Annotated in this window: 50 protein-coding genes and 1 pseudogene (1 of these 51 cut by a window edge); 15 read left to right on the top strand and 36 right to left on the bottom strand. The window is 72.5% G+C overall.

The genetic code is table 11. From position 1 onward, the window contains the following. From NLX85_RS30215 to NLX85_RS30200, 4 genes are all read left to right on the top strand, one after another. Positions 1–526, top strand: the end of a protein-coding gene (locus NLX85_RS30215; RefSeq protein ID WP_254340880.1) for an immune inhibitor A domain-containing protein. The gene continues 2,267 nt to the left of window position 1, outside the view; the window shows 526 of its 2,793 coding nt (coding positions 2,268–2,793); its start codon lies off the left edge, out of view; it ends in the stop codon at positions 524–526. 376 nt (positions 527–902) lie between these two features. Further along, positions 903–3,203, top strand: a complete 2,301-nt coding sequence (locus NLX85_RS30210; protein WP_254340878.1) for an immune inhibitor A domain-containing protein — start codon at positions 903–905, stop codon at positions 3,201–3,203. Between the two features lie 285 nt (positions 3,204–3,488). After that, the gene (locus NLX85_RS30205) at positions 3,489–5,921 is read left to right on the top strand and encodes an immune inhibitor A domain-containing protein (RefSeq protein ID WP_254340933.1); all 2,433 of its coding nucleotides are present in this window, start codon (positions 3,489–3,491) and stop codon (positions 5,919–5,921) included. Between the two features lie 169 nt (positions 5,922–6,090). Continuing rightward, complete coding sequence (locus tag NLX85_RS30200; protein ID WP_254340876.1) at positions 6,091–7,023, top strand: alpha/beta fold hydrolase; 933 nt, start codon at positions 6,091–6,093, stop codon at positions 7,021–7,023. 1 nt (position 7,024) lies between these two features. Here the strand turns inward: NLX85_RS30200 and NLX85_RS30195 are convergent, their stop codons facing one another. Then, complete coding sequence (locus NLX85_RS30195; protein WP_254340874.1) at positions 7,025–7,390, bottom strand: hypothetical protein; 366 nt, start codon at positions 7,388–7,390, stop codon at positions 7,025–7,027. Beyond that, on the bottom strand, positions 7,387–10,692 hold the full coding sequence (locus NLX85_RS30190) for an SseB family protein (RefSeq protein ID WP_254340873.1): 3,306 nt from the start codon (positions 10,690–10,692) through the stop codon (positions 7,387–7,389). The genes NLX85_RS30195 and NLX85_RS30190 overlap by 4 nt, the downstream gene beginning before the upstream one ends. 152 nt (positions 10,693–10,844) lie before the next feature. Between NLX85_RS30190 and mycP the strand changes: the two genes are divergently transcribed. Beyond that, positions 10,845–12,050, top strand: coding sequence for a type VII secretion-associated serine protease mycosin (gene mycP, locus NLX85_RS30185; protein ID WP_254340867.1), 1,206 nt, complete (start codon positions 10,845–10,847; stop codon positions 12,048–12,050). An 84-nt stretch (positions 12,051–12,134) separates the two neighbouring features. On the opposite strand, the gene NLX85_RS30180 is transcribed toward mycP, so the two are convergent. Together NLX85_RS30180 and NLX85_RS30175 are read right to left on the bottom strand one after the other, a co-directional pair. Next, complete coding sequence (locus tag NLX85_RS30180; RefSeq protein ID WP_091315243.1) at positions 12,135–12,428, bottom strand: WXG100 family type VII secretion target; 294 nt, start codon at positions 12,426–12,428, stop codon at positions 12,135–12,137. A 20-nt stretch (positions 12,429–12,448) separates the two neighbouring features. Further along, complete coding sequence (locus NLX85_RS30175) at positions 12,449–12,766, bottom strand: WXG100 family type VII secretion target (RefSeq protein ID WP_254340931.1); 318 nt, start codon at positions 12,764–12,766, stop codon at positions 12,449–12,451. A 237-nt stretch (positions 12,767–13,003) separates the two neighbouring features. On the opposite strand from NLX85_RS30175, the gene eccE reads away from it, so the two are divergent. The 4 genes from eccE to rarD all read left to right on the top strand — a co-directional run bounded on the left by eccE (position 13,004) and on the right by rarD (position 16,759). Then, complete coding sequence (gene eccE, locus NLX85_RS30170) at positions 13,004–14,818, top strand: type VII secretion protein EccE (RefSeq protein WP_374628630.1); 1,815 nt, start codon at positions 13,004–13,006, stop codon at positions 14,816–14,818. Positions 14,819–14,866: 48 nt separating this feature from the next. Next, a complete protein-coding gene (locus tag NLX85_RS30165) occupies positions 14,867–15,253 on the top strand; it encodes a phage holin family protein (protein WP_254340855.1) in 387 nt (128 codons plus the stop codon). A gap of 94 nt (positions 15,254–15,347) precedes the next feature. Next, complete coding sequence (locus tag NLX85_RS30160; protein WP_254340853.1) at positions 15,348–15,836, top strand: GNAT family N-acetyltransferase; 489 nt, start codon at positions 15,348–15,350, stop codon at positions 15,834–15,836. Then, positions 15,833–16,759 carry an EamA family transporter RarD gene (gene rarD / locus NLX85_RS30155; RefSeq protein WP_254340851.1) on the top strand — a complete coding sequence of 309 codons (927 nt, stop codon included), beginning with the start codon at positions 15,833–15,835 and terminating at the stop codon, positions 16,757–16,759. Before NLX85_RS30160 ends, rarD begins: the two co-directional genes overlap by 4 nt. Before the next feature lie 6 nt (positions 16,760–16,765). Here rarD and NLX85_RS30150 read toward each other — a convergent pair whose 3' ends face one another. Together NLX85_RS30150 and NLX85_RS30145 are read right to left on the bottom strand one after the other, a co-directional pair. Beyond that, positions 16,766–17,491: an anti-sigma factor gene (locus NLX85_RS30150; RefSeq protein WP_254340850.1), complete on the bottom strand. Its 726-nt coding sequence runs from the start codon at positions 17,489–17,491 to the stop codon at positions 16,766–16,768. Continuing rightward, the gene (locus NLX85_RS30145) at positions 17,488–18,003 is read right to left on the bottom strand and encodes a sigma-70 family RNA polymerase sigma factor (RefSeq protein WP_187399663.1); all 516 of its coding nucleotides are present in this window, start codon (positions 18,001–18,003) and stop codon (positions 17,488–17,490) included. The genes NLX85_RS30150 and NLX85_RS30145 overlap by 4 nt, the downstream gene beginning before the upstream one ends. A gap of 221 nt (positions 18,004–18,224) precedes the next feature. Between NLX85_RS30145 and NLX85_RS30140 the strand changes: the two genes are divergently transcribed. Next, positions 18,225–20,345: a PhoX family phosphatase gene (locus NLX85_RS30140; RefSeq protein ID WP_254340848.1), complete on the top strand. Its 2,121-nt coding sequence runs from the start codon at positions 18,225–18,227 to the stop codon at positions 20,343–20,345. Positions 20,346–20,434: 89 nt separating this feature from the next. Here NLX85_RS30140 and wrbA read toward each other — a convergent pair whose 3' ends face one another. Next, positions 20,435–21,043 carry an NAD(P)H:quinone oxidoreductase gene (gene wrbA, locus NLX85_RS30135; protein ID WP_254340846.1) on the bottom strand — a complete coding sequence of 203 codons (609 nt, stop codon included), beginning with the start codon at positions 21,041–21,043 and terminating at the stop codon, positions 20,435–20,437. Between the two features lie 141 nt (positions 21,044–21,184). Between wrbA and sigJ the strand changes: the two genes are divergently transcribed. Further along, positions 21,185–22,090 carry an RNA polymerase sigma factor SigJ gene (gene sigJ, locus NLX85_RS30130; protein ID WP_254340844.1) on the top strand — a complete coding sequence of 302 codons (906 nt, stop codon included), beginning with the start codon at positions 21,185–21,187 and terminating at the stop codon, positions 22,088–22,090. Between the two features lie 14 nt (positions 22,091–22,104). Here the strand turns inward: sigJ and NLX85_RS30125 are convergent, their stop codons facing one another. Then, positions 22,105–22,887, bottom strand: a complete 783-nt coding sequence (locus NLX85_RS30125; RefSeq protein ID WP_148427388.1) for an IclR family transcriptional regulator — start codon at positions 22,885–22,887, stop codon at positions 22,105–22,107. Between the two features lie 154 nt (positions 22,888–23,041). Between NLX85_RS30125 and NLX85_RS30120 the strand changes: the two genes are divergently transcribed. After that, positions 23,042–24,220 carry an MFS transporter gene (locus NLX85_RS30120; protein ID WP_254340843.1) on the top strand — a complete coding sequence of 393 codons (1,179 nt, stop codon included), beginning with the start codon at positions 23,042–23,044 and terminating at the stop codon, positions 24,218–24,220. Between the two features lie 100 nt (positions 24,221–24,320). Further along, positions 24,321–26,240: a serine hydrolase gene (locus NLX85_RS30115; protein ID WP_254340842.1), complete on the top strand. Its 1,920-nt coding sequence runs from the start codon at positions 24,321–24,323 to the stop codon at positions 26,238–26,240. Positions 26,241–26,347: 107 nt separating this feature from the next. On the opposite strand, the gene NLX85_RS30110 is transcribed toward NLX85_RS30115, so the two are convergent. The 25 genes and pseudogenes from NLX85_RS30110 to paaA form a co-directional block, all read right to left on the bottom strand. Then, entirely contained in the window at positions 26,348–27,430 is a 1,083-nt protein-coding gene (locus NLX85_RS30110; RefSeq protein ID WP_254340841.1) for a polyprenyl synthetase family protein, read from the bottom strand. Between the two features lie 87 nt (positions 27,431–27,517). Next, positions 27,518–29,071 carry an NADH-quinone oxidoreductase subunit NuoN gene (nuoN, locus tag NLX85_RS30105; protein ID WP_254340840.1) on the bottom strand — a complete coding sequence of 518 codons (1,554 nt, stop codon included), beginning with the start codon at positions 29,069–29,071 and terminating at the stop codon, positions 27,518–27,520. Then, entirely contained in the window at positions 29,068–30,600 is a 1,533-nt protein-coding gene (locus NLX85_RS30100; protein WP_189193306.1) for an NADH-quinone oxidoreductase subunit M, read from the bottom strand. Before NLX85_RS30100 ends, nuoN begins: the two co-directional genes overlap by 4 nt. 64 nt (positions 30,601–30,664) lie before the next feature. Beyond that, positions 30,665–32,623, bottom strand: a complete 1,959-nt coding sequence (gene nuoL, locus NLX85_RS30095; RefSeq protein ID WP_254340839.1) for an NADH-quinone oxidoreductase subunit L — start codon at positions 32,621–32,623, stop codon at positions 30,665–30,667. 10 nt (positions 32,624–32,633) lie between these two features. Beyond that, complete coding sequence (nuoK, locus tag NLX85_RS30090; RefSeq protein WP_073834091.1) at positions 32,634–32,933, bottom strand: NADH-quinone oxidoreductase subunit NuoK; 300 nt, start codon at positions 32,931–32,933, stop codon at positions 32,634–32,636. After that, the gene (locus NLX85_RS30085; protein ID WP_254340838.1) at positions 32,930–33,700 is read right to left on the bottom strand and encodes an NADH-quinone oxidoreductase subunit J; all 771 of its coding nucleotides are present in this window, start codon (positions 33,698–33,700) and stop codon (positions 32,930–32,932) included. Before NLX85_RS30085 ends, nuoK begins: the two co-directional genes overlap by 4 nt. Beyond that, the gene (gene nuoI, locus NLX85_RS30080; RefSeq protein ID WP_091315294.1) at positions 33,697–34,338 is read right to left on the bottom strand and encodes an NADH-quinone oxidoreductase subunit NuoI; all 642 of its coding nucleotides are present in this window, start codon (positions 34,336–34,338) and stop codon (positions 33,697–33,699) included. The genes NLX85_RS30085 and nuoI overlap by 4 nt, the downstream gene beginning before the upstream one ends. A 1-nt stretch (position 34,339) precedes the next feature. Continuing rightward, positions 34,340–35,692, bottom strand: coding sequence for an NADH-quinone oxidoreductase subunit NuoH (gene nuoH / locus NLX85_RS30075; protein WP_254340836.1), 1,353 nt, complete (start codon positions 35,690–35,692; stop codon positions 34,340–34,342). Between the two features lie 61 nt (positions 35,693–35,753). Further along, the gene (locus NLX85_RS30070; RefSeq protein ID WP_254340834.1) at positions 35,754–38,234 is read right to left on the bottom strand and encodes an NADH-quinone oxidoreductase subunit G; all 2,481 of its coding nucleotides are present in this window, start codon (positions 38,232–38,234) and stop codon (positions 35,754–35,756) included. Next, positions 38,234–39,550 carry an NADH-quinone oxidoreductase subunit NuoF gene (gene nuoF, locus NLX85_RS30065; protein WP_254340832.1) on the bottom strand — a complete coding sequence of 439 codons (1,317 nt, stop codon included), beginning with the start codon at positions 39,548–39,550 and terminating at the stop codon, positions 38,234–38,236. The genes NLX85_RS30070 and nuoF overlap by 1 nt, the downstream gene beginning before the upstream one ends. Next, on the bottom strand, positions 39,547–40,644 hold the full coding sequence (gene nuoE / locus NLX85_RS30060; protein WP_254340830.1) for an NADH-quinone oxidoreductase subunit NuoE: 1,098 nt from the start codon (positions 40,642–40,644) through the stop codon (positions 39,547–39,549). The genes nuoF and nuoE overlap by 4 nt, the downstream gene beginning before the upstream one ends. Then, a complete protein-coding gene (locus NLX85_RS30055) occupies positions 40,641–41,966 on the bottom strand; it encodes an NADH-quinone oxidoreductase subunit D (protein ID WP_254340829.1) in 1,326 nt (441 codons plus the stop codon). The genes nuoE and NLX85_RS30055 overlap by 4 nt, the downstream gene beginning before the upstream one ends. Further along, positions 41,963–42,700, bottom strand: a complete 738-nt coding sequence (locus tag NLX85_RS30050; protein ID WP_254340827.1) for an NADH-quinone oxidoreductase subunit C — start codon at positions 42,698–42,700, stop codon at positions 41,963–41,965. The genes NLX85_RS30055 and NLX85_RS30050 overlap by 4 nt, the downstream gene beginning before the upstream one ends. A 55-nt stretch (positions 42,701–42,755) precedes the next feature. Further along, positions 42,756–43,433: an NADH-quinone oxidoreductase subunit B family protein gene (locus NLX85_RS30045; protein ID WP_254340825.1), complete on the bottom strand. Its 678-nt coding sequence runs from the start codon at positions 43,431–43,433 to the stop codon at positions 42,756–42,758. 14 nt (positions 43,434–43,447) lie between these two features. After that, the gene (locus NLX85_RS30040; RefSeq protein WP_073834101.1) at positions 43,448–43,813 is read right to left on the bottom strand and encodes an NADH-quinone oxidoreductase subunit A; all 366 of its coding nucleotides are present in this window, start codon (positions 43,811–43,813) and stop codon (positions 43,448–43,450) included. A gap of 134 nt (positions 43,814–43,947) precedes the next feature. Continuing rightward, on the bottom strand, positions 43,948–45,222 hold the full coding sequence (locus tag NLX85_RS30035) for a geranylgeranyl reductase family protein (RefSeq protein ID WP_254340926.1): 1,275 nt from the start codon (positions 45,220–45,222) through the stop codon (positions 43,948–43,950). A gap of 134 nt (positions 45,223–45,356) precedes the next feature. Then, on the bottom strand, positions 45,357–45,575 hold the full coding sequence (locus NLX85_RS30030; protein WP_254340823.1) for a hypothetical protein: 219 nt from the start codon (positions 45,573–45,575) through the stop codon (positions 45,357–45,359). Between the two features lie 75 nt (positions 45,576–45,650). Then, positions 45,651–46,361 (bottom strand): demethylmenaquinone methyltransferase, encoded by a 711-nt coding sequence (locus NLX85_RS30025; RefSeq protein WP_308210860.1) that lies wholly within the window; start codon positions 46,359–46,361, stop codon positions 45,651–45,653. A 95-nt stretch (positions 46,362–46,456) separates the two neighbouring features. Further along, positions 46,457–46,903, bottom strand: a pseudogene (locus NLX85_RS30020) (LPXTG cell wall anchor domain-containing protein); the annotation flags it as partial. 488 nt (positions 46,904–47,391) lie between these two features. Continuing rightward, positions 47,392–48,582, bottom strand: coding sequence for a cyclic dehypoxanthinyl futalosine synthase (mqnC, locus tag NLX85_RS30015; protein ID WP_254340821.1), 1,191 nt, complete (start codon positions 48,580–48,582; stop codon positions 47,392–47,394). A gap of 175 nt (positions 48,583–48,757) precedes the next feature. Further along, positions 48,758–49,867, bottom strand: a complete 1,110-nt coding sequence (gene paaE, locus NLX85_RS30010; protein WP_254340813.1) for a 1,2-phenylacetyl-CoA epoxidase subunit PaaE — start codon at positions 49,865–49,867, stop codon at positions 48,758–48,760. After that, positions 49,864–50,343, bottom strand: a complete 480-nt coding sequence (gene paaD / locus NLX85_RS30005) for a 1,2-phenylacetyl-CoA epoxidase subunit PaaD (RefSeq protein ID WP_254340806.1) — start codon at positions 50,341–50,343, stop codon at positions 49,864–49,866. Before paaD ends, paaE begins: the two co-directional genes overlap by 4 nt. Before the next feature lie 55 nt (positions 50,344–50,398). Next, complete coding sequence (paaC, locus tag NLX85_RS30000) at positions 50,399–51,124, bottom strand: 1,2-phenylacetyl-CoA epoxidase subunit PaaC (protein ID WP_254340801.1); 726 nt, start codon at positions 51,122–51,124, stop codon at positions 50,399–50,401. Continuing rightward, positions 51,121–51,405 (bottom strand): 1,2-phenylacetyl-CoA epoxidase subunit PaaB, encoded by a 285-nt coding sequence (gene paaB, locus NLX85_RS29995; protein WP_222866055.1) that lies wholly within the window; start codon positions 51,403–51,405, stop codon positions 51,121–51,123. Before paaB ends, paaC begins: the two co-directional genes overlap by 4 nt. Further along, complete coding sequence (gene paaA / locus NLX85_RS29990) at positions 51,402–52,466, bottom strand: 1,2-phenylacetyl-CoA epoxidase subunit PaaA (protein ID WP_254340797.1); 1,065 nt, start codon at positions 52,464–52,466, stop codon at positions 51,402–51,404. Before paaA ends, paaB begins: the two co-directional genes overlap by 4 nt. A 370-nt stretch (positions 52,467–52,836) precedes the next feature. On the opposite strand from paaA, the gene NLX85_RS29985 reads away from it, so the two are divergent. Next, complete coding sequence (locus tag NLX85_RS29985; protein ID WP_254340790.1) at positions 52,837–53,790, top strand: hypothetical protein; 954 nt, start codon at positions 52,837–52,839, stop codon at positions 53,788–53,790. Further along, positions 53,790–54,728, top strand: coding sequence for a hypothetical protein (locus tag NLX85_RS29980; protein ID WP_254340788.1), 939 nt, complete (start codon positions 53,790–53,792; stop codon positions 54,726–54,728). The genes NLX85_RS29985 and NLX85_RS29980 overlap by 1 nt, the downstream gene beginning before the upstream one ends. Before the next feature lie 70 nt (positions 54,729–54,798). Here the strand turns inward: NLX85_RS29980 and NLX85_RS29975 are convergent, their stop codons facing one another. Genes NLX85_RS29975 through NLX85_RS29965 form a run of 3 tightly spaced genes read right to left on the bottom strand, consistent with a single transcriptional unit; the run spans position 54,799 to position 57,577 of the window. Further along, complete coding sequence (locus NLX85_RS29975) at positions 54,799–55,650, bottom strand: menaquinone biosynthetic enzyme MqnA/MqnD family protein (protein WP_254340786.1); 852 nt, start codon at positions 55,648–55,650, stop codon at positions 54,799–54,801. Between the two features lie 33 nt (positions 55,651–55,683). Continuing rightward, positions 55,684–56,952 (bottom strand): MFS transporter, encoded by a 1,269-nt coding sequence (locus NLX85_RS29970; RefSeq protein WP_254340784.1) that lies wholly within the window; start codon positions 56,950–56,952, stop codon positions 55,684–55,686. A gap of 43 nt (positions 56,953–56,995) precedes the next feature. Further along, the gene (locus NLX85_RS29965) at positions 56,996–57,577 is read right to left on the bottom strand and encodes a helix-turn-helix transcriptional regulator (RefSeq protein ID WP_254340783.1); all 582 of its coding nucleotides are present in this window, start codon (positions 57,575–57,577) and stop codon (positions 56,996–56,998) included. Positions 57,578–57,671 lie beyond the last annotated feature (94 nt).

The raw sequence follows: 57,671 nt of genomic DNA, 5'->3' as shown, positions 1-57,671 counted from the left end.
TCTGCTGATCGTCGACTCGCACAACGACCCGCTGCGCCGGCAGGGCGAGGCGGCCGTCAAGGACACGTCGGTGCTGGACAACTTGCCCAGCCGCCCGCAGTCGTCCAACGCGGCCTTCTCGCTGAACCCGACGTACCCCTTCAAGGAGTGCCTGGAGGCGGCGAACGAGCCGTACAGCGAGTACTGCACCAACTTCGGCGCCCAGGCCCCGGTGTCCGCGTTCAGCGACACCAAGGGCTGGTACCCGGGCATCGAGATCCGCAACGGCTCCGCGTACGCCCGGGACAACGACGCCTCGGTCGTCGTCCCGTCGCGGGGCAACGCGAAGTACACCACCCGGGTGACCAACCCCGACGGCACGCCGGCCACGGCGTACTACGGGGCCACCCTGGGCGGCGGGGCGATCGTGCTCGGCACCGGCAACCCCGGTGACGCGGGCGTCGCGTACGGCGTCTCGATCACCATCAAGCGGGCGGCCGCGGACAACTCGTACGCCACGGTGTACGTGACCCCGGCAACCCCGTGACCTGACACGCCGAGGGGCGCGTCGGAACCACACGACGGGGCCCGTCTGGAGCACACTGCTCCGGACGGGCCCCGTCCGTCTTACGCGCCGGCAATTTTTCTCCAGGACCGTGTGACATTTTCGCGGGCTCCTGCGCTCCCCTTTGGGGACCTCATAATCGCCATTACTCAACGTGATCGTGACCAAAACGTAATGTGAGTCGGCGTCGCACCGCTGAGCGCTTTCGCCCGGAATTGTCCGGGAATCTGGGCCCGCACATCAGGTGATTGACCGGTGACAACGATGCAAACACCTGTCATTGTGAGTGACGCATGACATGACAGTGATGGCTTTCGCCGTCTCCGTCATGTAACAGTTCCACAAAGGAGGAGGACCTTTGAGGAGACGAGTCACAGCGGGCCTGGCCTCGGCCGCGGCCGCGCTGCTGGCAGCCGGTGTCGTCACGACGCCGGCGTCCGCCGCTCCGGCGGCGGAGCCCACCCCCGGCGTCGAGAAGGCCAAGCACAAGGACAACCTGGCGGATCCGAAGGCGGATCAGCAGCGGGAGGTCAAGAAGCAGGCGATCGCCGACCTGCTGCAGGGCAAGGCCAAGCTCCAGACGCGCAACGGCTCGAAGGTCATCCAGGTCAAGGACGACCTGTTCGTCGAGTACCAGCAGGCCCCGAAGACCGACCCGATCTTCACCATGCTGGTCAACTTCGGCGACAAGACCGACCCCCGCACCGGTGGAGCTGCCGGTCCGGTGGTCAACCAGATCCCCGAGCCGGACCGCAACTGGGACGGCAGCTCCACCGACGACAACAGCACCCTGTGGCGGTCCAACTTCGACCGGGCCCACTACATGGACATGTTCTACGGTGAGGGCGAGTCGTTCCGGGACTTCTACCTCAAGCAGTCCGGCGGCCGGTACACCGTCAACGGCGACGTGAGCGACTGGGTCACCGTTCCCTACAACGAGGCCCGGTACGGCAGCAACGCCATCTCCGAGGCCGACGGCTACTGGAACTTCATCAAGGACAGCTCCACGTCCTGGTACGAGGCCCAGGTCAAGGCCGGCAAGACGCCGCAGCAGATCAAGGACTACCTGGCCCAGTTCGACATCTGGGACCGGTACGACTTCGACGGCGACGGCAACTTCAACGAGCCCGACGGCTACCTCGACCACTTCCAGGCGGTGCACGCCGGTGAGGGCGAGGAGGCCGGCGGCGGCGCCCAGGGCGAGGACGCCATCTGGTCGCACCGCTGGGCGGCGTTCACCAACCTCGAGGGCAAGGCCGGCCCGGCCGGCAACCTCGCGGGCGGTGTGCAGATCGGCGACACCGGGATGTGGATCCGTGACTACACCACGGAGCCGGAGAACGGCGGCCTCGGCGTCTTCGCCCACGAGTACGGTCACGACCTCGGTCTGCCGGACCTGTACGACACCGCGGGCGGCGACAACGGCGTCGGCTTCTGGAGCCTGATGTCCTCCGGTTCGTGGCTCGGCCACGGCACCGACGACATCGGCTCGACCCCGGGCTACATGGACCCGTGGTCGAAGCTCTACCTGGGCTGGCTGAACCACACCACGGTCGACTACGGCAAGGGCAGCACCCAGGTGACCCTGGGCCCGGCCGGCGACAGCGACGGGCCGAAGGCCCAGGCGGTCGTCGTCAACCTGCCCGCGCAGACGCAGACCACGAACTACAACACGCCGTTCGGCGGTTCGTACGAGTGGTGGGGTGGCAGCGCGGACGACCTGAACGCCTCGCTGACCCGCACCCTGGACCTGACCGGCGCGACCTCCGCGTCGATCACCTCCAAGCTGCAGTACGACATCGAAGAGGACTACGACTACCTCTACGCCGAGGTGTCCACCAACGGCGGCGCCACCTGGACCGACCTGAAGAACAACCTGGTCGACTCCGGTGACAGCGGCATCGACGGTTCCAGCAACGGCGCGTGGGTCGACTCGACCTACGACCTGTCGGCGTTCGCCGGTCAGACCGTGCTGTTCCGCTACCGCTACGCGACCGACGGTGGCGTGCACTTCGCCGGTCCGTTCCTGGACAACGTCTCGCTGACCAAGAACGGCTCGGTCGCGTGGACCGACGACGCGGAGACCCTCGCCGCGGAGTGGACCGCCAAGGGTTGGACCCGGATCACCGGTTCGGTGACCGACACCTACCCGCGCTTCTACATCGCCGAGAACCGGACCTGGTTCGGTTACGACGACACGCTGCGGACCGGCCCGTACAACTACGGGTTCGCCAGCCGCCCGAACTGGGTGGAGCACCTCTCCAACCACCAGGGCATGCTGGTCTGGTACGTGAACTACGCGTACGGCGACAACAACACGTCGCAGCACCCGGGCTACGGCCTGAACCTGCCGGTGGACGTCCGTCCCGACAAGATCAACGTTGGCGGGCAGGGCGTCATCACCAACCGGCGCAACGGCTACGACGCCACGTTCAGCCTGTACGCCAAGCCGGCGCAGACCTTCCACAAGAACGACGTGGCGGTCACCGTTCCGGCGCTCGACCCGCAGCCGATCTTCAGCGACAAGGGCGTCGGCAAGTACTACACCTCGGGCAACCCGTGGAACTCGGTGAAGGTGGCCGGCACCGGCACCACCATCGAGATCCTGAAGCAGGGCACCACCCCGACCAGCGACATGGTCGTCAAGGTCACCAACTGATCGGGTAGCACCACACGGCAGGGGCCGTCGGCGGAGACGCCGGCGGCCCCTTTCGCGTACCCCGAAACCTTTCGCCCCAGCTCAACCCAGCCGATCGACCGATCCCGATGTGACGGCGAGGAGCGTTCCCAACAAAAACTTGCTACAAATCGACGCGCCTGTCTTCCCACGCGTCACGGGAATGTCTATCTTCACCAGTGGTCCCACAAGTGGGACCGTCCACCGGCCCGTACCCCCGTAGGGCCGGTTCCCTCACACCGGAGGTACCACGTGCGCAAAGTCGCAGTGGGTCTGCTCGGGCTTTCGCTGACGGCGACGGGACTGGTGGCGGGCACGGCCGCCAGCGCGGCGCCGACCCCGAAGCTGCCGGCTGCCGCTCCGGCGGCGGCCGAGCCGCAGGCCCCTCACGATCTGCCGGACAAGCTCGAGGACAAGCGGCGGGCACTCCGCCAGGAGGGCCTCAGCGAGGTTCTGTCCGGCCGGGCCAAGGCCCAGAAGATCAACGGCAGCACCGTCGTCAAGGTCGGCGAGACCGCCGGCGGCGCGGCGGCGGCGGCCGGCGCCCGGACCGCCAGCAACAAGGCGGGCAAGAAGGACCAGTACGTCGAGCTGGCCCGGGAACGGACCGACAAGATCTTCGTGATCCTCGCCGAGTTCGGCGACGAGCGCGACCCGGCCTACCCGGACAAGGACACGAACCCGGACATCGCAGGTCCGACCCGGTTCGACGGTCCGCGGCACAACGAGATTCCGCAGCCCAACCGAGCCGTGGACAACTCCACCGTCTGGCAGGCCGACTACAGCGCCGACTACTTCCGGCAGCTGTACTTCGGCACCAAGCCGGGCGACGAGTCGCTCAAGCAGTACTACGAGGCCCAGTCGTCCGGCCGTTACACGGTGGACGGCGAGGTCACCGACTGGGTGAAGGTCAAGTACAACGCCGCCCGGTACGGCCGCTCGGACGACCCGATCGCCGACGACTCGGACGACCCGGCCAACGACCCGGCGGTCTGCGCGGACAACGTCTGCCCGAACACCTGGGATCTGATCCGCGACGCCGCCAACCAGTGGGTCGCCGACCAGAAGGCCAAGGGCCGCACCGATGCCCAGATCAAGGCCGACATGCAGTCGTTCGACCAGTGGGACCGGTTCGACTACGACGGCGACGGCAACTTCAACGAGCCGGACGGCTACATCGACCACTTCCAGATCGTCCACTCCGGCGGCGACCAGGCCGACGGTGACCCGCACCAGGGTGAGGACGCCATCTGGAGCCACCGGTGGTCGGCGTACAACACGTCCCGCGTCGGTCCGCCGAACTTCCCGATCGGCGGCACCCAGATCGGCGACACCGGCGTCTGGATCCGCGACTACACGATCCAGCCGGAGAACGGTGGCCGCAGCGTCTTCTACCACGAGTACGGCCACGACCTCGGCCTGCCGGACGACTACAACAACATCAACGGCGGCGACAACAACAACGAGCACTGGACCCTGATGGCCCAGAGCCGGCTCGGCGGCAAGAACGACCAGGGCATCGGCGAGCGCGGTGGCGACCTCGGCGCCTGGAACAAGCTCCAGCTCGGCTGGCTCGACTACGAGGTGGTCAAGGCCGGGCAGAAGCGGGACCTGAACCTGGGCCCGGAGGAGTACAACTCCAAGAAGGCGCAGGCCGCGGTCGTGGTGCTGCCGCAGCGGGAGTACACCTTCCAGTACGGCGCTCCGTTCGAGGGCACCAAGCAGTACTTCTCCGGTAACGACGACGACCTGGACAACACCATGACCAGGACGCTCGACTTCACCGGGAAGACCTCGGCGGCGCTGTCCATGAAGGGGCGCTTCAACATCGAGACCGGCTACGACTACCTCTTCTTCGAGGCGTCGCTGGACGGCGGCAAGACCTGGGCCGCTCTGCCGGGCACGGTCAACGGCAAGCCGATCCCGCCGGTGTCCAACACCGACCCGACGCCGGGTCTGACCGGCAGCAGCGCGGGCAAGTGGGTGGACATCAACATCCCGATGGACGCGGCGGCCGGCAAGATCGTGCAGTTCCGCTTCCACTACGTCACCGACGGTGGCGTGGCCTCGGGCGGCTTCTTCGGTGACGCCATCACGGTGACCGCCGACGGCCAGACCCTGCTCAGCGACGGCGCCGAGGCCGGTGCCGGGGACTGGGCGCTCAAGGGCTGGACCATCGCCGAGGCGACCTACACCCGCCTCTTCGACAACTACTACATCGCCGGCAACCGGTCGTACGTCTCGTACGACAAGTACCTGAAGACCGGCCCGTACTTCTTCGGCTACGCGAACACCCGTCCGGACTGGGTGGACCACTACGCGTACCAGACGGGTCTGCTGATCTCGTACTGGAACCTCCGGTACGCGGACAACGACACGTTCGAGCACCCGGGTGAGGGTCGTAACCTCTACATCGACGCGCACCCGCGGCCGATCTACAACCTGACCGGCGCCCCGTGGCGGGCCCGCGTCCAGGTCTACGACGCGCCGTTCAGCCTGAAGAAGGCGGACTCGTTCACGCTGCACATCAACAGCCAGCCGCAGTACATCCGTGGCCAGGCCGCGCAGCCGCTGTTCGACGACACCAAGCAGTACTGGTACCCGGAGCTGCCGAACCACGGCGTCAAGCTCCCGGCCGCCGGCGTCAAGATCAAGGTTCTCCAGCAGGACGGCACCTCGATGAAGGTCCGCTTCTCCTGAGCCGCTGATCACCGCTACACCCCGCGATGCCCGGGCAGGTCACCTGCCCGGGCATCGCCCTTTCCGGCGGCCGCCCCGGCCGCGGCGCGGCCGGCGCCGCCCCGGAGAATCCCCTGATCCTCGTGACCTGCGGGGCCGCCCACGCGGCGCCCGCCCTAGGCTGTGCCCCATGACCGACCAGCGCGGCGGACCCGTCGACGAGTCCTGTGTCCTCCCCGAGGGGCCGTGGACGCACCGGTTCGTCGGCGCCAACGGCAGCCGCTTCCACGTCGTCGAGGCCGGCACCGGCCCCATGGTGCTCTTCCTGCACGGCTTCCCCGAGTACTGGTACGCCTGGCACGAGATGCTGCCGGCGGTCGCCGACGCCGGCTTCCGCGCCGTCGCGGTCGACCTGCGGGGCTACGGCGCGAGCGACAAGCCACCCCGGGGGTACGACGGCTACACCCTCGCCGCCGACGTGGCCGGGCTGATCCGGGCCCTCGGCGAACGGTCGGCCACCCTGGTCGGCAGCGGCGCCGGCGGGCTCATCGCCTGGACGGCCGCCTCGTTCCACCCCACCCTGGTACGGCGACTCGTGGTGCTCGGCGCGCCGCACCCGCTCCGCCTCCGGGCCGCCATCTTCGCCGACCCGCGCGGCCAGTTCACCGCGTCCACGCCCGCGCTGAAGTTCCAGCTCCCCCGCTACGAGCACGTGCTGACCCGCGACGACGCCGCCGAGGTGGAGGCGATGCTGCGCCGGTGGGGCGGGCCGCACTGGGTGAACGGCCCCGACTTCGACGCGTACGCCCGGTGCTGCCGGGTGGCCATGCAGATCCCGCAGGCGGCGTTCTGCGCCATGGAGGGCTACCGCTGGGCGTTCCGGTCGGTGCTGCGACTGCACGGCTACCGGTTCGTCCGGCTGATGCAGAAGCCGCTGACCACACCCACCCTCCAGCTGCACGGCGCGCTCGACCGCGCCTCACTGCCCCGCACCGCCCAGGGCTCCGGCCGCTACGTCACCGCCCCCTACGAGTGGCGGCTGCTCGACGGAGTGGGCCACTTCCCGCACGTGGAGGCCCGGGACCTGGTGCTCGGCGAGATCCTGCGCTGGACGAAATCCTGACTCAAACCCGCTGCTCGCGCAGGTCGGTCACCTCGTTCGCGGGCGCCCAGCCCTGGTAGACGCCGAAGTCGAACGCCTCCAGCCCCATCTTCTGGGCCACCGGCCAGCGGCCGCCGGTGTACTCCACGCGCAGCCACCCGTCGTGCTCGGCCAGCACGATGAACGGCTGACCCTGCCAGGTGCAGGTGGTCCGCACGTACGCCAGGTCCTCGATCTCGGCGACCGGCACCACCCGGACGTGCCGGCCGGGGCGTACCTCGGTGAAGCCCTCGCCCGGCTCCGGCTGGTACAGGCGGACGTCGCCGCCGTCCGGGCTGGCCTGGTACTCCCGGCCCCGCCAGCGGGCCACGTAGCCGTCGCGGGTCACGCGTCATCCGCCTTGACCCAGAGCAGCGCGTCGGTGTCCAGCACCGCGACCACCCGCTCGCTGCGGTCCGCGCCGATCCGCCACAGCTCGGCGCCGTGCGGCAGCCGGGCGCTGTCCACCTTGAACTCGGCGACCACGTCGCTGCTCTCCCCCGGGGCGAAACCGTTGCCGCGGAACGGGGGCCGCTCGATCACCCAGCCCTCCATCGCCCGCATCGCGCCCTCGTTCTGCCCGCCGTAGGGGATCCGGTAGAGGCTCGGCCGGTAGGCCGGCCAGCGCAACACGTAGATCTCCTCGGCGTCACGGGAGAACGGCGAGCCGGGGTGGCCGAGGCCGAGCGCGTCGTACAGCTCGGCCGGGGTGCCGAGGTGGGCCAGCTCGCCGGCCCGGTGCACGAAGCCGGATACCCGGTCGTAGCCGCGCTCCAGGTAGTAGGCGAGCTGGCTCGGCGCGATCGCCTTCTGCATGATCACGGGGCGGGTCGGGTCCGCCGCCGGCGGGGCGGGCCGGGGCTCGGCCGCCGGTGCCGGTGCGGTGGCGGGGGGCTCCGGCTCGGTCTCCGGGTCGTCACCCAGCCCCACCTCGGCGGCCCAGTTGGCCAGCGCGAGAACCTGCTCCCCCGGGTACGTCGCCCCGACCGGGGTGCCCGGGTTCACGGCGAAAGACCAGCTCACGTCCGGCCAGCGGCGGATGAGCTGGACGAACTTGACCCGTACCGTCTCGGTCGCCCCGCCGGCCCGGTCCGCCAGCCGCTCGGGCGAGGTGTAGACCACCACGTACGTGCCGCCGTCGATCTGCTCGGTGCACCAGACGAAGCCGGGGTCGCCCGGCCGGCTGCCCACCACCGAATCGGCGGCGACCGGAAGCAGCACCCGGGCCAGCAGCAGGGTGGTGAGGAAGCTGTCGGTGCTGCCGCTGCCGGCCGCGCTCAGCAGCTCCTCCTCCACCTCGTTCGCCGGCACGAAGTCGGCCTTCCTGGCACCGCCCAGCGGGGAATCGGCTGCGAGGGCTTCGGCCGTCGGCTTCCCCGGCGGCACGGGCCCGGCCGCGGCGGCGGGCGCGAACACCGATGTCGTCGGCTCGTTCGCGGCGACGGCCGGCGCGAACACGGACGTGGTCGGTTCGTCCGCGGCGTCGGTCGGCGTGAACACGGACGTGGTCGGCTCGTCCGCGGCGGCGGCCGGCGTGAACAGCGGCACGTCCGGCGGCGCGGGCGGCTCGAACAGCGGCACGTCCGGCGGCGCGGGCGGCTCGAACAGCGGCTCGGTCGGCTCGGCCGCCGAGGGGGCCGGCGCGAACAGCGTTGTCGTCTCGTCCGCCGGGGCACTCCGGTCGAACAGCGGCTCGGTCGGCTCGGCCGCCGAGGGGGCCGGCGCGAACAGCGTGGTCGTCTCGTCCGCCGGGGCACTCCGGTCGAACAGCGGCGCGGTGGGCTCGGTCGACCCGAACAGCGACGTGGTCGGCTCGGGCGCCGGGGAGATGGGCGCGAACAGCGAGGTCGTCGCCTCGTCCGCCGCCGCACCCGGGTCGACCGGGGACACCGCCGGGCCGGCGGGCGGCTCGGCCAGCGGCGCGGTCGGCTGGTCCGCCGAGCCGGCAGGGGTGAACAGCGACGGAGGAGCCGGTTTCGACCCGTGCGGCGCGGACGGGCTGGACAGCGGCACGGTCGGCACGGCCGGCGGGTCGACGCGCGTCTCCCCGGGGAAAGCGGCCCGCCCCGCCCGGAAGTCGGAGGACCCGGCGGCGGCACGATCGACGGTCGGCGACGGGGGTGGGTCCACCAGCAGCGGCACGGTGGGGTCGGTGGGACCGGCCCAGGGCGCCGCCGTGCCGCCGTCGCTCGGGGACGTGGCCGGCGCCGTGGCCGACGCCATCGCGGAGGCGGCGGCGGGCACCGTGGGCACCGCGTACGGCTCGGGCGGCGGAACGGCGGCGGGACGCGGAGCCGGCTCGGCCACCTCGCGGGACTCGATGACGGTGCCCTCGATGACGATCGGGGTGAAGCCCCGACGCGACGCGGGCGGGCCGGACACCGGCTCGGCGATCGACGGCGGAAGCTCCTCGGCCTCGGCGAGGTCGACCGGGCCGGGAATCGGCTGGGTCGGTTCGTCCGGTCCCGGGTCGTCGCCCGTGCCGGGGCGCCGCCGGGGCAGGGCCTGGGTGGTCTCCCCGGCCGGGGCGGCGGGGCGGAACGGCCGTTCCGGCGCCGCGGGCCGGCTCGCCGGGGTCGGTTCGGCCGAGTCCACCCGGAAGGCCTGCGTCGGGTCCTCCGGAACCGGCTCGTTCAGCGGCCGCCGGCGCGGGAACGGCTGGCCGCCGCCGGCGAACCGGGAGGGCGGCGTCGCCCGGTCCCCACCGCGGTGCGGCGGGTCCAGCGGCGAGGGCCGCCGGGGCGAACGGCCGGAGGTGGGCTCGAAGAAGGACCGGGCGGGTGGCGGCGCGGGCTCCACCGACCGGCCGTTGGCCGGGCCGGGGCGGCCGGTGTCGGCGAACGGATCCGGCTCGTCGGGACGTCGACGCAGGTCGGTGAGCCAGCCGTCGAGATTGTCCGCGCCCGGCTCGTTGCCGGCGGGGCCGGTCGGCCGCGCGTCGTCCAACGAACGGCGGCCGAGCGGGCGGGCCGGACGGCCGTTCGCCGGGTCGGGGCGGCGGGACGGTGGTGGGACGGGCGGATCGGCCGCGGCGGGGACGGTGGGCCGGGTGCTCGGGGCGGGAACGGTGGGGATCGGGACGGTCGACGGTTCGCCGGCCGGCTCGGGTCCACTCCGGGCGGGCGGGATCCGCCCTCCGGCCGCCGCCGGGGACACCGGCTGCGGGGGGACGTCCCGGCCGGGCGCGGACGGGCCACCCCGGGCGGCCCGGGCGGCGCTCTCCACCCGCTCCAGGCGAGCGCGGGCGCCCATGGTCCGGCCCGGCAGCCGGACGTCGCCCCGGGCGAGCTGCGCGACGAACCAGGCCGGCAGGTAGCCCTCGATCGGCAGCCCCGGATCGACCGCCAGCCACCACTCGTGGTTGGGCCAGTCCGCGGCCAGGTCGGCGTACGGGACCCGGCGGGTGGCGCCGGCGTTCTCTCCCAGGCAGGCGCGCAGCGCGGCGGCGGAGGTGAAGGCCAGCACGTGCGTCCGGCCCCCGGTGGTCCGGGTGCCCCAGCCCATCGGCCCGCGCCCGGCGGGCTTCTCCGCGGCGACCGGCAGCAGCAGATCGACACGGGTCAGGATGCGGAAGTAGAGCTGCTGGTCCTGCGCGCGGAGCGCATCCCGCATCGCCACCTCGGCCTCGGTGGCCGGTTCCCATCCGGTCACGGCCACCTCTCCTTCCGCGAACAGGCCACAGGCATCGCCTACAACCTACAAGGTGCTAACAAGATCACAATGCCTGGCCATCGACGGTCGGCCGGGCCGTCGGCGAGGCGCTAACATCCCGTTCCGGAGTCGACACGATACGGAGGCCGTCGATGTCCCGGCCCACCGCGCGCCCGGCCCTGGCCGTTCTGGCGACCCTCCTGGTCGCCGGGTTTCCGGCCGCCCCGGCGGCGGCCCGGGCGCCGTCGGCCTGCGCCGCGCCGCCCGCGCCGGCCCGCCCCGTCGCGGAGCAGCCCTGGCCCCAGCAACGGTACGCGCCGGACCGGCTCGCTCCCCTCGCCACCGGCGCCGGGGTGGTGGTCGCGGTGGTCGACTCCGGGGTCGACCGGTCCCACCCGCAGTTGGCCGGCCGGGTGCTCGACGGGGTCGACTTCCTCGACCCGGGCGGCGACGGCACCCGGGACTGCGCGGGGCACGGCACCGGCGTGGCGAGCATCATCGCCGCCGCGCCCCGGCCGGGTGTGGCCTTCCGCGGGCTCGCGCCGGACGCGCGCATCCTGCCGGTACGCGTCAGCGAACAGCAGGTGGTCGACGGGCGGGAGTCGGGGCGTACGGTCGGCGCGGCCGACTTCGCGCGGGCCATCCGGTGGGCGGTGAACCACGACGCCGACGTGGTCAACCTCTCGGTCGTGCTGTACGCGGACGACCCCGCCGTGCGCACCGCGATCGCCTACGCGGTCCGGCGGGACGTCGTGGTGGTGGCCGCCGCCGGCAACCTCCACGACAGTGGCGATCCCCGCCCGTACCCGGCCGCGTACGACGGGGTGCTCGGGGTGGGCGCGATCGGGGCGGACGGCACCCGCGCCGCCTTCTCCCAGACCGGCCCGTACGTCGACCTGGTCGCCCCGGGCAGCGACGTGCTCATGGCGGCGCCCCGGCAGGGCCACCACCGGGCGGAGGGGACGAGTTACGCGGCGCCCTTCGTGGCCGGCACGGCGGCGCTGCTCAGGCAGTACCGCCCCGAACTGGACGCGGCCGAGGTCGCCCGGCGGATCGTGGCGAGCGCCGACCCGGCCCCGGGACGGGCGGACGGCTACGGCGCGGGCGTGCTGAACCCGTATCGCGCGGTGACCGAGTCGACGAGTGGGCCGGCCGCCGGCCGGGGAACCGCGGCGGCGCTCCCGGTCGACCGGCCGGACGCCGCGGAGCTGGCGCGGCAGGCGCGCCGGACGACGGCCCGGGACCGGGCGCTGCTGGTGGCCGGCGCGGCCGGGGCCGCCGCCCTCGTGGTGGTGCTGCTGGCCGTGGTGCTGCCCCGCGGGGCGCGCCGCCGCTGGCACCCCGCCGGCCCGGCCTGACCCGGCCGGCATCGACGCCACCCCGCGGGGACTGACACGGCGGCGGGCGGCACGGGCGGGAGCGCCCGTGCCGCCCGCCGGCGGTCACTGGAACAGGTTGACGTTGCGCTTCTCGGTGTCGAGGTAGTCGGCCGCGGAGTCCTCCACGGCCAGCTTGATGTCGCGCAGCATGGCCTGGAGGTCCTGCGACGCGGCCCGCCAGCGGGCCTGCCGCTGCTCGTACGCCTCGCGCGCCTCGCCGGACCAGCTCGTCACCAGCGGGGCGGCGTCGCGTTCGAGCTGCCCGAGCTGGCTTTCGAGGGTGGTCAGCGCCCTCTGGATGTCCGCGCCGGCCTGTTGCAGGGCGGCGAAGTTGACGACCAGCACACCGTGGTCCATCGATCGGTCCTTCCCGTGCGTCAGAGTGGCAGCTGGATGCCGCGGTTGGTGCCCGCCACCCGGCCGGCGGCCTCGGTGTCGGACACGTCGTACTGCCGGCCGGCGGTGCGGATCGCGGTCGCGGTCTCCCGCAGCGCCCGCTGCAGGGCCGCCTGATCCTGCGCCCACTGCTGCTTGACCTGCCCGAAGGAGCGCCCACCGGCGCCCCGCCAGGCCTGCTGCAACACCTCCAGCTCGGCCATGAGGCCGCTCAGCATGGTCTGCAGCGACTGGTCGACCTGCTCGAACTTCGCGGCGGTCTGCTGCATCACCGCGGCTTCTGCCTGGGTCTGGGACACCCCGGACGTCACCTCGTCTCCTCGGTCGTGGCTGGTCGCCGGAGCGACCACCGTGGACTCGCCGGAGCGCGCCGCCGGAGAAGGGGGAAAGGGGACGGCCAGCGCGCTCGACGGAACTCGTCGCTGACGGTAGCCGTCCGACTCCGGTTCTGCTACCCCCTCGGGCTCCCCTGTGGACAACGAAGCTCTACGATGAGCCACGACGGCGTCACCCGGCGAACAGGCGGAGGAGGTGCGGTGACCGCGACCACGACCGGCCGATCGGCTCCCGCACCCGCCCCGTCGCCACAGTGGACACTGCGCCCGGCTCCGTCTCTTCGCGCCGGGCAGGTGGTGGCCGCGCAGGTCGCGGTGGCGGCGGTGGTCGCGGCCGTGGGCCGGGGCGTCCCGGTGACCGCGGCGGCCCTGCTGCTGGCGGCGGTCCTGCTCCCCGCCACCTGGGTCCGGTTCCGGGGCCGCTGGCTCTTCGAGTGGCTCGCCGTCGGCGCGGCGCACCTGACCCGGCGGCGCGGCCTGCCGGCGGCCTCCGGGCCGGCGGCGCTGCTGGAGCTGGCCCACCCCGGGGCGGCGGTGCGCGCGGCGGAGCTGGCCGGCGGCCCGGCGGCGGTGCTGGAGGACGCCGCCGGGATGACCGCGCTGCTGGAGATCGGCGACCCGGACGACCTGCTCGGCGAGGGCCCGCGGGAGCTGCCGTCGCCGCTCGGCCTGCTGCCCCCGCCCGGGCCGGAGAGCCCACCGGTCCGGATCCAGCTGCTGTGCTCCGCGTCGCCCGCGCCCGCGCCGGCGCCCACCGCCGGGGCGGGCACGGCCGGCACGTCGTACCGCCAGCTCACCGACGGGCGGCTCGCGGGGCGGGCCCGGGCGGTGCTGGCCGTCCGGGTGCTCCGGGCGGACGGCTGGTCGGACGAGGAGCTGCGCCGCGCCCTGTCCGGCACGGTCCGGCGGATCGTGCGCCGGCTCGGCCCGCTCTCCGGTCGCCCGCTCGGCGGTCCGGCGGCGCTGCGGGTGGTGGCCGAGCTGGCCCACCACGACGCCGGGGCGCCGGTCCGGGAGAGCTGGCCGGCGGTGACCGTGGGCGGGCTGCCGCAGACCACCTGGCGGCTGTGCCGCTGGCCGGATCCGCGCACCGACGCGGCGCGGCGGCTGGTGCCCCGGCTGCTGGCGCTGCCGGCCACCGCCACCACCGTCTCGCTCTGCGTTGGCCCGCGCGCCGGCGCAGACGCCGCGCCCACGCCGGCCGAGCTGACCGTACGCGTGGCCGCCCGCACGTCAGCGGAACTGGCGGTGGCCGAGCGGGCACTGCGCCGGCTCGCCGGGGATCTCGGCGGGCAGCTGCGCCGGTTGGACGGCGAGCACCTGGCCGGGCTGGCGGCCACCCTGCCGCTGGCGGTGGCCCGGACCGTCTCCCCGGTCGGGCCCGAGTTGGCCGCCCTGGAGCTGACTCTGGGCGAGTCCGGTCTGATGGTGGGCGCCAACCGGCACGGGGGCGCCGTGGCCGTACGCCTGTTCCGCCCCACGACGACCCGCCTGCTGCTGGTCGGTGGGGTCCGCGCGGCCCAGCTGCTGGTCCTGCGGGCGCTGGCGCTCGGCGCCCGGGTGGCGGTGCAGACGACCCGGCCCCGGGTCTGGGAGCCGTTCGTCCGCGGGGTGGGCGCACCGGGCGGCGCGGTGCCGCTGGTCCCTCCGGGGCGGCCGGTCGGCGGCGCGCCCGGGTCGCCGCTGCACCCGTTGCTGCTGGTGGTCGACGCCGGCCCGGTGCCGCCGGAGGTCGGTCCGGCGGCGGCCTGGCAGTCCGTGCTGGTGGTCCGGGACGAGCTGACCCCGGCCGACACGGGCGCGCTGGCCCGCGCGGACCTGGCGATCCTGCAACCGCTCGACCCGGGCGAGGCGGCGCTGGCCGGCGCGGCGCTCGGTCTGGGCGGCTCGGCGGAGTGGCTGACCCGGATCCGCGACGACATGGTGGCGGTGGTGAACCGGCGGGCGTTGCGCTGGGCGCTGCTCTCGCCGACGCCCATCGAGTCGCAACTGGTCGGTCGCCCGGCCCGGCACTGAGCCGATCACGGGTTCCGCCAGTCGACGCGGCGTGGCACGATCCCGGCCATGGATTTTCTGAAGGGTCTCCTGATCCGGCTGGCCACCACTGCGGTGGCCTTCTGGTTGGCCACGCTGCTCATCCCGGGCATCACGCTGGACTCGGATTCGGCCACCGAGACGGTGACCACGCTGGTCCTCGTCGCGGTGATCTTCGGCGTGGTCAACGCGGTGCTCCAGCCGATCATCAAGACCGTCGGCTGCGGCTTCTACCTGTTGACCCTCGGCCTGATCGCGCTGGTCGTCAACGGCCTGCTCTTCCTGCTCACCAGCTGGATCGCCGGTGAGGCCGGGCTGCCGTTCCACGTGGACGGCTTCTGGCCGGCCGCGGTGCTGGGCGCGCTCTTCGTCGGCATCGTCACCTGGATCCTCGGCGCCGTCCTCGACCGCGACTGAGCCCGCACCACCCGCCGATTCCCGCCCGCCGGCCGAGGCCAGTGGGCGGGAATTGGCTGGCGAGGCCGGGTCGGGCCGCAACTAGGGTCGAGGGGTGTTCACCCTGACCCGCCCCGACGGCTACCTGCTCAGCACCGATCCGGACCGGCTCGACCTGGACCGGGTGCACCACTGGCTCTCCACCGACGCCTACTGGGCGCTCGGGCGGGACCGGGACACGGTGGGGCGGGCGTTCGCCGGGTCCATCGGCTTCGGCGTCTACCGGCCCGGTGACGGGCGGCAGGTGGCGGTGGCGCGGGTGGTCACCGACCGGGCGACCTTCGCCTGGCTCTGCGACGTCTACGTCGACCGGGCCGAGCGGGGCCGGGGGCTGGGCACGTGGCTGGCCGGCGCGGCCCGCGACCACCTGGCCGAGATGGGTGTACGCCGGATCGTGCTGGCGACCGAAGACGCGCACGGGGTGTACGCCAAGGTCGGCTTCGCCCCGGTCGAGCCGGATCGGTGGATGAAGTGGGCAGCGCCGGTGACCCAGCTCACCGGAAAGGAGCAAAGGGCCGTTTCACCACTTACGGTGGAGGCGTGAACCAGACCCGTCTCGGCTACCTCTACGGCTTCGGCGCGTACCTGCTCTGGGGTTTCTTCCCGATCTACCTGAAGCTGCTCCGCCCGGCCGGGCCGGTGGAGATCCTCGCGCACCGGATCGTCTGGTCGGTGGTCTTCGTGGCGCTGCTGCTGGCCGCCATGCGCAACGTCGGCTTCCTGCGGGCGCTGGCCCGGCGGCCCCGGGCGCTGGCCGCCATCGCGGCCGCCGCCGCGCTCATCGCGGTCAACTGGGGCACCTACATCTACGGGGTGAACTCCGACCGGGTGGTGGAGACCGCCCTCGGCTACTTCATCAACCCGCTGGTCGTGGTGCTGATCGGGGTCTTCGTGCTGCGCGAGCGGCTGCGCCCGGCGCAGTGGGCGGCGCTCGGTGTGGGTGGCCTCGCCGTGGCGGTGCTGACCGTCGACTACGGCCGGCTGCCCTGGCTGGCCCTCACGCTGGCCTTCAGCTTCGCCGGGTACGGGCTGGTCAAGAAGCGGCTCGGGCTGCCCGCCGCGGAGGGGCTCTTCGTCGAGTCGGCGGTGCTGGCCCTGCCCGCCCTGGCCTACCTCGGCTGGCTGGCCCGGCAGGGGGAGGCCACGTTCGGGCACGGCTCCGCCGGGCACACCGCGCTGCTGGTGCTGGCCGGCGCGGCCACCGCCATCCCGCTGCTGCTCTTCGCCGGGGCGGCCAACCGGCTGCCGCTGACCGGGCTGGGCATGTTGCAGTACCTGGCGCCGATCCTCCAGCTCGGCTGCGGCGTGCTGGTCTTCCACGAGCCGATGCCGCCGGCCCGGCTGGCCGGGTTCGCCCTGGTCTGGGTCGCCCTCGTGGTGTTCACCGTCGACGCCCTCCGGCACACCCGCCGGACCCGCGCCGCGGCGCGGGCGGCCGCCACCCCGGTGCCCGCCGGCACCCGCTGACCGCCCTCAGCGGGCGTCGTAGGCGAGGACCGGGGTGCCGTCGGCGCGGACCAGTTCGAGGCGGACCAGCTCGCCGTGGGTGAAGTGGGTGGCGCCGACCACCCGGACGTTGTCGCCGGGGGCGGCCAGCCACGTGCCGACCTGCTCCGTCGCGCCGTCCGGGCCGTGCGCCACCAGCCGGAAGGTGTACGCCTCGCGGTGGCCGGCACGCTGGTCGTACCCGCAGCGCACGGTGACCTCGGTTCCCCACCTCTTGTCGGTCAGGGCGACCTCGGCGTGCAGCGGCACCGGGCCGTCGACCGGCCGCATGGCCGTCATGGGCACCTGTGCCGTCGCGCTCGCCGTCGCCGTCGGACCGGTGGCCGTCGGCGGCCGGGCGGCCGGCGGGCGGACCAGGGACACCCCGACCCCGGCCAGCACGGCGAGGGCGGCCGCAGCGAGCGCGGTCAGCGCGTACCGTCGCCGGGACCGGGACCGCTCGCGGCGCCGGCGCTCCCGCGCGGCGTCGAGCAGCGCGGGCACCCGGGAGGTCTCCGCGGCGGACGGCAGAAACTGCTCCAACCCCGCCGGGTCGAGCCGGCCCAGCAGGCCGGGCAGCACGGCGATCTCGGCGACCGCCTCCCGGCAGGACGCGCAGCCGGCCAGGTGCCGCTCGTAGGCCGCCCGGTCGGCGGGGGCGAGGGCGCCCAGCACGTACGCGCCGTCGTCGTGCGCGAACTCGCAGCGGGTCATCCGGTCACCCCCATCTCGGCCAGCGCCAACCGTAGTGAGCGCAGCGCGTAGTGCGTGCGCGACTTCACCGTGCCCGGCGGCACCCCGAGCCGGGCGGCCGCCTCCGCCACCGACCGCCCCTGGTAGAAGCACTCCACGAGCACCTCCCGGTGGGTCGGGCTGAGCCGGTTCAGCGCTTCGGCCACGGTCCACGCCTCCACCGCGCGCTCCGTCTCGTCGACCGTCTCGGCGGGTTCGGGCAGCTCGTCGGTGTAGACCTCGCCGACGCGGGTGGACCGCCGGCGCCAGGCGTCGATGGCCAGGTTCCGGGCGGTGGTGAAGAGCCAGGCGCGGACCGAGCCGCGCCGCGGGTCCAGCGACTCGGGATGCCGCCAGGCCCGGAGCAGGGTCTCCTGCACCAGGTCCTCGGCGCGCGTGCGGTCGCCGTTGACCAGCCGGAGGGCGTGCGCGAAGAGCGCGTCGGCATGCTCGTCGTGCAGCGCGCGCAGCAGTTGGGCGTCGTGGTCACTGATGGCGGTACCTCGCTTCCGGCGGCGGGGAGACCGGCGATGCGTCCGCCCCTTGATACGTGCCGTGACGCCGATCGGTTCAGCCGCAGGTCACACGGTAGGTGTTCACGTCCGGTTCACGCGCCCGCCGGTGCCCGCTCACCGGGCCCTGGCAGCGTCCGGCCCGTACGCGCGACCGGGCGCTCCGGCCGCGCCACCGACGTCCGATCAGGAGGCTCCACCCCATGAGCGACCGTCCTCGGCTGCTCCCGCTGCTGGGCGCCACCCGCCACGGCGCACGGGACGCCATGACCTGCCAGTACCGGTGCGGCAACGCCTGCGACCACCCGGTGCCGAACCGCTCCGACAACCCGTACTTCGGGGACCTGGTCGACGCCGAGGTCTCCCGGCGTGGCGTGGTGCGGGCCGGCGCCGCCGGCGCCCTCGTGCTCGGCTTCGGCGGCGCCGTGGCCGGTGCCCTCGCCGGCGCGGCCCCGGCCGCCGCCGCACCCGCCGCCCCGGCCGTTCCGGGCGCGGGCGAGGCGGCCGCACCGGCCGGCGGGGTGGGCAGCGGCGCGCTGACCTTCAGGCCGATCCCGCCGAACAAGCTGGACAGCCTGGTCGTGCCCAACGGGTACGACCACGCCGTGGTGATCAAGTGGGGTGACCCGGTGGTGCCGGGCGCGCCCGCGTTCGACGTGCACGCGCAGACCGCCGCCGCGCAGGCGAAGCAGTTCGGTTACAACAACGACTTCGTCGGGGTGCTGCCGATCGACCGCAGGCGGGCGCTGCTCGTGGTCAACCACGAGTACACCAACGAGGACCTGATGTTCCCCGGCTTCACCGGCCAGGACGCGCTGTCGGTGGAGCAGGTGCGGGTGGCCATGGCCGCGCACGGCATGTCCGTGGTGGAACTGGAGCGGGTCGACGCCACCGGGCAGTGGCGGCCGGTGCGCAGCGGCCGCCGGCAGTACAACCGGCGGGTCACCGCGCTGGCCACGAAGTTCGAGCTGACCGGCCCGGCCGCCGGCTCGGCCTGGCTGCGCACGGCAGCCGACCCGAAGGGCCGTACGGTGGTCGGCACGCTGAACAACTGCGCCGGCGGGGTCACCCCGTGGGGCACGGTGCTCTCCGGCGAGGAGAACTTCAACCAGTACTTCGTCGGCGGCGACGGCGCGCCCGAGGAGCTGAAGCCGAAGCTGGCCCGCTACGGCATCCCGACCGACGTGCGCTACCCGAGCGGCAGCCGCAAGTGGGAGCGCGCCGACGAGCGCTTCGACCTGGCGAAGCACCCGAACGAGGCGCACCGCTACGGCTGGGTCGTCGAGATCGACCCGTTCGACCCGGAGAGCCGCCCGCGCAAGCACACCGCGCTCGGCCGGGTCAAGCACGAGGGCGCCAACGTGATCGTCGCCAGGGACGGGCGCGTGGTCGCGTACATGGGCGACGACGAGCGCTTCGACTACCTCTACAAGTTCGTCTCGGACAAGAAGTTCATGCCGGGCAACTCGTGGGTGGCCCGCAAGCACAACCTGACCCTGCTGGAGTCCGGCACGCTCTACGTGGCCGCCCTGGAGGGGAACAGCGCCGCCGAGATCGACGGCACCGGCAAGCTCCCCTCGGACGGGGCGTTCGACGGCCGGGGTCGCTGGATCAAGCTGGTGAGCGGCAACCGCTCGTACGTCGACGGGATGACCGCCGCCGACGTGCTGACCTTCACCCGCCTCGCCGGGGACAAGGTCGGCGCCACCAAGATGGACCGTCCCGAGGACGTCGAGCCGAGCCAGCTCACCGGCAAGGTCTACGTGGCGCTGACCAACAACACCGACCGCGGCAAGGCCGGCAAGGCGGCGGCCGACGAGGCGAACCCGCGCAACCTCAACAAGCACGGGCAGATCCTGGAGCTGGTCGAGGACCGGGGCGACAACACCGCCGAGACCTTCGCCTGGTCGCTGCCGATCGTCTGCGGCGACCCGGCGGACCCGGCCACCCACTTCGCCGGGTACGACAAGACCAGGGTCTCTCCGATCTCCTGCCCGGACAACGTCGCCTTCGACGCCACCGGCAACCTGTGGATCTCGACCGACGGCAACGCGCTGGGCAGCAACGACGGCCTCTTCGCCACCGCCGTCGAGGGTCCGGAGCGGGGCCACCTGAAGCAGTTCCTCACCGTGCCGCTCGGCGCGGAGACCTGTGGCCCGTTCATCACGAAGGACAACCGGTCGGTCTTCGTGGCCGTGCAGCACCCGGGCGAGATCACCGGCGCGTCGGTGGAGAACCCGGCCTCGACCTGGCCGGACGGCGACTTCGCCAAGCCCGGCGTGGTGGTCACCTGGCGCCTGGACAGCGGCCCGGTCGGCAGCTGACGTTCCCCCTGGCGGTCCGGCGCTGGACCGCCGGTGAAGGGCCCCTTCCCCTGCCGGGGAGGGGCCCTTCGCGCGTACCCGACGCGGGATCAGGCGGCGCGGCCGGCCTTGAGGGCCGCCGCCGTGCCGACGACGCGGCGGGCCTGGTGGCGGGCCGCCTCAAGGGCCACCTCCCCGGGCGGCCCGTCGCCGGCCACGTGGGAGGTGCCGTAGGGGTTGCCGGACCGGAACTGGACGGGGTCGGTATAGCCGGGGGGCACGATGATGCCGCCCCAGTGGTAGAAGGTGTTGCCCAGCGCCAGGAGGGTGGACTCCTGCCCGCCGTGAGCCGTGTTGGAGGCGGTGAAGGCCGAGTAGACCTTGTCCGCGAGCCGGCCCTGGAACCACAGCGGGCCGGTGGTGTCGATGAACGCCCTGAGCTGGCTGGCCGGGTTGCCGAAGCGGGTCGGGGTGCCGAACAGCACCGCGTCGGCCCACTCCAGGTCGTCGTGGCCGGCCTCGGCGACGCCGGCGGTGTCCTGGAGGTGCCGCTCCCACTCCGGCCTGGCACCGACCGCCTCCGGCGGCGCCGTTTCGGCGACCCTGCGCAGCCGTACGTCGGCGCCGGCCTTCTCCGCGCCCTCGACGGCGGCCTGTGCCAGGGTGTGGATGGTGCCGGTGGCGCTGTAGTAGATGATCGCGACGTGCACGGGTTCCATGGTCGGCTTCCTTCCGGTGCGGCTCTGCCCGGTACGACGGAACGGCCCGGCGGGATGTGAGGTGGAGTGCCGACCTCACAGTCCGGGACCACGGTTCGTCGTCAGGGGTGAGGCAGCACGTCCGAGGAAGCCGGTGACACCATGACCCACCCGCCCGACCCGGGCCTGAGCGTGATCCTGAGCGAGCGCCGTCGACTGACCAACCTCGCGTACCGGCTGCTCGGCTCCCTGGCCGACGCCGAGGACGTCGTCCAGGAGACCTGCGCCCGCTGGTACGCCATGTCCCCGGCGCAGCGGGAGGCCGTGGACTCCCCTGGCGCCTGGCTGACGACCGTCGCCAGCCGGGTCTGCCTCGACCTGCTCGGCTCGGCCCGGGTCAGGCGCGAGCGCTACGTGGGCGAATGGATCCCGGAGCCGCTGCCCGACCGTACGGAGTGGACCGGCGCGCGGCCGGGCGCCGACCCGGCCGACCGGGTCACCCTCGACGAGTCGGTCAACATGGCCTTCCTCGTCGTGCTCGACGCGATGACCCCGGCCGAACGCGTCGCGTTCGTCCTGCACGACGTCTTCCGCTACCCCTTCGCCGAGGTGGCCGAGATCGTCGGCCGGAGCCCGGCGGCCTGCCGCCAGCTGGCCACCTCGGCCCGCCGGCGCGTGCGCACCGCGCGCCCGGGCGCGGTCCCGGCGGCCCGGCGCGCCGACGTCGTCCGAGCCTTCAAGGAGGCGTGGGAGGCCGGGGACATCGACGCCCTCATCGGCCTGCTGGCCCCCGACGCCACGGCCACCGGCGACGGCGGTGGACTCGTCACCGCCGCGCCCCACCCGGTCGAGGGCGCCGAGCAGGTCGCCCGCTTCTTCGCCGACCGGCCCGCCGCGGCGCCCGGCATGACGCTCGTGGAGCGGACGGTCAACGGCCAGCCGGGCCTGGTGGCCCAGCAGGACGGCGTCACCGTGTCGGTGATGGCGTTCGCGGTCACCGGCGACCGCATCGCGCACATCTGGGCGGTGCTCAACCCCGAGAAGCTCCACCCCTGGACGGCCGGCTGACGGCCACCGGGGTCTCAGGCGTCGGCGGCGATCCCGTCGGCGACCGCGCGGGCCACGGTGAGCAGCTTGGCCCGGACCACCCGGGCGGAGGTCATCATCTCGCTGGCCGGCAGCGCGCAGGCCAGCACCACCCGGCGCTCGATGTCCTTGTCGGGAGTGACCAGCACGGCCGCGCACGCCACCCCCTGCCGGAACTGCCCCAGCTCCAGCTGCATGCCGCGCCGGTCGCCGGCGGCCAGGTCGGCCTCGAACGCCTCGACCGTGGTGAGGGTGGCGCCGGTGAACGGGCGCATGCCGTATTCCCGCAGGTAGCGGAAGCGCTGCTCGGCGGTGAGGGTGGCCAGCAGGCTCTTGCCGAGCGCGGTGGCGTGCGCCCCCTCGTCGAAGCCCGGCACCAGGTCCTCCAGGTACGGCGAGCGCGGACCCTCGGCGACCGCCGTGACCGCCACCTGACCGCCCACGAAGCGGCCCAGGTAGTGGCTCCAGCCGGTGTCCGCAGCGGCCCGCCGCAGTGCCTCCCCGACCGGCGGCGGCCCGCGGAAGGCGGTGACCAGCTCGCGGTAGCGGTCGGCGACCTCCAGCCCGACGATGTACGTGCCGTCCTCCCGGCGGATCACGTAGCCCTCGTAGGCCAGCGTGCGCACCAGGTGGTAGGTGGTGGCGACGGTCAGCTCGCAGCGGCGGGCGATCTGCTTGACGGTGAGCCCTTTCGGCGCACGGCCGACCGACTCGAGCACTCGTAGCGCGCGGGAGACACTTCGGATCAGGTCCGAAGGTTCCGCCAAGGGGTCACGCACAACCACCTCCGCCGCCGGGGACTTACACCATATGAAAAACAGGCCGAGTGCGAAATGCCTGTTCGGATCGAGGATGCCAGATCACCGGGCACGGACCGTGCACCGACAGACACGATCAGCTGCCAAAACGTGATCGGCGTAGGTTGGGCGGGCCATGACCGAAACCTTGTCGCATCCCGCTCCACCCGCGCCCCGGCGTACCGTCCGGATCAACGCGGGCGCGATCGCCACCACGATCGCCTGCGTCCTGCCCGTCTTCCTGGTCGGCGGGCTCGCCGTGCAGATGGGCGACGACCTCGACTTCACCCCCGCCCGGCTCGGCCTGGCCGTCTCGGTCTACTTCGGCGTCAGCGCCCTCGCCTCGGTCCCCTCCGGCACCCTGGTGGAGCGCTACGGGCCGGCCGTGGTGGCCCGCGCCGGCATCCTCCTCTCCGCCGGCTCGCTGCTGGCCGTGGCGGGGCTGGCGCGGTCGTACCCGGTGCTCGTGGTCCTGCTCGCGCTCAGCGCCGCCGCCAACGCCCTCGGCCAGCTCGCCAGCAACGCGGCGCTGGCCCGGCACGTGCCCGCCCACCGGCAGGGGCTCTCCTTCGGGCTGAAGCAGGCCGCCATCCCGGTCTCCACCCTGCTGGCCGGCGCGGCAGTGCCGACCGTGGCGCTGACCGTCGGCTGGCGCTGGGCGTTCGTGGTGGCCGCCCTCGCGGCGCTGGCCGCGCTGCCCGCCGTACCGCCGGCGGAGCGGGACCGGGTCCGGCGCGCCGCCACCGGCCCGGCGGGCCGGGCCACGACGGCCCTCGTGGTGGTCGGCGTGGCGGCCACCCTGGCGGCCGCCGCGGCGAACGCGCTGGGCACCTTCGTGGTCGACTCGGCGGCCGGCCGGGGGCTGTCCCCGGCGCTGGCCGGCCTCACCCTCACCCTGGGCAGCGCGGTGTGCGTGGCGGCCCGGGTGGGCGTCGGCTGGCTGGCCGACCGCCGGGAGACCGGCCACGTCGCGCTGATCGCCGGGATGCTGGTGGTGGGCGCGGTGGGGCTGGCCCTGCTCGCGGTGTCCGGCCCGGTGCCGCTGGTGGCCGGCGTGGTGCTCGGCTTCGGCCTCGGCTGGGCCTGGCCCGGGCTCATGAACTTCGCGGTGGTCCGGCTCCACCCGCAGGCCCCGGCCGCCGCCACCTCGATCACCCAGACCGGGGTGTACGCGGGCGGCTGCGTCGGCCCGCTCGGCCTGGGCGCGATCGCCGACCTGGCCGGCTACCCGGCGATGTGGGGCACCGCGGCGGGCGCCATGCTCCTGGCCGCCCTGTGCATGCTCGTCGGCAGCCGGCTGCTGTCCCGCCCCTGATGGTGGTGCGGCCGCGACCCGATCGGTAGGGCTGACCCCCGGCCGAAGTCGGAGGCTCGCCGGATCGAGACCGGTCCCGCCGCTCCCTAGCGTCGTACGCATGATCAAACCAGTCATGCGCCTGGTGCTCGCGCTCGCCGTGGCACTGCTCGCCGCTCTCGCGGTCCCGGCCCCGGCCCCGGCCGCACCCGCTCCCGACTACGCGGCGTTCCTGGACGGGGTGATACCGGCGCAGCTGGCGCGGCACCGGATTCCCGGTGCGGCGGTGGTGGTCGTGGCCGGCGGCCGGCAGGTGTTCGCCAAGGGGTACGGCCTCGCCGACGTGGATGCCCGGACCTCGGTGGACGCGGACCGCACCGGGTTCTTCATCGCCTCGACCACGAAGGTGTGGACGGCCACGGCGGTCCTGCAACTGGTCGAGCAGGGCAGGCTGGACCTGCACGCGGACGTGAACCGCTACCTCACCGACTTCACGATCCGCGACAGCTGGCCCGGCCGTCCGGTCACCCTGGCTCACCTGCTCACCCACACGTCCGGCTTCGCCGACCAGATCCTCGGCGCCGCGGTGGAGCACCCGGCCGACGCCCCGTCGCTGGCCGCCTACCTGGCCGGGCACCAGCCCGACCGGGTCCGCCCGCCGGGCACGCTCGCCTCCTACGACAACTACGGCTTCGCCCTCGCCGGGTATCTCGTGCAGGTGGTCTCCGGGCAGCCGTTCGACCGCTACGTGGCGGAGCACGTCCTGCGACCGCTGGCCATGTCCGGGTCCAGCGCCGCCCAGCCGCACCCGGCCGCGATCGACGCCACCCTGGCCCGCGGCTACCGACCCGACGGCGGCGGGCAGGCGCTCGCCCGCGGCCAGTACGGCCCCATGACGCCCGCGGGCGCCGGTGTGGTGGCGACCGCGACGGACATGGGCCGCTTCCTCCGCGCCCAACTGGGCGGCGGCGCCGGCCCGCGCCTGCTCGGGCCGGAGGCGCTGGCCCAGTCGGTGGCCCCGCAGTTCACCCACGACCCGCGCCTGCCCGGCATGGCGTACGGCTGGGAGGAGCACCCCGGCGGCGGGCGGCGCATGCTCACCAAGGACGGCGACGTGCCGGGCTTCCACAGCAACATGGCCATCCTGCCGGAGCAGGGCGTGGGCGTCTTCGTGGCGTACAACGGCGACGGCGTCGACGGCAGCGCCTCCTACGCCAGCAAGGAGCTGGTCCGGCGTTTCGTGGACCGCTTCCACCCCGGTACGCGGGACATCGACCCGTCCGCCGGCACGGCCGGAAGCCTCGACCGGTACGCCGGCGACTACCGGGTCACCCGTACCGGCCGTGACCTGACCAAGGCGGCCGCCCTCGTGTCGTCGATCTCGGTCGAGGCGGGTCCCGACGGCACGCTCACCACCAACGGGCCGCTGTCGGCCGATCCCGGGAAGACCACGCAGCGGTGGACCCCGATCGGACCCGGGTTGTTCCAGGAACGCGACGGCGAGGACCGGCTCGGCTTCCGGGCCGACGGCGACGGCCGGGTGACCGCCCTGTTCAGCACCGCCAACCCCACCGTCGCCTACGAGCGGCTGCCCTGGTGGCAGTCGCCGCGGCTGCACCAGATCCTCCTGGCCGCCAGCCTGCTGGTGCTCCTCGGCGCCCTGCTCCACTGGCCGGTCGCCGGCCTGGTACGCAGGCTGCGTGGGCGCCCCGCGCCGAGCCGGTGGGCCGGCGCGGCACGACTCGCCGCCTGGGTCACCGCCGCGCTCGTGGCCGGGTGCACCGCCGGCTTCGCCGTGCTGTTCTCCGACGGCAACCGGCTGAACGAGAGCATCCTGCTCGGCGGGTCACCCCTGATGACCACGGTGCTCGCCCTGTCGACCACCGCCGTGGGCACCACCGCCCTGACCGCAGCCGGCACGGTCGCGGCCTGGCGCCACCACTGGTGGACCCTGACCGGCCGCGCGTTCCACACGGCGGTCACCCTGGCCGCCACCACGTTCCTCGCGGTGGCCGCGACCTACCACCTGGCCATCGCCTGACCCACACCGGTGTCGTTGATCAAGAAGTTTGCGCCTGGAAACGGGCAGGCGTGGACGCGAACTTCTTGATCAACCGAGGAGGTGGGGGCGGGCGGGCAGCCCGGGGGTCAGCTGGTGCGGTCGGCGATGTAGTCGCAGAGGGATTCGAGGGCGCGGCGGGCCGGGCCCGCGGGGAGCGGGGCGAGGTGGGCGCGGGCGTCCTCCGCGTAGCTGCGGACCGTCTCCCGGGCGCGCTTCAGCGCCGGCGACTCGCGGAGCAGGCCGAGCGCCTCGGCGTGCAGCGCGTCGTCGACCAACGGGCCGGTCGCCAGGATCTCCCGGAGCCGGACGCTGGCCGCGTCGGAGTCGTCGGAGGCGAGCGCGTAGAGCACCGGCAGGGTCGGCACGCCCTCGCGCAGGTCGGTGCCGGGCGTCTTGCCCGACTGCACCGACTCGCTGGCGATGTCCAGCAGGTCGTCGGAGAGCTGGAAGGCCACCCCGATGACCTCGCCGTAGCCGGCCAGCGCCTCGACGTGCTCGGCGGACGCACCGCCGAACATGCCGCCGAAGCGGGCCGAGGTGGCGATCAGCGAACCGGTCTTCTCGGCGATCACGTGCAGGTAGTGCGCGACCGGGTCGCTGCCGCGCGGGCCGACCGTCTCGGCGATCTGCCCGTGCACCAGCCGGGCGAAGGTGCGCGCCTGCAGGCGTACGGCCTCCGGGCCCAGTTCGGCCGAGATGTCCGCGGCCCGGGCGAAGAGGTAGTCGCCGACCAGGATGGCCACCGAGTTGGTCCAGCGGGAGTTGGCGCTCGGGGCGCCTCGGCGCACGACCGCCTCGTCCATGACGTCGTCGTGGTAGAGCGTCGCCAGGTGGGTGAGCTCCATCACCACGGCGGCGGGCACGACCTCGGCGGCGTCCGGGTCGCCGAACTGGGCGCCCAGCGCCACCAGCAGCGGCCGGAACCGCTTGCCGCCGGCCTCGACCAGGTGCCGGGCCGCCTCGCTGACGAGCGGATCGGCGCTGGCCACACTGGCGCGCAGGTCGGTCTCGACCCGCTCCAGGAGACCCAGCACGGACGCCTCGACCCGAGGATCGGCGAGATGCAGGCCGAGCGCGCCGAACTGACCCGTGCCCTCCGGGCCCGGACCGTCGGCCGGGCCGGTGGCACCTGAACGCTCGCCAGCCGGAATCACCACGCCATCAACCATGCCACACCCGTTCGACCTGCCCGGCGAGGGGGATACGGACCGGGGGCCGGCACGCCTCGGCGTGCCGGCCCCCGGGTGGAACCTGGGTCATCGCACGAATTCGGCGGCACCGGTGGCCAGGTCGAGCAGGGGCGCCGGGGCGACACCCAGGACCAGCGTGGCGAGCACGCCGATGACCAGGGCCGCCGAGGTGAGCGCGCCCGGCACGGTAACCGTCGGGGTGGCGTCGCCGGGCTCGGAGAGCCACATCATCACCACGACCCGCAGGTACGGGAAGGCCAGCACCATGCTGGTCAGCACGCCGGCGATCACCAGCCAGGCCTGGTTCACGTCCAGCGCCGGGGCGAAGACGGCGAACTTGCTGGTGAACCCGCTGGTGAGCGGGATACCGGCGAAGGCCAGCAGGATGAACGTGAAGATCGCCGCGAAGAACGGCGACCGGCGGCCCAGTCCGGCCCAGCGGGACAGGTGGGTGGCCTCCCCGTCGGCGTCCCGGACCAGGGTCACCACGGCGAACGCGGCGAGCACCGAGAAGCCGTACGCGACCAGGTAGAACATGGTGCCGGAGAGCCCCTCCTTGCTGGGTGCCAGCACGCCCACCAGCAGGTAGCCCGCGTTCGCGATCGACGAGTACGCCAGCAGCCGCTTGATGTCCGTCTGGGTGACCGCGAGCACCGCGCCGACCAGCATGGTCAGCACCGCCACCGCGCCGAGCACCGGGGTGAAGTCCCAGGAGGCCCCGGCGAAGGCGACGTGGAAGACCCGCAGCAGGGCGCCGAACGCGGCGACCTTGGTGCAGGCGGCCATGAAGCCGGTCACCGGGGTCGGCGCGCCCTGGTAGACGTCCGGGGTCCAGACGTGGAACGGGGCGGCGGCGGCCTTGAAGAGCAGGCCGATGGCGAGCAGCGCCATGCCGGCGAAGAGCAGCACCGGGCTGGACGAGGACTCGGACACCGCGGCGTGCACGGTGGCGAAGTCGACGCCGGCGCCCCGGCCCGGGATCCCGGCGGTGAAGCCGTAGATCAGGGCCACGCCGAAGAGGAAGAACGCTGAGGCGTACGCGCCGAGCATGAAGTACTTCAGCGCGGCCTCCTGGCTCAGCAGCCGCCGGCGGCGGGCCAGCGCGCAGAGCAGGTAGAGCGGCAGCGAGAAGACCTCGAGCGCGATGAACATGGTCAGCAGGTCGTTCGCCGCCACGAAGATCAGCATGCCGCCGATCGCGAAGGTGACCAGCGGGTACACCTCGGTGGTGCCGCCCATCCCGTCGGCCTGCCGCCGGTCGTCGGCCGAATCGGCGGTGACCGCGGCGTGGGCCACGAAGGCCCCGCCCCGCTCCACCGTGCGCTCGCCGATCAGCAGCAGCGCCATGGCGGCCAGGATCAGGATGGAGCCCTGGAGGAAGAGCGTCGGCCCGTCCACGGCGATGGCCTGGCCGGCGGTGATCAGCCGGTCGTCGGCGTTCAGGATCACCATGGTCAGCGCGCCGAGCACCGCCACCAGAGCGAGCGCGAGCTGCACCGTGTTACGCAGGCGGCGCGGCACGAACGCCTCGACCAGGACGCCGACCAGGGCGGCGCCCAGCATGATCAGGATGGGAGCGAGCGCCGCGTAGTCGATCGACGGCAACTTCAGCTCGGTCATTTCGCGGCCTCCTGGACGCTACCGACCTCCGGGGCGGGATCGGTCCGACCCACGTCCTGCATGGTCGCCTTCACGGCGGGGTTGATGACATCGGTGACCGGCTTGGGGTAGAAGCCGAGCAGCACGATCAGCGCGATCAGCGGGGCGACCACGACCTTCTCGCGCAGGCTGAGGTCCCGGCGCATGCCGTCGACCTCGGTCAGGGCCGGGTTGAGAGTGCCCTGGGTGGTGCGCTGCACCATCCACAGCACGTACGCCGCGGCCAGGATGATCCCGAGTGTGGCGATCACCGCGACCGGCTTGTTCGTGGTGAACGTGCCGATCAGCACCAGGAACTCGGAGACGAACGGCGCGGTGCCGGGCAGCGCCAGCGAGGCGAGACCGGCGAAGAAGAGCACCCCGGCGAGCAGCGGCACCAGCTTGCCCGCACCGCCGAAGTCGCTGATCAGCGCCGAGCCCCGGCGGGCGATGAGCATGCCCACCACCAGGAAGAGCAGGCCGGTGGCCAGGCCGTGGTTGAGCATGTAGAGCACAGCGCCGGTGCCGGCCTGGGTGGTGAAGGCGAAGATGCCGACCCCGATGAACCCGAAGTGGGCGATCGAGGTGTACGACACCAGCCGCTTGAGGTCGTTCTGGCCGACCGCCAGCAGTGCGGCGTAGATGATGCCGATCACGCCGAGCGCCAGCGCCCACGGGGCGAACCACCGCGACGCCTCGGGGAAGAGCGGCAGGCAGTATCGCAGGATCCCGAAGGTGCCGACCTTGTCCAGCACGCCGACCAGCAGCGCGGCCGCGCCGGCCGGGGCCGCGCCACCGGCGTCCGGCAGCCAGGTGTGGAACGGGAAGAACGGCGCCTTGATCGCGAACGCGAGGAAGAAGCCGAGGAAGAGCCAGCGGGCCGTGTCGGTGGCGAACTCGGCCTGGCTGAGCGCCTGCCAGTCGAAGGTCTTCCCGCCGACCACCCAGAGGCCGATCACCGCGGCCAGCATGAACAGGCCGCCGACCAGGGAGTAGAGGAAGAACTTGACCGCCGCGTACTGCCGCTGGTGGCCGCCGTAGCTGCCGATGAGGAAGTACATCGGCACCAGCATGACCTCGAAGAACACGTAGAACAGGAAGACGTCGGCGGCGGCGAAGACGCCGATCATCGTGCACTCGAGGACGAGCAGCAGCGCGAAGTAGACCGGCACCGAGCGCTTCGACGACTCGGCGTCGTGCCACGACGCCAGGATCACCAGCGGCACCAGGATCGCGATCAGCATCAGCATGACCAGCGCGATGCCGTCCACCTCGAAGGTGAAGTTGACGCCCCAGTTCGGGATCCACGCGTAGGACTCGCGGAACTGGAACCGGTCACCGTCGGCCTGGAAGGCGATCCACATGACCACCGAGAGCACCAGCACCAGCAGCGACCAGCCGAACGCCACCAGCTTGGCCAGGTCCGGGTTGCGCCGCGGCAGCAGGGCCACGACCAGGGCGCCGACCAGCGGCGCCACGGTCAGCACCGAGAGGAACGGGAAGTTGGACATTATTCGGCCTTACCTCCGTCGTGACTGCGTGGCCCGCCGGCGGGGGCGGCCGCGTTGAGGTCGATCACGCCAGCCACCCCGCCTGCACCGCCAGGAAGGCCGCCACCACGAGCAGCGCGCCGGTCAGGATCGAGGTCGCGTACGACCGCACGAAACCGGTCTGCAGCCGCCGGAGCCGGCCCGAACCCCCGCCCACCGCGGCGGCGAGGCCGTTGACCAGCCCGTCGACGCCCCGGTTGTCGAGGAAGACCAGCGCCCGGGTGAGGAAGACGCCCGGCTTCTCGAAGACCGCCTCGTTGACGGCGTCCGTGTAGAGGTTCCGGCGGGCGGCGGTGACCAGCACGCCGGCCGGCTGCGGCTCGGTGGCCGTGCCGTTGCGGAACAGGAACCAGGCCAGCCCGGCGCCCAGCACGGTCACCAGCAGCGAGAGCGTCGTGATCAGCCAGTGCGCGAGGACGGCCTCGTGGCCCTCCTCCTGGCCGCCCAGGCCGGCGGTCGCCTCCAGCCAGTCCGGCACCGACGTGGCGAGCAGGAAGCCCGCCGCGACCGAGCCGATCGCCAGCAGGACCAGCGGGATCGTCATCAGCTTCGGCGACTCGTGCGGGTGCTCGATGTCCTCGGTCCAGCGGGCCGGTCCGTGGAAGGTGAGCACGAAGAGCCGGGTCATGTAGAACGCGGTGAGCCCGGCGCCGAGCAGCGCGGCCATGCCGAAGAGCCAGGCCGTCCAGCCCTCCCGCTCGAACGCGGCCACGATGATCGGCTCCTTGGAGAAGAAGCCGGAGAACGGGAACATGCCGATGATCGCCAGCCAGCCCATCATGAAGGTCAGCCAGGTGACCTTCATGTACTTCGACAGGTTGCCGAAGCGGCGGATGTCGACCTGGTCGTTCATGCCGTGCATGACCGAGCCGGCGCCGAGGAACATGTTGGCCTTGAAGAAGCCGTGCGCCAGCAGGTGCACGATGGCCAGCGCGTACGCCGCGCCACCCAGGCCCACGCCGAGGAACATGTAGCCGATCTGGCTCACCGTCGACCAGGCCAGCACCCGCTTGATGTCGTCCTTGGCCGCGCCGATGAGACAGCCCATCAGCAGGGTGATGGCGCCGACGCTGACCACCACGAGCTGGAGCGTGTGGTTGGCCGAGAAGATCGGGTTGGAGCGGGCGATCAGGTAGACGCCCGCGGTGACCATGGTGGCCGCGTGGATGAGCGCGGAGACCGGGGTCGGGCCCTCCATGGCGTCCGGCAGCCACGCCTGGAGCGGGAACTGGCCGGACTTGCCGGTGGCGCCGAGGAGCAGCAGCAGGCCCAGCACCAGCACCGTGGTCGAGGTCAGCGAGCCGACCCCGTTGAAGACCTCGTCGTACTGGGTGGTGCCGAGCATGGCGAACATGACGAAGATGCCGATGGCCAGGCCGGCGTCGCCGACCCGGTTCATGAGGAACGCCTTCTTGCCGGCGGTGGCCGCGCTCGGCCGGCCGTACCAGAAGGAGATCAGCAGGTACGACGCCAGACCGACGCCCTCCCAGCCGAAGTAGAGCATCACGTAGTTGTTGCCGAGCACCAGCAGCAGCATCGCGGCGACGAACAGGTTGAAGTACCCGAAGAACCGTCGCCGGCCCTCGTCGTGCGCCATGTACTCGACCGCGTAGAGGTGGATCAGGAAACCCACCCCGGTGATCAGCAGTACGAAGACGGCGGCCAGCGGGTCGAAGAGCAGACCGAAGTCCACCTTGAGGTCGCCGACCGTGATGAACTGCCAGAGGCTCTGCTCGACCTGCTTGTTCTCCAGGCCACGGAGCTGGAAGAAGTAGGTCAGGCCGAGCACGAAGGCGGCGCCGATGGCCGCCACGCCCAGCCAGTGGCCCCAGCGGTCCGCCCGCTTGCCGAGCAGCAGCAGGATCGCCGCGCTCACCAGCGGGATGGCCACCAGCAGCCAGACACTGCCCAAGAGGCCATCCGCCGTCGCGAAAGCGACGGTTCCAGCCGGTTCAGCCTGGGCGTACGTCAGAATCTTCTCCACCGCGAGCCCCTCAGTACTTCAGCAGGTTGGCGTCGTCGACGCTCGCCGAGCGCCGGGTCCGGAAGATCGACATGATGATCGCGAGCCCGACCACGACCTCGGCCGCGGCCACCACCATCACGAAGAACGCCATGATCTGGCCGTTCAGGTCGCCGTTGATCCGGCTGAACGTGACAAGCGTCAGGTTGGCCGCGTTGAGCATCAGCTCGACGCACATGAACAGCACGATCGCGTTGCGCCGGATCAGCACGCCGACGGCGCCGATGGTGAACAGCACCGCCGCGAGGATCAGGTAGTAGTCCGGGGTCACTTCTCCGTCCCCTTCAACGAGGTTTCCTCGGCCGTCAGCTCCCGCACCGGCATGATCTCCGGGATGCTGCGGTCGGTCAGCCGGCCGTCGGGCAGGCGGGCCGGGGTGGCCACCGAGGACGACGTGGCGAAGACACCCGGTCCGGGCTTCGGGCCGGGGTAGTTGCCGGGACGGAACCGGGCCTTCATGGTGGCGACCTGGTCCATCCGGTCCTCCTTGCGCCGCTCCACGTGCGCCAGCACCATCGCGCCCACCGCGGCCGTGATGAGCAACGCGGAGGTCAGCTCGAAGGCGAAGACGTACTTGGTGAAGAGCAGCCGGGCGATGCCCTGCACGTTGCCCTCGGCGTTCGCCCGGTCGAGGCCGGCCGCCTGCACGCCCTCCAGGGCCCGGTAGAGCCCGGAGCCGACCAGGCCGGCGAAGCCGAGCCCGAGCACCACCGCGGCGACCCGCTGGCCGCGCAGCGTCTCGATCAGCGAGTCGGAGGCGTCCCGGCCGACCAGCATCAGCACGAACAGGAACAGCATCATGATCGCGCCGGTGTAGACGATGATCTGCACCATGCCGATGAACGGCCCGGCCTGGAGCACGTAGAACACGCCCAGGCAGAGCATGGTCAGCACCAGCCAGAGCGCCGAGTGCACCGCGTTGCGCGCCCAGACCATGCCGATGGCCCCGAGGAGGGCCAGCGGGGCGAGGATCCAGAAGGTGACCTCCTCACCTCCGGACACCTGGCCCGCCGCGGCGAGCACCGTCTGCGTGGTCATGCTCCTGCTCCCTTGCCCGCCTCGGCCCGCTGCGCGGCCTGCTCGGCGCCGGGGAAGGTCACGCCGGGGTGCTCCTCCACCTGGTACCGGCCCGGGCCCATGGGCGAGCGCTCGGCGCCGGCCGAGGTGCCCGGGTTGGTCAGCCCGCCGACGTAGTAGTCCTTCTCGCTGTCGCCCAGCCGCATCGGGTGCGGCGGCTGCTCCATGCCCGGCAGCAGCGGCGCGAGCAGCTGCTCCTTCGTGAAGATCAGGTCCTGCCGGTTGTCCCGGGCCAGCTCGTACTCGTTGCTCATGGTGAGCGACCGGGTCGGGCAGGCCTCGATGCAGAGCCCGCAGAAGATGCACCGGGCGTAGTTGATCTGGTAGACGCTGGCGTACCGCTCACCCGGGGAGAAGCGCTGCTCCTCGGTGTTGTCGCCACCCTCCACGTAGATCGCGTCCGCCGGGCAGGCCCACGCGCACAGCTCGCAGCCGATGCACTTCTCCAGCCCGTCCGGGTGCCGGTTGAGGATGTGCCGCCCGTGGTAGCGCGGCGCCGAGACCGGCGGCTTGAACGGGTAGTCGGTGGTGACGACCTTCTTGAACATGTGCGAGAAGGTGACACCGAAGCCCTTGAACGTTCCGGTGATCGCGCCCACGTCACACCTCCCTGGAGTCCGAGCCGGCGACGAGGTTGGCCGGCTCCCGCTCGGCGACCACGCGCTTGGTACGCGGGCTCGGCGGAACCTGAAGATCCATCGGCGGCAGCGGGAAGCTGCCGTGCGGGCGGCTGTTCACCTGCTCCTGGAGCGGCGGCTTCGGCGCCTTCTTCCGGCTCGGCCAGAAGAGCGTGGCCAGCAGCAGCACGCCCGCGCCGACGCCGGTGGCGAGCAGCCGGTCCTTGGTCTGCCAGTCCTCGATCGAGCGGAGGCCGCTCAGCACCAGGATCCAGACCAGGTTGATCGGCAGCAGGACCTTCCAGCCGAAGCGCATGAACTGGTCGTAGCGGAGCCGGGGCAGGGTGCCCCGGAGCCAGACGAAGACGAAGACCAGGATGATGACCTTGCCGAAGAACCAGAGCATCGGCCACCAACCCGAGTTGGCGCCCGACCAGAGGGTGATCGGCCAGGGTGCCCGCCAGCCGCCGAGGAAGAGCGTGGTGGTGACCGCGGACATGGTCACCATCGAGACGTACTCGGAGAGCATGAAGAGCGCGAACTTGAGCGAGCTGTACTCGGTCATGAAGCCCGCGACCAGCTCCGACTCCGCCTCGGGCAGGTCGAACGGCGCCCGGTTGGTCTCACCGACCATGGCGATGAAGAAGATGACGAAGCTGGGCAGCAGCAGGATCGCGTACCAGCCGGGGGCCGGGATCTGCTGGCCGGCGATGGTGAGCTGGGTGGCGTCCCCCTGCGCGGCGACGATCCCGCTCGTCGACATCGTGCCGGCGGTCATGAACACCGCCACGATGCTCAGCCCCATGGCGACCTCGTACGAGATCATCTGGGCGCTGGACCGGAGACCGCCGAGCAGCGGGTACGTCGAGCCGGAGGCCCAGCCGCCGAGCACGATGCCGTAGATGCCCATCGAGGAGCAGGCGAGGATCACCAGCACCGCCACCGACACGTCGGTGACCTGCAGCGGCGTGTGGTGACCGAAGATGCTCACCTTCGGGCCGAACGGCACCACCGACAGCGAGGTGACCGCGCAGATCACCGAGATGGTCGGCGCGAAGAAGAAGACCACCTTGTCGGCCGTCCGCGGGAGGATGTCCTCCTTGAAGGCCATCTTCAGGCCGTCCGCGAGGGTCTGCAGCAGGCCGAACGGGCCGACCTGGTTCGGGCCGGGCCGCACCGCCATGCGGCCGACGACGCGGCGCTCGAACCAGACGCCGAGCAGCGTGGCCAGCAAGCCGAAGGCGAACGCAAAGACGATCTTGATGAGGACCAGCCACCACGGGTCCTTGCCGAAGTCCGCCAGCGTCGGGTCCTGCGCCGCGAGGTAGAGGTTCACTGCGCCCACCTTTCGTTCGCGACTGCGGGGCTCACTCGCTCCGCTCGTTCACTCCTCGCGCTCACTGGACACTCCCGGTGTTGAGGAGCGGACCCGGGCGGGCGGCCGCGTCAGCGGCGACCGCCGCGGCCGAGACCTTCACGACCTCGCCGGACGTCGCGCCGAGGCTGCGCCGGACGGTCGAGCCGGGTGAGTTGGTCGGCAGCCAGACGACGCCGTCCGGCATCTCGGTGATCGCCGCCGGCAGGGTGACCGCGCCGCGGTCGGTGCCGACGGTCACCGGGTCCCCGTCCGCGACACCGAGCGCCTCGGCGGTGCCCTTGCCCAGCCGGACCACCGGCGGGCGGGCGGTGCCGGCGAGGTGCTCGTCGCCGTCGGTGAGGCTGCCCAGGTCGAGCAGCTGGTGCCAGGTGGCCAGCACGGCCTCGCCGGCGCCGGGCTGCGGCACGGTGGCCGGCTCGACGGACGGGGCGGACGGCCGGTCGACCCGGGTCGGCGGCAGCGCGCCCAGCTCCCGGCGGACGCTCTGCACGTCGCCGGTGCCGAGCCGCACGTCGAGCTGCGCGGCGATCGCGTCGAGCACCCGGCCGTCGGTCATGGCCGCGGTGTCCAGCACCTTCTCGAAGGTGCGCAGCCGGCCCTCCCAGTCCAGGAAGCTGCCGGCCTTCTCGACCACCGGGGCGATCGGCAGGACCACGTCGGCCCGGCGGGCCACCGCGCTCATCCGCAGCTCCAGGCTGACCAGGAACGGCACCGCGTCCAGGGCCTGCTCGGCCAGGCGCGGGTCGGACAGGTCGGCCGGGTCGACACCGGCCACCACGAGGGCGCCGATCTGACCGTTGGCCGCGGCCGTGAGGATGCCGTCGGTGTCCCGGCCGGCCTGGCTCGGGATCACCCCGGCCGGGATGTCCCACGCCTCGCCCAGCTCGGCGCGGGCGGCCGGCTCGGTGACCACGCGGCCGCCGGGCAGCAGGTTGGGCAGGCAGCCCGCGTCGACCGCGCCGCGGTCACCCGCGCGCCGCGGCACCCAGGCCAGCTTGGCCCCGGCGCGCCGGGCCACGTCCGCCGCGGCGGAGAGGCCGCCGGGCACCGCGCCCAGCCGCTCGCCGACGATCAGGATGGCGCCCGGCTGGCTGAGCGCCTCGGCCACCGTGGCGTGCTCGGCCAGCACGCTGGCCTCCTCGCCCGGCACCACCCGGGCCAGCTTGGCCCCGAGCTTCTCCAGGCCGCGGGTCGCGAACGGCGCGAGCGCGTAGACCGTGAGCTTCTTCTTCAGGTACGCCTTGCGCAGCCGCAGGAAGAGGATCGGGCACTCCTCCTCCGGCTCCAGGCCGACCAGCACCACGGCGGGCGCGTTCTCCACGTCGGCGTAGGTCACGTCGGTGACCCCGGCGACGCTGCTGGCCAGGAAGTCGGCCTCCTCGCGGGAGACCGGGCGGGCCCGGAAGTCGATGTCGTTGGTGTGCAGGGCGACCCGCGCGAACTTCGCGTACGCGTAGGCGTCCTCGACGGTGAGCCGGCCGCCGGTCAGCACCGCCGTGCCCTGCTCGCCGTCCCGGGCGGCGCGCAGCCCCTCGGCGGCCCGGGTGAGGGCCTCGCTCCAGGACGCCTCGCGCAGCTCACCGGTCTTCCCGTCCCGCACCAGCGGGGTGGTGAGCCGGTCGAACGCGCGGGTGTACTGGAAGCCCCAGCGGCCCTTGTCGCAGTTCCACTCCTCGTTCACCGCCGGGTCGTCACCGGCCAGCCGGCGCAGCACCTTGCCGCGCCGCCAGTCGGTGCGCTGCGCGCAGCCGGCCGCGCAGTGCTCGCAGGCGCTGGGGGTGGAGACCAGGTCGAACGGGCGGGCCCGGAACCGGTACTGCGCGCCGGTCAGCGCGCCCACCGGGCAGATCTGCACGGTGTTGCCGGAGAAGTAGGAGTTGAAGGGGACGTCACCTTCGTCGCCCTCCTCGCCGTAGGCGTCGTCCCGGTAGATGTTGATCTCCTCGGCGGACGACCGGCCCATCAGGTCGATGAACTTGTCGCCGGCGATCTCCTCGGAGAACCGGGTGCAGCGCTGGCAGAGCACGCAGCGCTCGCGGTCGAGCAGCACCTGGGTGCTGATCGGCAGCGGCTTCGGGTACTCCCGCTTGTGCTCGTGGAAGCGGGAGTCGGTGCGGCCGGTGGACATCGCCTGGTTCTGCAGCGGGCACTCGCCGCCCTTGTCGCACATCGGGCAGTCCAGCGGGTGGTTGAGGAGCAGCAGCTCCATCACCCCCTCCTGGGCCTTCTTGGCGACCGGGGAGGTGAGCTGGGTCCGCACCACCATGCCGTCGGCCACGGTCTGGGTGCAGGAGGCGACCGGCTTGCGCTGGCCCTCCACCTCCACCAGGCACTGCCGGCAGGCGCCGGCCGGGGCCAGCAGCGGGTGGTCGCAGAACCGCGGGATCTCGGTGCCCAACTGCTCGGCGACCCGGATCAGCAGCGCCCCCTTGGGGGCGGTGACCTGGACGCCGTCGATGGTCAGGGTGACGGTCTCGGTCTGCTTGGCTACGTCGGTCATCAGTGGGCTCCCACCAGCTGCTTCTCGGAGAGCTTCGGCGCGGTACGTCCCTCGATGTAGTCGAGGTAGTCCTGCTTGAAGTACTTCAGCGACGAGGTCACCGAGCTGGTCGCACCGTCACCCAGACCGCAGAACGAGCGGCCGAGGATGTTGTCGCAGGTGTCGAGCAGGGTGTCCAGGTCCTCGTGGGTGCCCTGACCGGAGAGGATCCGCCGGTAGACCCGGACCATCCAGTAGTTGCCCTCACGGCACGGGGTGCACTTGCCGCACGACTCGTGGTGGTAGAACTCCAGCCACCGGTAGGTCGCGTACACCGGGCAGTCCTGGTCGGAGAAGATCTGCGTGGCCGTGGTGCCCAGGATCGAGCCGGCCGCCGCCACCCCCTCGAAGTCCAGTGGCACGTCCAGGTGCTCGGCGGTGAGCAGCGGCGTCGACGAGCCGCCCGGGGTCCAGAACTTCAGGTTGTGCCCGGGCTGCATGCCGCCGGCCAGCTCGATCAGCTCGCGCAGGGTGATCCCCATCGAGCACTCGAACTGGCCCGGGTTGGCGATCCGGCCGGAGAGCGAGTAGATCATCGGGCCGGAGGACTTCTCCGTCCCCATGGTCTTCCACCAGTCGGCGCCGCCCAGCACGATGTACGGCACGCTGGCGATGGTGCCGACGTTGTTCACCACGGTCGGGCTCGCGTACAGGCCGTGGGTCGCCGGGAACGGCGGGCGCAGCCGGGGCTGGCCCCGGAAGCCCTCCAGCGAGTCCAGCAGCGCGGTCTCCTCACCGCAGATGTACGCCCCGGCGCCGGAGTGCACCACCAGGTCGAGGTCGAAGCCGCTGCCCTGGATGTTCCGGCCGAGGTAGCCCTTGGCGTACGCCTCCTGCACGGCGTTGCGCAGCCGGCGGGCGGCGTGCACGGCCTCGCCGCGGATGTAGATGTACGCCCGGTTGGCCCGGATCGCGTACGAGGCGATGATGACGCCCTCGACCAGCGAGTGCGGGTCGTGGGTCATGAGCGGCAGGTCCTTGCAGGTGCCCGGCTCGCCCTCGTCGGCGTTCACCACGAGGTAGTGCGGCTTGCCGTCGCCCTGCGGGATGAACCCCCACTTGAGACCGGTCGGGAAGCCCGCGCCGCCGCGGCCGCGCAGCCCGGAGTCCTTGATCAGCTGGATCAGGTCGTCCGGGTGCGCCTTGAGCGCCTTGCGCAGGGCGGCGTAGCCGTCCAGCTTCTCGTAGGTGCCGAGCCGCCAGGCGTCCGGCGACAGCCAGCGCTTGGTGAGCACCGGCGTCAGCTTGGCCAGCGTCTCCGGCCGAGGAGCGGTCACTTCTGGACCCCCGTTTCGCTCGCGACCGCCGGGCCCGCGCCGTTGGCGCCCGCCCCGGCCTCCGCTTCCTTGAGGTTGCGCTGCTGCGCGCCGGCCTCGTCGCCGGCGGGCTTGCCGTCACCGGCCGGCGGGTTGGCCGCCACGCCGGCGGACTCGGCCGCCTGGGCGTCGCGGGGCGCGGGCGCGGTGGTGTCCGTCGGGACCTTGGTGCCGGGGGCGTCCGCCACCGCGGTGCCCGCGTCCGGCTGCCGGGTCTCGGCGGTACGGACCTGCGGCGACTTGTCGTCAGGCGCCTTCACGTCCGGCGCGGTGCTGCCGGTGGCCGCCGCGGGCTTCACCGGCTCGGCGGCCGGGGCCGGCTTCGCGGCCTCGGCCCGGGCCTTCGCCTCGGCGGCGGCCTTGTCGGCCTCGGCCTTGCTGCGGATCGGGGTGTTCGGGTCGAAGCCCGGCACCGAGATGCCGTGCTGCTCGGCCAGGCGCAGGCCGCGCAGGGTCGGCTCGCCCGGCCCGCCGTCGGCCACCGCGCCGTCGCGCTCGTCGGCAAAACCGGCGAGCTGGACGGCCATCTCCTTGAGGGTGCAGAGCCGGGCGCCCCGGGTCGGCATCGGCCGGCCCCCGGCCCGCAGCTCCTCCACCACTCCGAGCGCGCCCTGCGGGTCGACGTTGTCGAAGAAGTCGTAGTTGACCGTCATGACCGGGCCGTAGTCGCACGCCGCCAGGCACTCGGCGTGCTCCAGGGTGATCTTCCCGTCGGCGGTGGTCTCGTCGTGCCCGACGCCCAGGTGCTCGGCGAGGGTGTCGTAGACCTCCTGGCCGCCGAGCACGTTGCACATGGTGTTGGTGCAGACGCTGACCAGGTAGTCACCGGTCGGCTTGCGCTTGTACATGGTGTAGAAGGTGGCGACCGCGCCGACCTGGGCCTTGTTCAGCCCGAGCACCTCGGCGCAGAACTCGACCCCGGCCGGGGAGACGTACCCCTCCTCGGACTGGACCAGGTGCAGCAGCGGCAGCAGGGCCGAGCGGGACCGGTCCGCCGGGTACCGGGCGATGATCTCCCGCGCCCGCTCCCGGGTCTCTTCAGTGAAAACACTCATCGGTCACAACCACCCATCACGGGGTCCAGCGAGGCGCCACCGGCGATCACGTCGGCGATCAGGCCACCCTCGGCCATCGCCGGGAGGGCCTGGAGGTTGACGAAGCTCGGCTCCCGGTAGTGCACCCGGTAGGGGCGGGTGCCGCCGTCGGAGACCGCGTGCACGCCCAGTTCGCCGCGGGGCGACTCGATGCCGACGTACACCTGGCCCGCCGGGACCCGGAAGCCCTCGGTGACGAGCTTGAAGTGGTGGATCAGGGACTCCATCGACTGACCCATGATCTTGGCGACGTGCTCCAGCGAGTTGCCCATGCCGTCCACGCCGATGGCGAGCTGCGCCGGCCAGGCGATCTTGCGGTCGGCCACCATCACCGGGCCCGGCTTGAGCCGGTCGAGGGCCTGCTCGACCAGCTTCAGCGACTCCCGGATCTCGGCCAGCCGGACCAGGTAGCGGCCCCAGACGTCGCCGTCGGTGTGCGTCGGCACGTCGAACTCGTACGTCTCGTAGCCGCAGTACGGCATGGTCTTGCGCAGGTCCCAGGCGAGGCCGGCGGAGCGGAGCACCGGGCCGGTGACCCCGAGCGCGAGGCAGCCGGTCACGTCGAGCACCGCGACGTTCTTGGTGCGCTCGATCCAGATCGGCTGGCCGGAGAGCAGGTCCTCGTACTCCTTGAGCTTCTTCGGCATCAGCTTGAGGAAGTCGCGGATCTTGACGATCGCGTCGTCCGGCACGTCCTGCGCGACGCCGCCCGGCCGCACGTACGCGTGGTTCATGCGCAGGCCGGTGATGGTCTCGAAGATGTCGAGGATGTACTCCCGCTCGCGGAAGCCGTACAACATCATGTTGATCGCGCCCAGCTCCATGCCGGTGGTGGCCAGCCAGACCAGGTGCGACGAGATGCGGTTGAGCTCCATCATCAGCACCCGGATGGTGGTGGCCCGCTCGGTCACCTCGTCGGTGATGCCGAGCAGCTTCTCCACCGCGAGCGCGTACGCCGTCTCGTTGAACAGCGGGGAGAGGTAGTCCATCCGGGTCACGAAGGTCGAGCCCTGGACCCAGTTGCGGTATTCGAGGTTCTTCTCGATGCCGGTGTGCAGGTAGCCGACGACCGAGCGGGCCTCGCGGACCGTCTCGCCCTCCAGCTCCAGGATCAGCCGGAGCACGCCGTGCGTGGACGGGTGCTGCGGACCCATGTTGACGACGATCCGCTCGTCGTTGATCGGGTCCGTGCCGGAGACGACCTGGTCCCAGTCCCCACCGGTGACGGTGAAGACCTTGCCCTCGGTCGTTTCGCGCTCGGTCGCGTAGTTCGACGTGGTCACTGGTAGGACCTCCTACGGTCCGGCGGCGGGATTTCCGCACCCTTGTACTCGACGGGGATGCCGCCGAGCGGGTAGTCCTTGCGCTGCGGGTGCCCCTCCCAGTCGTCCGGCATGAGGATCCGGGTCAGGTTGGGGTGGCCGTCGAAGACGATGCCGAACATGTCGTACGTCTCCCGCTCCTGCCAGTCGGCGGTCGGGTAGACGGCGGTGACGCTCGGCAGGTGCGGGTCCTCGGCGGAGACCGCGGCCTCCAGCCGGACCCGGCGCCGGTAGGTCATCGAGGTGAGCTGGTAGACCACGTGCAGCCGGCGCCCGTCCGCGCCCAGGTAGTCCACACCGGACACCGAGGAGCAGAGCTCGAAGCGGAGCGCCAGGTCGTCGCGCATCACCTGGCAGATCTCGGCGATCCGCTCGGGGCGGACGTGCAGGGTCAGCTCGCCCCGGTCGACCACGACCTTCTCGATCGCGTCGCCGAACTGGGGGTACGCCTCCTCCAGCGCGTCGCGGACCTCGTCGAAGTAGCCCCCGTACGGGCGGGCGGCCTCCTCGATGGGCTTGCGCTGGCGGACCAGGCCGCCGTAGCCGGAGACGTCGCCGGTGCCCTGGTTGCCGAACATGCCGCGCCCGGCCGGGCTGGCCGGCGGGTACTCCGCCGGGGCGGTGCTGCTGGCGCCGGCCGGGGTGGTCGGGACCGGCACGCCGCCGTCGTTGTTCTTGTCGTTCGGTGCCGTCACTGCGCCTGCCCTCCGTTCGCGACTGCGGGGCTCCGCTTCGCTGCACTCCTCGCGCTCACTTGGGGCCCCGCTGCACGCCGAGGTGGTTCTGCGCCTTCATCCAGTTCTCGATCCGCAGCTGCTCCTCGCGCCCCTCGCGGACCGCCTTCGTCCACTCGGCGCGCCGGGCCTTGTCGTTGCGGTACGACGACGGCATCGAGCCGTAGGGCACGACGGGCACGTCACCGCGCTCCTTGCGAGCCTCCAGCATCTTGCGGCCGTTCGCGCCCAGCGGCTCGTACATGATCTTCTCGCGGAGCTTGAGCACCGCGTCGATGAGCATCTCGGGCCGGGGCGGACAACCCGGGAGGTACATGTCGACCGGGACGATGTGGTCGACGCCCTGCACGATGGCGTAGTTGTTGAACATGCCGCCGCTGCTGGCGCAGACGCCCATCGAGATGACCCAGCGGGGCTCGGCCATCTGGTCGTAGATCTGGCGCAGCACCGGGGCCATCTTCTGGCTCACCCGGCCGGCCACGATCATCAGGTCCGCCTGCCGCGGCGAGGCCCGGAAGACCTCCATGCCCCAGCGGCCCATGTCGTAGTGCGGACCACCGGCGGCCATCATCTCGATGGCACAGCAGGCCAGGCCGAAGGTGGCGCCCCAGACGGACGACTTCCGCGACCAGTTGACCAGCTTCTCCACGGAGGTGAGCAGGACGCCGGCCGGGAGCTTCTCCTCGATGCCCATCTGACGTACCTCCCTCAGTCCCAGTCCAGGCCGCCGCGCCGCCAGACGTAGGCGTAGGCGACGAAGACCGCGACGATGAACAGGACCATCTCCACGAAGCCGAAGATCGGCAGGGCGTCGAAGGAGACGGCCCAGGGGTAGAGGAAGATGATCTCGATGTCGAAGACGATGAAGAGCATCGCCGTCAGGTAGAACTTGATCGGGAACCGGCCGCCGCCGACCGGCTGCGGGCTCGGTTCGATGCCGCACTCGTACGCCTCGAGCTTGGCCTTGTTCAGACGCCGGGGGCCGGCGAATCGGGCGGCGGCCACGGAGAACAGCGCGAACCCCGCAGCGAGGGCGAACAGCCCGATGATCGGTGCGTAAGGAGAGAGCGTCATCGTTGTCTCCTGCTCGTCCTTCCCTGACCTCGGTGGTTGGCGAAAATCACACTATTCACGTCCCTCGTGACCTCGGCCGGCGGGGGGTCGATCTTTGTCGGTCCCGGGGCGCCGTGGACCCCGGGACCGGTGGTCTAGACGGCGGGGGCCACCCTCGTCATCGCGTTGATGACGCGGTCCATCGCGTCACCGCCCCGGGGGTCGGTGAGGTTGGCCAGCAGCTTGAGCACGAAGCGCATCAGCATCGGGTGGGGCATGCCGTGCTTGGTGGCCATCCGCATCACCTCGGGCCGGCCGATGAGCTTCACGAAGATGCCGCCGAGCCGGTAGTAGCCGCCGAAGCGGGCCTTCAGCTCCTGCGGGTACGCCAGCAGCGCCCGCTCGCGCTCCGCGCCGGCCGGCCGGGCGAGCGCCTGCACCGCGATCTCGGCGGCCAGCTCGCCGGACTCCATCGCGTACGCGATGCCCTCGCCGTTGAACGGGTTGACCATGCCGCCGGAGTCGCCGACCAGCAGGACCCCGCGGGTGTAGTGCGGGACCCGGTTGAAGCCCATCGGCAGCGCGGCGCCGAGGATCGGCCCCTCCGCGTTGGTCTCGTCGGTCATCCCCCAGTCCTCGGGGGTGTTGGCCAGCCAGTCGGTGAGCAGCCTGCGGTAGTTCGTCTTGCCGAAGGCCGAGGAGGAGTTGAGCACGCCCAGGCCGACGTTCACCCGGCCGTCGCCGAGGCCGAAGATCCAGCCGTAGCCGGGCAGCAGCGCGTCGCTGCCCTTGGCCCGCAGCTCCAGCCACGACTCCAGGTAGTCGTCGTCGTGCTTGGCGGGCGACCGGTAGTAGCGGCGGACCGCCACGCCGATCGGCCGGTCCTCGCGCTTGGCCAGGCCGAGGGCGAGCGGGAAGCGGCCGGAGACGCCGTCGGCGGCGACCACGAGCGGCGCGTGGAAGGTGGCCGGCTCCCTGTCCGGGCCCACCTCGGCCTGCACGCCGATCACCCGGTCGTCGGCGCCGAGCACCGGGCCCAGCACGTTGACGCTGGTGCGCAGCTTCGCCCCGGCCGCGACGGCACGCTGGGCGAGCAGGTCGTCGAAGTCGAGCCGGGTCCGGACCAGGCCGTAGTTGGGGAAGCTGGCCAGGTCGGGCCAGTCGAGTTCCAGGCGTATCCCGCCGCCGATCACCCGGAGGCCCTTGTTGTGCAGCCAGCCGGCCTCGGGCGAGGTGTCCACGCCCATCCGGATGAGCTGTCGCACGGCCCGGGGGGTGAGCCCGTCGCCGCAGACCTTCTCCCGGGGAAATTCGGTCTTCTCCAGCAGCAGCACGCGTACGCCGTGCCGCGCCAGGTGGTACGCCGTCGCCGATCCTCCGGGACCGGCGCCCACGACGATGACGTCGGCGTCGTTCTCCACCGCGGCCATCCGCGCCTCCTCCCGCATGCTCGTGAAATGCTTCACAAGCCGATCCGGTTGGAGTCTATGACCGGCGTTACACCTGTATGCGCTGAGGGGGGCCTAACTTCGCGGAAACGGGCCGGTATGTGTCCCTCCGGCGGTCAGGAGCGCGCGGAAGCGGCCGGCCCCAGGCCGGCGTCGAGCCGGATCGCCTCCGGCAGGTGCTCGCGCAGCGCGCCGCCGGCGGCGCGGTCGAGCGCGGCCAGCACCTCGGCGACCACCTGACGGACGTCGGCGGGATCCGCGCCGGCCAGCTCCCGGAGCTGCGCGATGAGTTCCGCGGCGTCGTCGTCGGTGGCCGCCTGGTCTGGTCCCTTCATGGGGGCGAGCCTACGGGACAAAGTAGACCTAAAGCGGATATTCACGAAAAGGCCGGTTTTATGTCGGCCCCGGCGTCAGTCGCGGATCGCGCGGTGCAGCGCCACCACGCCGCCGGTCAGGTTGCGCCAGGCCACCCGGCCCCAGCCGGCCGCGCCGACACGCGCGGCCAGCGCCGCCTGGTCCGGCCAGGCCCGGATCGACTCGGCGAGGTAGACGTACGCGTCGGGGTTGCTCGACACCGCGCGCGCCACGGCCGGCAGCGACCGCATCAGGTACGACAGGTAGACCGTGCGGAACGCCGGGTTGACCGGGGTGCTGAACTCGCAGACCACCAGCCGGCCGCCGGGCCGGGTGACCCGGGCCAGCTCGCGCAGCGCCGCGTCGGTGTCGTTGACGTTGCGCAGCGCGAAGGAGATGGTGACCGCGTCGAAGCTCGCGTCGGCGAAGGGCAGCCGCAGCGCGTCCCCGGCCAGCAGCGGCACCCGCGGGCGGGTGCGCTTGCCGGCGTGCAGCATGCCGAGCGACAGGTCGGCGCCCACCGCGTACGCACCGGAGTGGCCGAGCTCCTCGGTCGAGACGCCGGTGCCGGCGCCCACGTCCAGCACCCGCTCGCCGGGACGCAGCCCGAGCGCCTCCCGGGTGGCCCGCCGCCAGAACCGGTCCTGCCCGAAGGAGAGCACCGTGTTGGTCAGGTCGTAGCGGGCGGCCACGCCGTCGAACATCGCGGCGACCTCGTGCGGCTGCTTGTCCAGGCTGGCGCGCTGGCCCTGCGGGGTACGGCTCACCCCTCCACTCTGCCAGCCGCCCCCCGCCCGACGCCTGCCGGGTACGCGAAAGGGCGGGGTGGTCGCCCACCCCGCCCACACGCTGTCCAGGTCGGTCAGTCCTCGGTCCGCTCGTCGGTCGGTGTGACCAGAACCACCTTCCGGCGGCGGGAGAGCAGCAGCAGCGCCGCGCCGGCCAGCAGGACGGCCGCGCCGACACCGCCGATCAGCCCCACCTGCACACCGGTCACCGGCAGGCCGCCGTCGCCGGCCCCGCCGCCGCTGCCACCGCCCGGGGTCGCCGTCGCGCTCGGCTGGCCGGTCGGGCCCGGCGCGCCCGTGCCCGTCGGGGTGGGCCGCGGCGTGCCGGTCGGGTCCGGCGTGGGCTCGGCCGACAGGTCCACGAAGGCCTCGAAGATCGTGTGGTTGTCCAGCTCGTCGACCTCGGCGAAGGTACGCCGCTGCGCGGCGCCGGCCGCCCTGGGCACCTCCTCCGGCGCGCCCTCGGCACCGTCCAACCCGTACGCGAAGAGGTCACCCTCGTGCAGCACCGGCTCGGTGACGCCGTCCACAGCGCCGGCGCGGGCCAGCGGCGGGCGGCAGGTGAAGGTCATGGATCCCCCGGGGTAAGGGACGTGCGGATGGTTGCGGAACGAACGGACGCTACCGGGGCGACGTCGGCCCGCGCCAGAAACCCGTCGATGGATTCCCACCGTCCTCACCGGAACGCAGACAGCAGGGGCGGGATGGTGACCCATCCCGCCCCTGCTGCCGTGCGTTTATGTGAACGGCCCTCGCGGGCCGATGGAGGACGACCGTCAGGCGGACGACGACAGCGTAACCGCCGTTCTCGCCGCGCGGGTCACGGTCGCGCCGGTCGCCGCCGTCCTGTTATCTCGCAGGTCGGCGGCCCGATCGACGGCGCCGAGCGGGCACGTTAGCGGCCCACGATCATCCTCGCCAAGACCCACACCGCAGCTTCACCGGGAACGGGTGGCGAAACCGACTCCGTGACGGCGGTGAGGTGACCGTTCGGTCGATGGAACCGGGGTCAGTTGACGTCGACCAGCGGGAGCGACCTGCCGGCCCCGCCGCCCGGCAGGGCGATCGAGGAGAAGTGCGAGACCACCCGGTCGTCGCTCGGGTCGTCGGCCGGGGTCCGGTGCACCGCGAGGCGGTTGTAGAGCGTGTCCCGCTGGGCGGGGATCCGGTCGGCGGTGCGGATCATGCCGATCAGCTCGTGCAGGTTCGAGCGGTGCCGGGCGCCGGCCGAGGAGATGACGTTCTCCTCCAGCATGATCGAGCCGAGGTCGTCCACCCCCATGTGCAGGGCGAGCTGGCCGACGTCCTTTCCCGTGGTCAGCCACGACGCCTGGAGGTGCGGCACCGTCTCGAAGAAGAGCCGGGCCACCGCGACGAGCCGCAGGTATTCCAGCGTGGTCGCCTGGGTGCGACCCTTCAGGTGGTTGTTCTCCGGCTGGTACGTCCAGGGGATGAACGCGCGGAAGCCGCCGGTGCGGTCCTGCACGTCGCGGATCATCCGCAGGTGCTCGATCCGCTCGGCGTGGGTCTCGCCGGTGCCCATCATCATGGTCGCGGTCGACTCCAGGCCCTGCCGGTGCGCCAGCTCCATGACCTCCAGCCAGCGCGCGCCCGACTCCTTGAGCGGCGCGATCGCCCGGCGCGGCCGGTCCGGCAGCATCTCGGCGCCCGCGCCGGCGATCGAGTCCAGGCCGGCCGCCTTGATCCGGGCGATCGCCTCGTCCAGGCTCACCCCGGAGACCTTGGCCATGTGCAGGATCTCGCTCGGGCCGATCGAGTGGATGGCGAGCTGCGGGTACGCCGCCTTGACCGAGGAGAACAGCTCCTCGTAGTACTCCACGCCGTAGTCCGGGTGGTGGCCGCCCTGGAGCATGACCTGGGTGGCGCCCAGCTCGACCGCCTCGCCGCAGCGGCGCAGGATCTCCTCGGTCGGGTGGGTCCAGCCCTCCTTGTGCTTGGGGGCCCGGTAGAACGCGCAGAACTTGCACGCCGTCACGCAGACGTTCGTGTAGTTGATGTTGCGATCGATCAGGTACGTGACGATGTTGTCCGGGTAGCGCCGCCGGCGTACCGCGTCCGCCGCCTCGCCCAGCGCGTGGAAGGGCGCCTCGGTGTAGAGCAGCAGGGCCTCCTCGGGCGTGATCCGCCCGCCGTCCGCGCCGCGCTGCAGGATGTCGTCGATCTCCCGGCTCACCGTCACACCTCCGAGGGTACGTCGCCCGCTCGGAGGCCGGAACGCCGCTCCACCCCCGGTGACGAGCGCCCCATCGTCCGGTTCAGTTCATCCCGGGGCTGGCCACGGCGGGACCCGACCGCCTTTCGCGGCGTCCAGCAGTCGCCGGTCGTGGGTGACGAACGCGACGAGGGCCTACCGGTCACGCGTCGTAGTCGACCGTGAGCTTGTCGGTCACCGGGCTGGACTGGCAGGTCAGGACGTAGCCGGCGGCCACCTCGTCCGGCTCCAGCGCGTAGTTCCGGGCCATGGTCACCTCGCCGGAGACCACCTTGGCCCGGCAGGTCGAGCAGACCCCGCCCTTGCAGGCGTACGGCAGCTCGCCGCGGACCTTGAGCGCGGCGTCCAGCACCCGCTCGTCGCGGCCCATCGTGAAGCTCGACGAGCGCCCGTCCAGCACGATCGTCACCTCGGCGCCGCTACCGGGCTCGTCCGTCGGACGGCGGACCGGCTCCGGCGGGGCGTCGACGTGGAACAGCTCGGTGTGCACGGTCGCGTCGGGCACGCCGCGGTCGGCCAGCACCGCCTTGGCGTCCACCACCATCCCGTACGGGCCGCAGAGGAACCACTCCTCGATCGCGTCGCCGGGGACGACGGTGTCGAGCAGCCGGCCCAGCCGGTCGGCGTCGACGCGCCCGGAAAGCAGCGCCGACTCGCCCATCTCCCGGGAGAGCACGTGCACGAGGTGCAGCCGGGTCGGCCAGCGGTCCTTCAGGTCGGCCAGCTCCTCGGCGAACATCACGGTGTTCGCCGTGCGGTTGCCGTACACCAGGGTGAAGGTGCTGGCCGGCTCGACGGAGAGCGCGGTCGCGACCAGCGAGAGCACCGGGGTGATGCCGGAGCCGGCGACCACCGCGCCGTAGCGGCGGACCCGGTCCGGGGCGAACGCGGAGGTGAAGTGGCCGAGCGGGGGCAGCACCTCGACGACGTCGCCGTCGCGCAGGGCGCCGCAGGCGTACGCGGAGAAGGCGCCGCCGGGGACCTCCCGCACCCCGATCCGCAGCCGCCCGTGCCGGGCCAGCTCGTCGGGGGTCGAGCAGATCGAGTACGACCGCCGCACGTCCGTCCCGCCTTCACCGACCCGCCGGACCGTCAGGTGCTGCCCGGCGGAGAACGCGAACGTCTCCCGCAGCTCCTCGGGCACGGCGAAGGTGATCGCCACGGCATCGTCGGTGAGCCGGTCGACGGCGGCGACGTGCAGCGGGTGGAAGACCGGCCGGCGACGAACCGGTCGGGTGATCGTGACAGTCACAGCGCCTTCAGGTGGTCGAAGGGTTCGGAACAGGAGCGGCAGCGCCACAGGGCCTTGCAGGCGGTGGAGCCGAACCGGCTGACCTGCTCGGTCTCCGGTGAGCCGCAGCGCGGGCAGCGGACGGCCAGGGTCAGCGGGACGACGCCGCCGCCCCGCGCGGCCGGCGCGGGTGGGGCGATGCCGGCGGCGGCCAGCTTGGCCCGGCCGCCCTCCGAGATCCAGTCGGTGCTCCACGCCGGGGCGTACACCGTGCGGACCTCGGCGTCCGGGTGGCCGGCGGCGGTGAGCGCGCGGCGGATGTCCGCCCGGATCACGTCCATGGCCGGGCAGCCGGTGTAGGTGGGGGTGATGGTGACGACCACCCGACCGGTGGCCGGGTCCTCGTCGACCGACCGCAGGATGCCCAGCTCGTCGATGGTGATGACCCGGATCTCCGGGTCCACCACCGCCGCCACGGCCGCCCTGGGGTCGGTCACCGGTGACACCTTTCGTTCGCGACTGCGGGGCTCCGCTTCGCTGCACTCCTGGCGCTCACCACCGCGCTCCGGGGTGGGCGCGGTGCAGCACCTGCATCTCGGCGAGCAGGTAGGAGAGGTGTTCGGTGTGGACGCCGTCCCGGCCGCCGCCCGGCGTCCAGCCGTCGGCCGGCCGGGTCAGCGTCGCCTCGTCGAGCACCGCGGACACGACGGCGTCGAAGTCGGCCCGCAGGGTGGCCGGGTCGACCGGCGCCGCCGGGTCCGCGGTGAACAGTTCGTGGGTGTACGGCCACACCTGGTCGACCGCGTCCTGCATGCGCCGGTGCGACTCGTCGGTGCCGTCGCCGAGCCGCTTCACCCAGAGCGAGGCGTGGTCCAGGTGGTACGCGGACTCCTTGCGCGCCTTCGCGCCGATGGCGGCCAGCCGCTCGTCGGCGCACCCGCTCAGCGCGGTGTAGAGCGGGAGCTGCCAGGCGGCCAGGAAGAACAGCTTCGCCATGGTCACCGCGAAGTCGCCGTTCGGCAGCTCGATCAGGAGGCAGTTGCGGAACTCCCGGTCGCCGCGCAGGTAGGCCAGCGCGTCCTCGTCCCGGCCGGCGCCCTCCAGCTCACCCGCGTACGTGAGCAGCAGGCGGGCCGCGCCGAGCTGGTCGAGGGCGATGTTGGCCAGCGCGATGTCCTCCTCCATCTCGGGCGCACGGGAGGTCCACTCGCCGAGCCGCTGCGCCGCGATCAGCGCGTCGTCGCCGAGGGCGAGGGTGAAGTCGAACAGGTTGCTCACAGGTGGGCCACCCCGTCCGGCACCTCGTAGAAGGTGGGGTGGCGGTAGACCTTGTCGGCCGCCGGGTCGAAGAAGGCGTCCTTCTCGTCCGGGCTGGACGCGGTGATCGCGCTCGCCGGCACCACCCAGATCGAGACGCCCTCCTGGCGCCGGGTGTAGAGGTCGCGGGCGTTGCGCAGGGCCAGCTCGGCGTCGGGGGCGTGCAGGCTGCCGACGTGGGTGTGCGACAGCCCGCGCCGCGCCCGCACGAAGACCTCCCACAGCGGGGTCTGCTGGGTCATGCCGCCACCTTCTCCTTGTTCCGCTGCTTCGCCGCGTACGCCGCGGCGGCCTCCCGCACCCAGGCGCCGTCGGCGTGGGCCTGGCGCCGGTGCTCCATCCGCTGCCGGTTGCACGGCCCGTTGCCCTTGATCACCCGCATCAACTCGTCGTAGTCGGGCTGGGTGTAGTCGTGGGCCTGCCGCTGCTCGTTCCAGCGCAGGTCCGGGTCGGGGATGGTGAGGCCGAGGATCTCCGCCTGCTGCACGCACATGTCCACGAAGCGCTGGCGCAGCTCGTCGTTGGAGAAGCGCTTGATCTTCCAGGCCATCGACTGGGCGCTGTGCGTGGAGTCTCCGTCCGGCGGGCCGAACATGGCCAGCGACGGGTACCACCAGCGGTCCACCGCGTCCTGGGCCATGGCCTTCTGCCCGGGGGTGCCGTGGGCCATCGTGTGCAGGATCTCGTAGCCCTGGCGCTGGTGGAACGACTCCTCCTTGCAGACCCGGATCATGGCGCGGGCGTAGGGGCCGTAGGAGCAGCGGCACAGCGGGACCTGGTTGACGATGGCGGCGCCGTCGACCAGCCAGCCGATCGCGCCCACGTCGGCCCAGGTCAGGCTCGGGTAGTTGAAGATCGAGCTGTACTTCTGCCGGCCCTCGATCAGCAGCTCGACCAGCTCGTCCCGGCTGACGCCCAGGGTCTCCGCGGCGGCGTAGAGGTAGAGGCCGTGGCCGGCCTCGTCCTGCACCTTGGCCAGCAGGATCGCCTTGCGCTTGAGCGAGGGGGCCCGGCTGATCCAGTTCCCCTCCGGCTGCATGCCGATGATCTCGGAGTGCGCGTGCTGGGCGATCTGCCGGATGAGCGTCTTCCGGTAGGCCTCCGGCATCCAGTCCCGCGGCTCGATCTTCTGGTCGGCGTCGATCACGTCCGCGAAGTACGCCGCGAAGTCCTCGTCCGGCGCCGGTCCGCCGCGCCGGGCACGTGCCGCCGCCTCGCGCAGCGCGGCCTCCGCCGCCTCCACCTCGCCGAGCAGGCCGCCGCCCGGGCCGTCCTCGGGCGGGGCGAAGTCGTTGCCATACATGAGGCCAGTGTTACAGCTCGCCCCCGATGACACCAGAGGGTGTAACAGGTTTCCGCACCCACCTTGCGTCACCGGACGACCGCTTCCAGTGAGAACCGCTGAGCTGCGCAAACCTGTGACGTCGACCACCCGGGGAAGATGAATCCTCACAAGGGCGTCATAACGGTCCAATGTCCCGCCTTCGCGGCGAGTTGCCGGGCGTCGGGATCTGGCATCCGGCCTGTCCGGAAGTAGACTTCGCCCGGCACACCGATCGGCTGCCGACGATCGCCACCGGCTCCAGGCCATCTCCCCCGGCCTCGGCGATCAGGCCGAACAGCATTCGGAAGCGCCGGTCCCCCCGGCCAGACAATCTGGAGTTCACCCACTCATGCGACCTCGCGTGACCATGGTGCTCGCCATCGTGGCGGTCCTCATCGGCGGCGGCATGCTCGTCCCCGCCGCGTACGCCAAGTTCTCCGGCGGCGAAGGCCTCGGCGGCATCGGAGGCGGCGTGGCGCAGGTGCCCGCGCCCGCACCGACCGCGCCCCCGGCGCCCACGCTGGCCGCCGGCCCGGTCTCGGTGAACTTCAACGGCAAGTTCTTCTCCTGGGCGCTGATGGACAGGAAGACCGGCAAGATCAGCGGCACGCCGAACATGGCGTCGACCAACTCGACCGAGTCGATGATCAAGGCCTGGATCGTCTCCGACTACCTGCGCCAGCTGAAGGGCAAGCCACTGAGCGCGGAGCGGAAGAAGCAGGCCACCACCGCCATCCGGGACAGCAACGACCGCTCGGCCGAGGCGCTCTACAACGCCGGCGGGCGCAAGCCCGTGCTGGATCGGCTGATCAAGATGTGCAAGCTGACCGACACGAAGATCGACCCCAAGGCCAGGTGGGCGTACACCCAGATGTCGCCGCGCGACGCGGTGCGGATGGGCGACTGCATCGGCGACGGCACCGCCGCCGGACCGAAGTGGACGAAGTGGGTGCTCACCGAGATGGCCAACGTGCGCGGCGGCGTGAAGGACCAGAAGTCCGTGGAGGTCCAGGGCGGGCACTGGGGCATCATCGACGGCCTGCCCGCCTCGATCACGTCGCAGGGCCCGGTCAGCATCAAGAACGGCTTCACCATGCTCTGGGCCGACGGCCAGTGGCACGTCAACTGCCTCGCGGTGACCGACGACTGGACCCTCGCCGTGATGATGCGTTATCCCGGCGGCGGTGACCCGAGGACCCCCTCGTACGGCGCGAAGGTCTGCGCCAGCGTCGCCACCCAGCTGGTGACCCCGCAGCCGGGCGCCGCCCTCAAGGTCCCGCAGCAGCCGGTCGGGAAGCTCTGATGGCGGGCAGCCGGCGCCGGCCGGGCAGTGACCACCGCACGCTGACGTACAGCGCCGTCGCCGTGATCCTGGTCGGCCTGGTGCTCGTCTCGCTCCGGTTCGTGCCCGGCTCACCGTTCCGCCCCACCGCCGCCTCGCACACCGGCACGGCGACCGGCCGGTCCACCGGTGCGCCCACCGACCGGAGCACCCGGGCCGCGCCGTCACCCTCGCCGTCGCTGGAGCCGCTGCCGTTCGAAGCCCAGGACCTCGACGGCCTCGACATCAAGGGCTGGTACTCCTGGGCCGTGCTGGACAAGCGGACCGGAAAGATCATCGGCTCGGCGAACATGAACGAGACCAGCACCACCGCGTCGATGATCAAGTCCTGGGTCGTCGCCGACTACCTGCGCCGGAGCGCCGAGGCGGGCAGGACCCCGAGCGACGCGAAGCTGGAGGACGCCACACAGATCATCCGGGACAGCGACAACACCCGGGCCCAGGAGTTCTACGAGAGCGTGGGCGGTTCGGCCTCGATCAAGCGGCTGATCTCGATGTGCAAGCTGACCGACAGCAAGGTCGCCAGCGACGGCGGCTGGAGCCGGACGATGCTGTCGCCGCGGGACACCGCGCGGCTCGGCCTCTGCATCGACGACGGCCGGGCCGCCGGGCCGAAGTGGACCAAGTGGCTGCTCAACGAGATGCGGCTGGTCCGCGGTGACGGCGACTTCGGCATCCGCAAGGCTTTCCCGGCCGCCGAACAGAAGCAGATCGCCATCAAGAACGGGTGGATCGACCGGCAGAAGGAGCGGGAGTATCACGTCAACTGCCTGGCCATCGGCGACACCTGGACGATGGGCGTGATGGTCAAGACCCCGTTCAGCGCCGCGAGCTCCTGGCAGTACGGCATGGACGCCTGCGAGAAGATCACCGAGGCGCTGCTCGGCGACGCCACCTGATCCCACCCTGCTGCGCGAAGCGGCGGTGTCCCGGTCGCCCGGGACACCGCCGCTTCGTCGTGCAAGGGCGTCAGCCCTGGAAGAACTGCGGCCCGCCCTCGGGCAGGGCGGGCGCCTCGCCGACCGCCGCGGCGCGTCGGGCGAACTCCCGCAGGCCGGCCACCTGCCGCTCGCCCAGCGAGAAGTCGAGGGTACGGAAGTAGGTCGCCAGGGTCGCCGCGTCGAACGGCTCCCAGCGGGCCGCGGCCTCGGCCACCTGGTCGAGCTCGGCCAGGCACAGGTCGCGCGAGCGCAGGAACGCCTCGTGCACCTCCTTGACCAGGCCGGGGTGGGCGGCGGCGAAGTCGCGGCGGACCGCCCAGACGGCGAAGACCATCGGCAGCCCGGTCCACTCGCGCCAGGCCTGGCCCAGGTCGGTCACCTCGAGGCCCTTGCGGGGCGCCTCGTAGAGCGCGCGCAGCGCCACGTCACCGATCACCACACCGGCGTCGGCCTCCAGCAGCATCTGGGTGAGGTCCGGGGGGCAGCGGAAGTAGTCGGGGCGGACCCCGTACCGCTCCGCGAGCAGGAGCTGGGCCAGCAGCACGCCGGTACGCGAGGTGGAGCCGAGCGCCACGCGGGCGCCGTCCAGCTCGGTGAGGGGCCGGGTGGACACCACGTTTACCGAGAGCACCGGGCCGTCGCTGCCGACCGCGAGGTCCGGCAGGAGCAGCAGCTCGTCGGCGTGCCGCAGGTACTCCACCTGGGAGATGGGGCCGATGTCCAGGTCGCCGGCGACCAGCGCGGCGTTCAGCCGGTCCGGCGAGTCCTTGTGCAGGTCGACGTCGATCAGCGCGCCCGACCGCATCAGCCCCCAGTAGATCGGCAGGCAGTTGAGGAACTGGATGTGCCCCACCCGGGGGCGGGCGATTCGGTCGGCCATGACCCGACCGTATCCCCGGCCGGTCGGGCCGGCTCAGCGGGAGGGGGTGGGAGTGGCCAACTCCGCACGCCGCTCCCGCCCGGTCCCGGCGGCGGGCCGGGCGGCGCGCTCGGCGCGTACCGCGCGGCGGACCGGCCAGGCCGCCGCCACGACCACCAGCACCCCGGCCACCCCGCAGCCGGCGACCAGCGGCCGGGGCGCGGCCACCTCCAGCAGCAGGCCGCCGATCAGGTAGCCGCCCATCCCGGCGCCCTGCACGGCCGCCCCGAAGATCGCGAAGGCCCGGCCCCGGGCCACCTCGGGCACCCGCCGGGCCAGCAGCAGGTTGTTGAAGACGTTGTCGCCGCCGTTGCCCACCCCGCCGGCCAGCCAGATCGGCACGAGCAGCCAGGCCGCCGGCACCGCCGCCGAGGCGAGCACCGCCAGGCAGCAACCGCCGAGCAGGACCAGCCCGGCCCCGAGCAGCGCGCCGTCGTCGGTGAGCCGGCGGGCGAGCCGGGCGAAGAGCCAGCCGCCGACCACGATGCCGAGCGTCCAGGCGCCGGTGACCAGGCCGTACACCGTGGTGGAGCTGTGCAGGGTCTCCCGGATGAAGAAGACCTCGATGACGTTGATGGCGCCGACCGCGGCGACCACCGCGGCGAGGCTGCCCACCATCACCAGCAGCAGCGGGTCGCCGCGGAACCGCCAGGCGGGCGACGGGGCGGCCGCCGGGGCGGTCGGCCGCCGGCCACCCCGGCGGGTACGGATGAGCAGGCCGGCCGCCACCAACGCGAGGTAGCTGACGGCGTCGACGAGCAGCGGCACCCGGGTGCCGAACTGGCCGACGAGCAGGCCGGCCAGTGCCGGCCCGGCGAGCGCGCCCAGGGTGCCGGCGGTCTGGTTCAGGGCGCCGGCCCGGGGCAGGTCCTCGGCCCGGACCATGGCCGGCACCAGCGCGGCGAGCACCGGCTGGGTGACGGCGAGCCCGGCCGCGAGCAGCGCCACCAGCGCGATGACCAGGGCCGGGTGCCCGGCGTACGCGAGGGCCAGGCAGATCGCGGCCTGGCCGAGCCCGGCGGCCACCAGCAGGACCCGGCTGTCCACCCGGTCGGCGAGCCGGCCGGTCAGCGGGGCGAGCGCGACCAGCGGCAACGTGGCGGCGAGCAGCAGCCCGGAGACCGCGAGGCCGCCGGCGCCGGCCGACTGGAGCGCCAGGGTCAGCGCGCTGGCGGCGAGGAAGTCCCCGCAGCTGGAGACGCCCCGGGCGGCGGTGGCGAGCCAGACGTCGGCCCAGCGCGACGGACCAGATGCGAAGGACATATTTCGAAAATAATCCTTCACACCTGCCCGACGCAACCCCCGGTCAGTCGATCGGCAGTGCCCGGTACTGCACGGCGACCGTGCGCGAGCCCTCCGGCGGATCGCTGCGCAGCCGGCGCCGGTAGGGGTTCATCAGCGCCTGGATCGCCTGGTTGAGCTCGGCCAACTCGTCGGCGGTGACCTGGAGCAGGCTGTCGCTGAACCAGGCCGCCTGATACCAGTCGGGCGGCTCGTCCGGGGCGCGGCGGATCCAGTCCCGGGCGCGCTGGCTGTCCCGGGCCAGGTGCGCGTCGACCAGGGCCAGCTCGGCGGCCCGCGCCTCCGAGTCCGCGTCCTGCCCGGACTCGATGTAGTAGGACGGGCTGAACGCCCGCCAGACCCGTTCCCGGGCGTCCCCCCGGCTCGGCGCCTCCTCGATCAGACCGAACTTCGCCAGCTCCCGCAGGTGGTAGCTGGTGGCGCTCGGCGAGAGCCCGGCGATCTCGGCGCACTCGGTGGCGGTCGCACCGCCCTCCACCGTGCTGAGATGCTCCATGATCGCCATACGGGCCGGGTGGGCCAGGGCCCGCATCACCTGCGGATCGCTGATCGTCACCCGGTGCTGCTCCGGACGCGCGTCGGTCATGCCACCCATGATCCCGCGCCGGGCGGCGCCCGGGGAAATTCGGTTGCCCGCCGACCCGACCGGAGTAAGCTGCTTTGTCCCGCCTGACGGCCGT

This window comes from Micromonospora sp. A3M-1-15 (assembly GCF_024213425.1).
Classification (GTDB): domain Bacteria; phylum Actinomycetota; class Actinomycetes; order Mycobacteriales; family Micromonosporaceae; genus Micromonospora; species Micromonospora chersina.
Note: the sequence above shows the minus strand (reverse complement) of the source record. Positions and strands in the feature narration are given on the sequence as shown.

Bases quoted from the DNA above. Each gene is read 5' to 3' on its own strand.
- NLX85_RS29980 (WP_254340788.1), top strand. From the start codon at position 53,790: ATGGCGGGCAGCCGGCGCCGGCCGGGCAGTGACCACCGCACGCTGACG.
- NLX85_RS30070 (WP_254340834.1), bottom strand. From the start codon at position 38,234: ATGACCGACGTAGCCAAGCAGACCGAGACCGTCACCCTGACCATCGAC.
- wrbA (WP_254340846.1), bottom strand. From the start codon at position 21,043: ATGGAACCCGTGCACGTCGCGATCATCTACTACAGCGCCACCGGCACC.
- mycP (WP_254340867.1), top strand. From the start codon at position 10,845: ATGTCCCGGCCCACCGCGCGCCCGGCCCTGGCCGTTCTGGCGACCCTC.
- nuoE (WP_254340830.1), bottom strand. From the start codon at position 40,644: ATGAGTGTTTTCACTGAAGAGACCCGGGAGCGGGCGCGGGAGATCATC.
- NLX85_RS30040 (WP_073834101.1), bottom strand. From the start codon at position 43,813: ATGACGCTCTCTCCTTACGCACCGATCATCGGGCTGTTCGCCCTCGCT.
- NLX85_RS30165 (WP_254340855.1), top strand. From the start codon at position 14,867: ATGGATTTTCTGAAGGGTCTCCTGATCCGGCTGGCCACCACTGCGGTG.
- NLX85_RS29965 (WP_254340783.1), bottom strand. From the start codon at position 57,577: ATGACCGACGCGCGTCCGGAGCAGCACCGGGTGACGATCAGCGATCCG.
- NLX85_RS29985 (WP_254340790.1), top strand. From the start codon at position 52,837: ATGCGACCTCGCGTGACCATGGTGCTCGCCATCGTGGCGGTCCTCATC.
- NLX85_RS30030 (WP_254340823.1), bottom strand. From the start codon at position 45,575: ATGAAGGGACCAGACCAGGCGGCCACCGACGACGACGCCGCGGAACTC.
- NLX85_RS29975 (WP_254340786.1), bottom strand. From the start codon at position 55,650: ATGGCCGACCGAATCGCCCGCCCCCGGGTGGGGCACATCCAGTTCCTC.
- NLX85_RS30110 (WP_254340841.1), bottom strand. From the start codon at position 27,430: ATGGTTGATGGCGTGGTGATTCCGGCTGGCGAGCGTTCAGGTGCCACC.
- NLX85_RS30035 (WP_254340926.1), bottom strand. From the start codon at position 45,222: ATGGCCGCGGTGGAGAACGACGCCGACGTCATCGTCGTGGGCGCCGGT.
- NLX85_RS30180 (WP_091315243.1), bottom strand. From the start codon at position 12,428: ATGGACCACGGTGTGCTGGTCGTCAACTTCGCCGCCCTGCAACAGGCC.
- NLX85_RS30100 (WP_189193306.1), bottom strand. From the start codon at position 30,600: ATGTCCAACTTCCCGTTCCTCTCGGTGCTGACCGTGGCGCCGCTGGTC.
- NLX85_RS30120 (WP_254340843.1), top strand. From the start codon at position 23,042: ATGACCGAAACCTTGTCGCATCCCGCTCCACCCGCGCCCCGGCGTACC.
- NLX85_RS29970 (WP_254340784.1), bottom strand. From the start codon at position 56,952: ATGTCCTTCGCATCTGGTCCGTCGCGCTGGGCCGACGTCTGGCTCGCC.
- sigJ (WP_254340844.1), top strand. From the start codon at position 21,185: ATGACCCACCCGCCCGACCCGGGCCTGAGCGTGATCCTGAGCGAGCGC.
- nuoN (WP_254340840.1), bottom strand. From the start codon at position 29,071: ATGACCGAGCTGAAGTTGCCGTCGATCGACTACGCGGCGCTCGCTCCC.
- NLX85_RS30115 (WP_254340842.1), top strand. From the start codon at position 24,321: ATGATCAAACCAGTCATGCGCCTGGTGCTCGCGCTCGCCGTGGCACTG.
- NLX85_RS30140 (WP_254340848.1), top strand. From the start codon at position 18,225: ATGAGCGACCGTCCTCGGCTGCTCCCGCTGCTGGGCGCCACCCGCCAC.
- paaB (WP_222866055.1), bottom strand. From the start codon at position 51,405: ATGACCCAGCAGACCCCGCTGTGGGAGGTCTTCGTGCGGGCGCGGCGC.
- paaA (WP_254340797.1), bottom strand. From the start codon at position 52,466: ATGTATGGCAACGACTTCGCCCCGCCCGAGGACGGCCCGGGCGGCGGC.
- NLX85_RS30085 (WP_254340838.1), bottom strand. From the start codon at position 33,700: ATGACCACGCAGACGGTGCTCGCCGCGGCGGGCCAGGTGTCCGGAGGT.
- NLX85_RS30150 (WP_254340850.1), bottom strand. From the start codon at position 17,491: ATGACCCGCTGCGAGTTCGCGCACGACGACGGCGCGTACGTGCTGGGC.
- NLX85_RS30045 (WP_254340825.1), bottom strand. From the start codon at position 43,433: ATGGGCATCGAGGAGAAGCTCCCGGCCGGCGTCCTGCTCACCTCCGTG.
- NLX85_RS30200 (WP_254340876.1), top strand. From the start codon at position 6,091: ATGACCGACCAGCGCGGCGGACCCGTCGACGAGTCCTGTGTCCTCCCC.